Here is a 55,325-nt window from a genome sequence, read left to right as displayed (position 1 = left end):
ACGAAAGAACCGGTCATCGCCATTAAACAGAACTTGGTAGACGCCTGGCTGCGCGGTTGCTGATGTGCTGACTTTGACGACTTTGAAGGTCATGTAAATTCTCTGTTGGACTCACTTCATGAGACCACGCTTATCGTACATTGCAATTGTAATTCTACAGACAGACGGTTAGCGGCGACAAAAAAAAAGGGCCAGCATCAGCTGGCCCTTCTCATTGTGGTTTCCGCAGCGCAAATCCGATAGAGAATCTCGACTGCAGCTACAGCATATCGTCCCGTAACAGTGATACCGCCCTCCTCTAAGGATCTTGCATGATCCATGATGACGCGACGTGTCGATGGAACCCTGAACCGGCGAACCATCAACAGTCGGTAATCCGCCGACCCACCGATAAAATCGGCGGGTGGCGAGAAAGGACATGACTCACAGCTACCAGGATCAGTTACGACCACCCTTGGGTCGAAGTCGAGGCACTGACTCATGCCACCGCCCTCCTTCGCTTAGGGAAGCCCATACGGCCGAGTTGGATCAAAACATCATTCCAGTCGACAGATTTATCACCATCAGCGATAGGCAGCGAAGGCATCATGATCTGAGCCTTGATACCTTTCTCCCATAGGCGCCGTTTTAGCTCCAAGGCTGCCTCTTCACCGCGTCCAGACCTGTCTTTATCAGCCCAAATCACCACCATCTTTGTGTTTGGTCCTGGTGTGAAACTTTCAAGCAATGTCGCATTAACGGTAGGAAAAACATCAATTTCCTGATCCATACCTGTCTCGATTGCCCAAGCAGTTTCTAGCCCCTCACACACATGGACAACCTCTGCATCCATGTTGCCGATGATGATTCCGCCTCCCGTCACCAACCTATCGGTTGGATACGAGCACATCTTTTTTGAGCTCTCCACCGGCGCCTTCAGACCTTTATCAGTCAGAAAATACCTGTGAAGCGTTATTGGCACTCCATCTCTGGTGACCTTTGCCACGATTCCGGGAAACTCACCCTCAAACTCCCCGTCTTCGTTGTAGCTGGCCAGCCTTGGATGAAACCTCACTACTCGTGCAGCACCTGGCTTGTCCCAGCAAAGAATCTTTCGACTTGCTAGGTAAAGTCGCGCCGGCTCTGCATCGGTATGAGTTAAAGGTAACGTCTCCGACCAGATCTGGTTGAGCCGTGATCGAAGGTAAAGGTTTGAAGCCCTTTCGGGGGCGTGCCGAGATAAGCCAAAAATTAGGACATTCGTTCTGTAAGTAACTGTTTTTAAGGGAACTGCTCATGTGCTGCGGAAGGACGGTCGAGAATAGAGGGTGGCCACTTGGGATTCTAACCAGCCCTGCTTACAAACCTTGGCTACGGTTTGCGTCGTAATAACGAGCCAGCCGCATTCTCCTCGAAAGCTCCAGCTTCCTCGATATAGCCGTGTACGGTGCCATCGTGCCGCCAGCCACCCTGTCGTTTGATCTCAAGGAAATCCGCCCCAGCCCGATGCGCACTGGTAGCCAGTCCCCGACGCAGACTGTGGCTGCTCAGTTCGGGCACATACAACAGCCCTGCGGCTTCGGCACGTGCCGTCAGGATGGTATTCACGCTGCCCTCGTGCAGTGCCACCTCGCCGAGTACGCCCCAGCGGCTGATGCGCCGGAACAGTGGCCCCTGAACGATCTGAGCCGCGTCCAACCACCGGCGTAGCGCTGTCGCGGGGCAGCAGATGCTGTCGCCGTATGGGATCGCCTTGTCGAGTCCCTCGCCCTCCTGATCGGTCTTGGAACGGGGCAGCGTGATCCGTAGACCTTCCTGCTCCCACTCGAGGTATTGCATCTCCAGCGTGACCAATTCGCTGCGCCGGAACGCACCAAAATACCCGACCTGGAGCAGTGCACTGTCCCGCAGTGTCGCCAGTCCGTCGAGCGTGTTCAGGTGCACCACGATGCGTTCGAGATCCTCTAGGACCAGGGCCTTGGCTTTTTGTCGAGGCCGCCCGTTCACCCGCTCAATACCGCGCAAGGTTTTGCCCACGGTGGCGCTGGCGGTAGGGTCAGGAAAACCCTGATAACGGTGCCATTGCGACAGCGCCGTGAGGCGCAGGGCCAGGGTGCGCGGGTTCAATACTTCCGCAAAAGACAATAGATAACGAATCAGCGCGGCTTCATCGCACGGCAGCACGCCGCCCCAGGCGAGAAAGTGGCGAATGGCCGAGCGGTAGGTGCGCCGGGTGTTGTCGGTTGTCGCGGCGGCGAGAAAACGCTGATGTTGCTCAGCCAATTGTTCGGGGGTGGTGAGCGTACCGGGGGTACGCGCAAGTACTGTCGGCTCTTCGTGCCGCCTGGTGGGGAGGTTTTCGTCATTATTGCCGGCTGTCATCACGAAGCGCCTGTTTAGGCCATGTGTACCGCAGATTATAGACACAACCCTCGATCGCGATGACTTAACTCACGATAACCGCGCTTATCGTGGGTCAACTGACGGTCTCAGTCGGCTGAACTATTCTGTACTTAAATCGAGGTATTACGTTTTCCATAATACGGTACGAAAAAATCCGAGGTGTTCATGGCCCGTTCCGGCGTCCTCTACCTGCATGTTGCCCAGGCGGCCACCCAACTGGTGGCTGCGGGCCACAACCCCACCATTGACAGCATCCGCGTCGCCCTGGGTGGGACGGGCAGCAAAAGCACGATTGCTCCGTTGTTAAAGCGTTGGAAAGCCGCGCATCCCGGCACGCTGGCCCAGGCCGAACTGGGATTGCCCGCGGAGCTGGTCCTGGCGCTGAAAGGACTGTACGAAAAAGTTCAGGCGGAGGCGGCCGTCCAACTCCAGCAGGCCGTAGCGGCTCACCAGGCAGAGGCCGACGCGTTGCAGGAACAGTTGCAGCAGGCATTCGTCGAGCGCGACGCGCAACTCAGCGTTCAGGAGCAGCAGGCCCAGGCACTTGCCGTAGCCACTACGCGCAGCCAGGGGCTGGCTGACACCCTGCAGCGTCAGGAGATCGCCCTGGCCAGCCTGGGCAGTGAAAAGACCGGGCTCGAACAACGTCTGGCTGACCGCGCCGCCGAGGCGGCCGCACTGACCCGGCAACTGCAACAAGCGCGGGAGCAGTTTGAGCACTACCAGGCATCGGTCGCGCAACAACGCAGCGACGAGCGCCAGGCCACTGAGCAACGCCAGCAGCGCCTGGAACACGAATTGGCAGCGCTCCGGCAGCGTCTGCTCGCGCAGCAAACCCGCCTGGGCGAACTGCAGGCGCAGGAACAACGCCTGGTGCAGGACCATGATCGTCTAGAGAGCACCCTGCTCACGACGCAAGCGACGCTCGCGCAGAGTCAGATTGCGCATGAACACGTCTTACTTCAATTCACCGACTTGCAACAGTCGCATCAGGCACTGGAGCAGCGCCATGGCCAAGGTGAGCAGCGTTTGGCTGAGACGCGGACTTACCTGGCCGTCAATGAACGGGAGCGAAGCCTGCTGGCGGAACGCTTAAGCCAAACTGAAAGCCAATTGAGCCAGTTGGCCACAGAAAAGCAGCTTCTCGTGCAAGACAACGCGGTGCTGTCAAGCCAGCTCGCAGAGTCCAGAGCGATGAAGCCGAAGACTTGTTGACCGAAAAAGGCGCCTACCTCAGGCGCCTGAAACCATCCTCCAAACCAAAGGAGCCAAACAGGAGGACAGTGGAGCAATCAACTCTTCAATACACAGCCTGGCTGGAAACCAAGGTCGTAGATGAGGAGAGTCGCCATGCGTAACGCCATTACCTACACCGTCCTTGCTACCTTCATAGCCCTTGGAACTGTTGCCACGGGATTTGCCGAACAGGCCAAAGCCCCCGCCCAAAGCAGTGCCGAGACAAATAAGGGTGAGGACATGCACATGATGGACGGCAACCATATGCCGATGATGGACATGCAGGAAATGTCCAAGATGATGAAAAACTGCAATACAATGATGGAGAACATGAACCAACACATTGGAATGGAGTCCCCGAAGGGCGATAGCAAGGCACAATAGCGATCTGGTTCACGTCGGCCGTCTCCGTCCCTCGCCGGTGTGCGCCCCGACACGGAGGCCGACCTTGCCGCTCCAGATATCGTTCTCAAAACTGCCGAGGAGCTGCTTCCCCTCATCGACGGCCTTGTAGTAATTCAAACCACCGACCAAGGCGACATCATCTGCAAGCGGGTAGCTCCAGGTAGTGCCGGTATAGTATTGGTTTCAGGCATCCTTGAGACAACTGGTGTAAAGGCTGAAGCCAAGGTTGTCGTTGGGTGTGTAATCACCGCCGACTATCCACGGAGAGCCGACTTCGCCTGCGTAGAAGGTTGCAAAATCATCCCGCATGCTGCTGGAGCTGGGTTGGCTCATCGCGTGCAGGCGTCCGCCCTGTAGCACCAAGCCCTCGACACTGGTGTTGTATGCGGTGACGCCGCGGAAGCTTTCCGGAAGCAGTCGCGAATCGCCGTACTGCACGACAGGCGTGACAGGGAAGACATCGCCTACTTTGATTTCAGTGTCCAGGAAACGGGTCTTTACGGCGCCGCCGAGCTTGGAGTAATTGTCCTCGGCCTGGCCGAGCCCGACTCGAATCGGCCTATGACTCCGTGGGCCCATTCTTCCGAGTAGCCATTTCCTGTACTGCTGGACTGGCCTTTGCGAAAATCACGGTTGAAGTAGAAATTTCGATTGAGGATGCTCAGGCTGCTGCCTTCGATGAATCCCTCGCCTTTTTCCTCGGCGGCCATTGCAGCCTGCGCAGCGCTGATGCTCAAGACGATCTGAGAAAGTCCCAACAGGGCCTTGTTGTTCATAAACGCTCTTGATGTTTTGGCAGATTTTTCATTGTGCGGTTGTGTATATGCCGAAGCGCGCCGGGCATAGCCGGGTGCGCTTCTTACATACTTCCACATGCAAAATAACGTCAGGGTGACGTGAAAATTACTTTTCCGTCAGCAACACGTCAACAATGCTCAGTGCTGGCTCCTGCAGTCCGTTCCTGATACGCGGTACTCCAGAATATGCAGGTTTCCGCTCGAATCCTCGTAGGTCATTTGCGCAGGCATCACATCGCAGTTGCCATTGGTCGACGTGACGTGAATGACCTTGGCGATGTCGAGCTTCATGCCATAGCGGTAGTGAGTGACTTCTGGCGGGTTCTTGCCTTGGGCGCTAGCGTATTCGCGCATGGATTGCTCGTTGGCCTGGATCATCTTACCGTACAGGCGATCGGAACTGCCATCGGCCCATACGGTGGATGACAGCAGAGTCGCACTCACTATCAGCAGCAGTCTTAGGTGTTTCATAACGGCGATCTCCTCTCGGGTTTTCGATCCACGATTCAACTCTACCTCCGTAGTTAAGTACGGAATCAAGGAGGGAGGAGATGAAGGTCCTGGTTTATGGCGCCGAGATAAGATGGTAGGGCTTAAGTACACTTTCGTCGGGTAACAGCAGCGCATTACTGCGCCACCGCCCCCAAAGAACCGGGCATGAGAGTCGCGCCTCATCCGGCTCAAGTCTTTCGTCAGCACCATGGTCTAGTACCGGGCAATCAATCCACGTCTATCGCAGCTCGACGTTGGGCAAAGTAAGACGACCACGCAGGATCACAGGGATTGGCCAAGTTACGTAGTGCCGTTTCTCGATCCGGCTTAGGTATGTGCGCCACGTAATCACGCTTGATCGTCTTCACGAAGCTCTCGGCCATGCCGTTGCTCTGCGGGCTGCGAACTGGGGGGTCACCGGCTGCAAGCCGATCTGTCGAGCAAACAGGCACGTCTGGTCGGCGGTGTACGCCGAGCCGTTATCGCTTAGCCATTGCACCGGCGTGGCGGGCAGTTGATCACCGAAGCGCCTCTCCACGCTTTCCAGCATCAAGTCGCGGATATCATCGCCGCTGTACCCGGTCGGGCTCGCGACCTAGCCGATGGCCTCGCGATCACAGCAGTCCAGGGCGAAGGTTACGCTCAATTTGGCTCCGTCCTCGCAGCGGAACTCAAAGCCGTCCGAGCACCAACGCGTATCGCTGGTTTGCACCGCAATACGGCCTTCGTGCCGACGCGGCACGCCGGGCTGTTTTCGTAGACAGATTCAGCAGCGGTTGCAGGTGCTCGCCGCACTGGATCACCCAGCGCGCCAGGGTTTGGCGGGGGATATCGACGCCGTGACGACCGAGGATTTTTTTGAAGCGGTGCAGCGGCAGACCATCGACGTATTTGGTGATCAACAGCATCGCCAGGACGCTAGGACTGGCCATGCTCTTTTCGATCAGTTGAGCCGGTTTGTCGGCGGTGACCGGTGCGGCTTCACAGCCGCGGCAGCCGTAGACCTTGTCCGTTGGTTCCCTTCACAACCACTGGCCAACGCAGAGCGTTTTACCCATGCAGCGAAACGATTAGCGGACAGGAAACGGTCCCGTGGCTCGCACAACAGTCGTGAACCAGTTGCACCAAAACAGACTCGATCCGTCGCAGATCCGCGAGCTTGCCACGCACATCCCCAAGCTTCTGCTCGGCGAGCACGCGCGCTTCATCACAGTGAGCGCCGTCATCGAGCCTCAACAGCCCGGCCACTTCTTCGAGGCTAAAGCCCAGCCGTTGCGCGGACTTTACGAATTTCACCCGGGCGACATCGGGGGTTGGGGAGCAATGGAACTGAAAACCAACGTAAGCCGAATTAGAGTTCGTTTTACTCGTCAGCGACTGCGAATTAACGAACTTTGATTCGTGAGAAAGGTTTATTGCACTGATTTTCGGGTGTTGGTGACCTTTCCTCGCGATAGCGGAAACGGTTTCATAAAACGGTCGTTTTTCGAAACTATCCAGACGTTGCAAGGGTTTGCGGGGCAGCGACTGAGCTTAAGTGCACTTTCTGTTCCGTTGCTCCCCCAACCCCTATTTCCAGCAGCGAGGTGATGAATTCGTTTTGCTGTTGTGCGGCGGCGACAAAAGCAGCCAAAGCCGTGATATTGAAGCGGCTAAAAAACTCGCCAGCGAGTGGAGGTCAGAATGAGCGAAAAAATTTACGACTACGACCCAGCAGCAGCCCTAGACGGCCCTGAAGCAATCGCCGTCTTCATGGCGGAGCCCTGCCATTTCCTCTCAGCGCCATAATCCAGGACCTTCATCTCCTCTCTCCTTGATTCCGTACTTAACTACGGAGGTAGAGTTGAATCGTGGATCGAAAACCCGAGAGGAGATCGCCGTTATGAAACACCTAAGACTGCTGCTGGTAGTGGGTGCGACTCTGCTGTCATCCACCGTATGGGCCGAGGGCGGGAGCGACCGAGCGATTGAGCGAATTGCTGCACGCGAGAGGGCTGAAGCGACCCTGGTGGCGGAAACCGTCAAGGAGATTAAGCAACTGGGCCCCACGGCGGCAGGCCGTAGCGAAGCGCAGCCCGCCTGTCCGCCTGCAAAGTAGAGCCTGTGCTACTCGACCAGATGCAACGTGAGCCCACTCTGCTGAGGCGCGAGGGCAAATAGCAATACCAAACTGTGCCCTTTGCAAGTGCTCCTTTGGCCATTCAGCGGCGCTCATTGAGCGCCGCTTTTTTCTAAGCGCAAGCCGACCAACAGGGGCGCCTTACGCAACGGGAAATCCTCGGTTAACGCCCGAGTTGTCCCCATGCAGCGAAACGATCAGCGGACAGGAAACAGTCCCGTGGCTCGCACAACAGTCGTGAACCAGTTGCTCCAAAACTGACTCGATCCGTCGCAGATCCGCGAGCTTGCCACGCACATCCCCAAGCTTCTGCTCGGCGAGCACACGCGCTTCATCGCAGTGAGCACCGTCATCCAGCCTCAACAGCCCGGCCACTTCATCGAGGCTAAAGCCCAGCCGTTGCGCGGATTTAACGAATTTCACCCGGGCGACATCCGCCTCACCGTAACGGCGAATGCTGCCGTAGGGCTTGTCCGGTTCGGGTAACAGCGCCTTGCGTTGATAGAACCGGATGGTTTCCACGTTGACCCCGGCCGCCTTGGCGAAAGCGCCAATGGTCAGGCTTTCCAAATTGTTTTTCATACCGCTTGATTCCGTACATGACTACGGGACTAACCTTAAACCATCGATCAAATGCTCGAAAGGAGAAATGCATGTCTGAACCATCAAACGGGCGCGCCCCTCTTGTCGCCGGGGGGCTTGCGGCGATTCTCGCCTCGGCTTGCTGTCTCGGGCCGCTGATTCTGATCGCACTGGGATTCAGCGGGGCCTGGATCGGTAACCTGACCGTGCTGGAACCGTACCGCCCGCTCTTCATCGGCGCGGCACTGGTGGCGCTGTTCTTCGCCTACCGGCGCATTTTCCGCCCCGCTCAAGCCTGCGCACCGGGCGAGGTCTGCGCCATCCCTCAGGTACGTACCTCCTACAAGCTGCTGTACTGGCTGGTGGCGGCCTTGGTGCTGGTCGCGCTCGGCTTCCCCTACATCCTTCCCTTGTTCTACTGATCAGGAGTTCACCATGAGAAAACTGCTCGCATCCTTAGCCCTCGCCAGCCTGGTCGCCACACCCGTCTGGGCGGCCACGCAGACCGTCACCCTGGCGGTGCCGGGCATGACCTGCGCCGCCTGCCCGATTACGGTGAAGACGGCGTTGACCAAGGTCGATGGCGTGACCAAGGCTGAGGTGAGTTTCGAGAACCGCGAGGCCATCGTCACCTTCGACGATACCAAGACCAATGCCCTGGCGCTGACTAAGGCGACCGAGGACGCTGGCTATCCGTCCAGCGTCAAGCAATAGGAGGGACTTCCGATGGCAAATCCTCTCAATCTGTTCACGCGGATCGGTGACAAAGCCGGCTCCGTCGGCGTGCTGATTTCTGCCATAGGCTGCGCCATGTGCTTTCCCGCCCTTGCTAGTCTGGGGGCCGCGTTCGGTCTGGGCTTTTTGAGCCAGTGGGAAGGCCTGTTCATCACCACGCTGCTGCCTCTGTTTGCTGGACTGGCTCTGCTCGTCAATGCCCTCGGCTGGCTCAATCATCGGCAGTGGCGACGGACTGCGCTCGGCCTGATCGGTCCTACCCTGGTACTGGCAGCGGTATTTTTTATGCGGGCTTATGGCTGGCGGAGCGGTTGGCTGCTCTATATCGGCCTGGCCCTCATGTTTGGGGTGTCGATATGGGATCTCGTGTCGCCCGCTCATCGCCGTTGTGGGCCGGATGCCTGTCCGACGCCGCCAAACCAGTGAACCTGACAAGAGACGATCTAATGAGTAACGAAATGACCGAACTGAAAATCATTGGTATGACCTGCGCCTCCTGTGTCGTGCATGTGAAAGAGGCCTTGGAGAAGATTCCGGGCGTGCATCGGGCGGATGTTTCCTACGCCAGCGGGAAGGCCGAACTGAAGGTCGACGAGGGCGCAAGCCGTGAGCAGATGCAGGCCGCTGTCGAGGCCCTGGGGTATCGAGCGGCGTTCGAAGACGCCATGGTACAAGCCCGTCCTGGCCTGCTCGATAAGGCACGGGGTTGGTTGAGCAGCACTGACGCCGGGAAAGAGGGCGACAAGCTCCACGTCGCGGTCATCGGCAGTGGTGGCGCCGCCATGGCGGCCGCGCTCAAGGCGGTGGAAGGCGGTGCCCGCGTCACCCTGATCGAGCGCGGCATCATCGGCGGCACCTGCGTCAACGTGGGCTGCGTGCCCTCCAAGATCATGATTCGTGCCGCGCATGTGGCCCATCTGCGCCGCGAGAGCCCGTTCGACGCCGGGCTTTCCGCCATGACGCCGACCGTCCTACGCGAACGTCTGCTCGCGCAGCAACAAGACCGTGTCGCCGAACTGCGCCACGCCAAGTACGAAAGCATCCTGGAGAGCACGCCGGCGATCAGCGTGCTGCGCGGCACCGCCCGTTTCCAGGACGGCCACACGCTCAGCGTGAAACTGGCCGAGGGTGGCGAGCACATCGTAGCCTTCGACCGCTGCCTGGTCGCCACCGGCGCAAGCGCGGCCGTTCCACCGATTCCAGGACTGAAAGACACGCCGTACTGGACCTCAGACCAGGCACTGGCGAGCGATACAATCCCTAAGCGGCTCGCCGTGATCGGCGCCTCCGTAGTGGCAGTGGAACTGGCGCAGGCCTTCGCCCGGCTGGGTAGCGAGGTCACGATCCTGGCACGCAGTGCGATGTTCTTCCACGAAGACCCGGCCATCGGCGCGGCGGTGACGGAGGCCTTCCGTATGGAGGGCATCGAAGTGCTGGAGCAAACGCAAGCCAGCCAGGTGTCCCACGCCAACGGCGAGTTCGTACTGGCCACCAACCATGGTGAGTTACGTGCCGACCAACTGCTCGTCGCCACCGGCCGCACGCCCAATACCCAGGGCCTGAACCTGGAAGCGGCCGACGTGCAGCTGGACGAGCGCGGCGGCATCCAGATCGACGAGCGCATGCGCACCAGCGCAGCGGATATCTATGCGGCCGGCGACTGCACCGACCAACCGCAGTTCGTCTACGTCGCGGCAGCGGCTGGCACCCGCGCGGCAATCAACATGACCGGCGGCGAGGCCAAGCTCAATCTCGACGTCATGCCGGCCGTGGTGTTCACCGATCCGCAAGTGGCCACCGTCGGCTACAGCGAAGCCGAAGCGCAGCACGCCGGGATCGAAACCGACAGCCGCACCTTGACCCTGGACAACGTGCCGCGCGCGTTGGCCAACTTCGACACGCGGGGTTTCATCAAGTTGGTTGCCGAAGCGGGCTCCGGCCGACTGCTGGGAGTGCAGGCTGTGGCCCCGGAAGCAGGAGAACTGATCCAGACGGCGGTACTCGCCATCCGCAACCGTATGACCGTGCAGGAATTGGCTGACCAGTTGTTCCCCTACCTGACGATGGTCGAGGGACTGAAACTCGCCGCACAGACCTTTAACAAAGACGTCAAACAATTGTCCTGCTGCGCAGGGTAATGAGAGAGGGAGGTTGAAACATGAGCAACACGGCAGACGATCTCGGTAGGTGCGACAGCCTACGCAAGACATGGCAGTTGGTCAGCTTCTGGGGCCTGCCTGCCGTCGTGGCGACGATAGCGATTGTTCTGTCTAATCGACGCCCCGCGTTGTTCCTGGCAGCAGGCGCCGCGCTGGCCGTGATGGGCGGCGCCTGCCTGGTCAACGCCACGCGTTGTCGCCGCCTTCACTGCTACATAACGGGGCCTCACTTCCTGTTGCTCGCAGTTGGTGCGCTATTGGCTTATGTGTTTGACCAAAACGGCGAGCATCTCTCCAGGTTGTGGCTGCTACTGGCTCTGGGAGCTGCACCGTTGCTCATCTGGCTACCTGAGCGCCTAGCCGGAAGGAAATATCTGAGCGCCCCAGTTTGCGGTGAAGGTCGGGAGTGTCGGCGATGAATGCCTACTCCATATCCAGATTGGCCGAGGACGCGGGCGTCAGTGTCCATATAGTCCGAGATTATATGCTGCGCGGCTTGCTGCACCCCGCGCGGCGCACGGAAAGCGGTTACGGCATTTTCGATGAGCGGTCCCTGGCGCGGCTGTGCTTCGTACGTGCCGCCTTTGAGTCCGGTATCGGGCTCGACGAATTGGCGCGGCTCTGTCGAGCGCTCGATGCAGACGATAGTACCGATGTGATCGGGTGTATCGACCGCTTGCTTGGGCAAATCGCGACCCGGCTGGCAGCTTTAGACGCAGTGAAAACGGAGTTGGCCGGGCTGACTCATCGTGCCATCGAAGGTCACACCCATGCGTAATACCAACCAATCCGAATCAATCAAGATGCCCCGCTGGCACGCCTACACGTGGGGTGTGCTCGCCGCGCTCACTTGCCCCTGCCATCTGCCGGTGCTGGCATTACTGCTCTCGGGGACTGCGGCCGGGGCCTTCGTCAGCGAGCATTGGAGCCTCGCGACGCTCGTGCTGACGGTTCTCTTCGTCCTCTTCCTGAGAGCGGCTCTACGGGCCTTTCGGAAGCGGGCGTGACCCGCTCGGAGCACGGCGCGGTCTCCGCTGCCGAGTTGCGGCAGGCTTGGGAGCGTTGGGAATTGTTGCTGCACTGCCAGCCGCAGGTCGATCTGCGCGCAGGTTCGATCGCAGGTGTGGAAGAGTTACTAGGTTTTCTTGGACGATGGAGAAACCCCATCATGAACGCAAACGACACCCCCACTATCAGTTGCTGCGAATGTTGCAAGGAAATTTCCCTTGACGCCGCACTGACGCCGGAAGGTACCGAGTACGTCGTGCACTTCTGTGGCCTTGAATGCTATCAGCGCTTCATATCGCGCGCGGATAAGAGAGCGGCATCCGAGCCTGATCACCCCTGCACACCAGAGGTCAGTACCCGTCACGACGACTAATCTTTGCCTCTGGAAAGTGGCTCTGGTTTTTTTTAGAAAGCGTGAGTCCATTGAGATTTAATGCAAGTCCGCTCGTGGCTAATGTAAGCCCGAAGGCTTCGTCAGTAGTTTTATCTAGGCCGATGCCCGGGAGGATGGCAGCGTGCCTACAGGGCGTCAAAACCGGCTACCCAGAGTCAAATTCACCCCACAGTACAGCGATGCTATAGAGTTACTCGTCAGTCCTGCAGCATCAGTTTTACTCTGCACCTCCATTGTATTCAGTCTGCCGGCAGCCCATTTGCACGAATAGTCTAGTCCTGATAGTCAGGAGCAAGCGCTGCCAAAGGAGCAACGTGTTTAGAACCCGCCTGCAAGCATGAACATAAAGCAGAAATATCCTCTTGAAGGGCCATCGCCTGCGCCCAAATACTGTCGACATCACTGGTAGCCACAGTGAGGGGGAAACCTTCCAGTACCGTCATGGCCATGCCATGCAGGCGTAGGAAGTCTTCTCGAATGCTGCCGACCCCTCCGATTTCAGCAAGGCAGGCATCCAGCCGGTCGACCAAGTTGAGCAACTGAGCGGTGTCGTAGCTTGCACGCAGAGAGTCGAGTACCTTGGTATCGACGTCCCCATAAGGTGTCACGCGGAACGAAGCTGGCGGGATATGCATCAGTTCGTCACCTCAACGTTGCTGTCAGACATCTGTTTCGCACGCATTGATCCCGCAGCCTGCTGGAAAATGGAATCCTTGATCCAGGGTTCCGGTGGGCGTTTGAGTTTCAGGTTGAACTCCCCAAAACGTTTGACATTGCTGGTTAGGTAGGGGCTGAGAAACGATACGTCGTCGTCAGTGAACTGCCAGCCATCACGGGCGAGCTTCTGCAGGATGCGCATCATGTCCACGGTGTTCTGCAGGATCACCGACGAGGCCACCATGTCGTTGTAGCGCAGGCGTTTCTGTTGCTCGTCCGGATCGTTTTCGGCGATCACGTCACCGCCAAAGGACAGCCACTTAGAGAAGCCGTTGTAGGACTCGATCTTATTGGTGTTGGCGGTGACTTCCTGGCGCAACTCGCGGCTGCCGATCCAGTTGAGTAGGAAGATCGTCCGGATCACACTGCCCAGCGCTTGCGCGGCATGATAGAGCTTGTTGCGCCGACTGTAGGAGCCAAGTTTGCGCAGCAGCATAGGTGAGGAAATCTTGCCGGCCTGGATTGACAACGCGACCTGCATCAGATCCTGCCAGTGGGTTTCGATCAGGTGCCAGTCGGCGGTGTCGGTGAACAGACGGTTGATGTGTTTATACGAAACGCCGCGATCTGGCCGGCACATCACCAGGTCGCGCCAGTTGCGGATACGCGGCATCAGATTGATGCCCAGCAGATGAGTGAAGGCGAACACCGTGGCCGACTGGCCCTGGGTGTCAGAGTACACCGTATCGGGTTCGACGCTGAGGTCGACCTTGAGCAACCCCTCAATCACATAGATTGCCTCCCAGATACCAGGCGGGATGAAGTGCTGGAACACCGCGATGTAGTTATTGGCCACGTGTCGGTACGCCACGGCCCCCATCTTGCGATAGCGGAAGTGGTAGCCGGCCAGCAGATTGTCGTCATAGAAGTCGAACTGCGTACCGTCCGCGGCCACCGCCTTGCCATCGCCCCAGAGCTTGGGCAGGTCAAGTTGCAGATAGAGTTCCACCAGCTCGCGGTTAGCCTTGTCTAACTTCTCAAGCGAGAGATGGCGGCGATTCGTATAGGACAGCATGTGCGGCGTGACATTACCGGCCAGATGCCGTGCGGCCTGGTTGGGGCCAAGGTTGCAGCCCATGGCGAAGATCGTCATCAGGTAGCGCTCGGCCGGTTCTTTGAGCTTTGGCTCGTTGCCGGACATCGGCCCGAAATGCCGAGTGAACTGAATCCAATGCTCAATGTTGGCCATGATGTCGAGCACGTGCCTGGCCGGCATGCGCTGCATAAGCGCCGTCTGTAGCGAGATGGCCGAAGGCGGGATGTCCCGCGCTATCACTCGGCGTAGCACCGGTTCGCCGGCTTCATTGATCGATACGTCACCTCGGCAAGAAGGGAATTTTTCATCCAGATGCTGCGCGGTTTCCTCCAGCTGAATCTTGAGGGAGGCGACAAACTCCTTCGCCGTGCCAGGCAGCCCCACCTTTTCGCAGTAGGCCGGTAGACGATGGAAACATTCTTCCCAGGGCAGCAACTGCTTACGGTAGTCGGCGAAAGATTCCGACCCCAGCACGCACATATCACCCGAGCGCAGCTCACTGGCCAGGTAAGAGAACACGCAGACTTCCAGATAGCGCCGGTTGGTAGGTGGCCCTTCACTGGCAGGACGACGCACGACCTTAACCCAGCGCTCCGACGCAAACGACAAGTCGACATGCTCGTCGATCCACTCGCGGTGTAGATTTTCGCTGTCCTGGATGAGCTGAAGCGCCTGGATAAGTGAGCGATCCTGAGTCGTGGGTTCCAGTTGAAGAAGGTGGCTCAGACGGAACAACAGCGAGCGATGGGACTTGAAGTGCTTCCAGATCAGCGGCAGGTAGTTGTTACCGCCCGTAGCCTGGACTTCGGCGCAAGTCTCGCGCAACCGATCCAGGTTGCCATCGGGAGAGAGGAATTCCCGGATCAGACTGCCAGCCTCCTGGTCATCCGGTTCCTGAACAAGAATCTGCACCACGCCATCCAGGGTGGCCGCCAGTTGCTCCAGCTTCTGGCGTTGCCGCGCCTGGATTTGCTCCAACTCCTCCTTGGCGCGTTTGTGGATCGTCGAAATCCGTCGGATGAACATCTCGGCCAGGTGATCCCGAGTTCGCACCCGCATCCGATAGATCAAGGCCAGCATCAGTGTGTAGCGTTTCGGCAGCGAGCAGTCCTTCAGCTCGGCGACGTCCGACGCGGCGGCTTGGGTGGCGAAGTGGCGGATCTTAGCATCGACGACCCCCTCAAGAATGGCATCCAGATCTCCGAAGCTCTCTAACCACGCCAGGTGGTCGATCAACACCTCCAGGTGCTTGCGGGAAGGCTTCTTGGGTGCCTGCTTGAGTGCGTTGAAGTCACTCTGCCGACGCCCGAAATCCGTGTCGAGCAGCTCCTTTAGCTTGTAGATCACCTCGATTGGCGCTCGGAGCACGATCAGGTTGAAGGTAACTTCCTGAGCACTCGCCAAAGCGGTTTCTGCGATGTTGTTGAGCGTCGAATAAGCCGGAAGCTCATAGCCACGCTGAATCAGCTCATCAAGCATGGCATTAATGAGATCGACTCGCTGCTCAAGCACTACAGCGCAGTCACGTGCGATTTCCTCAGTGATCGCTAGCCCGTCGCTGCTATAGAAGGGTGTAACCTGCAGGTACTGCCGAACCGCCGCTTGGTGTCGGTAAAGGGTGCGGGGGTTGCTGTAGCGCGGAGCTATTCGTGCGCCGTAGCGAAGGCATTGTCGGACATGACTGATGAGCTCCTGAGGAAGCTCCTCGAACGGAACAAAATAGTGTAGCTGCTGAAACACCTTTAGTTGGATTGCCAGCCCAATCGATAGCGCTGGACTCTTAGCGGTGTTATTGACCCATTCGATCTCTGAATCAGACAGGGAATAGCATCGATGCAGCTCCTTAGCTGGCAACTGACTGGGCAAGAGCGGGTAGGCTGTCCTTTCCACCGAAGCCATTGAGTTCATCCCCCAAGTAAGGCAAAACATCAGCATAGACGGCTAGTCAGGCGGGGGATGACCAGCAATCAAGAACTCAATAAATTTCCTTTTAGTTCAATATCTTGCAGAACGAATGTCCTAATTTTTGCCTTATCTCGGCATAACCCCCTCTACAGTCAAACAATTACCTGACCTATTGGATGCCAGAATATTCAAAAAAAAGGCCCTAGAAGGGCCCTTTCAATCAAACCAGAATCAGTTGGTGAACTAAGACTCGACAGTCGCGTAGCGATACAACGTTAGTCCTTTCGATCTATCAAGCTAGTTTTTTCTAGCCTCAATCTACTGGATGCAGTCAGTTTCTGCAGCCCCAGTTCTCTAGCCATCGCATGCAGTAATGCCTCCCCTGCTTTCCCTTTCGCACGAAGTTCCTCAGCGAGTGATGCCAGTTCATCGCCACAGATCTCATCGACGGGTCGGATGCTCGCCTCGTCTGCTGGACGCCGACAGACAACGGTAGAGGCATCAGTAATATGGCTCGGCCAGTAGAACTCACCAACATCATCTGTCGTCATCCGATGCGTACTCTTTGCCATCGCCGTGACTCTCTCTCTAATCTTGGAACCTGTACGAACCCAGCCGTGAGCTCTGGCAATCCGTCGAGCAAGAATCACATCGAGAATAGGCCCTTCTTGGCTAATCACATGTTCAATGAGTGAGCTTAAAACGCCAGAGTAACTCGCCTCAAAAAACGCATCTGGATCTACCCCTTGGATACTGGAAGCAGGATCGGACTCTTGATAGAAAACAACCTCCGCCGGAACGTAATGCGATTGTGAGCGACTCGCCGGCTGAGGTGCCATGGCGACTGCTGCGTATTGCTGGTTCTGAGGAGCATCTGGTTCGTCATTGGCACTTTCGATTGTCTGCAGTTCAGTGACTGACCCTGTCACCTCCTCGATCACCTCAGCGACCTCGACTACTGCGTTATCAACCAGCAAGCGGGCGGCCTCTTCCCGGGCTTCATGCTCGGCGCGTTGTATACGACTCGACACGAGCAACGCGGTCAGACGTTCATGGATAAGATCAGCGGTGCCAACGGCATTGATCCACCAGTCGGTAGACCAGATGCGCAGAATCTCCCAGCCAAGCCCACGCAATACGTGCTCGCGCAACTTGTCTCTATCTCGCGCCGTAGCGCTTCGATGGTAGGTTGCCCCGTCACACTCCACACCTGCCAGGTAACGACCTGGCGCATCAGGGTCGACGACGCCCAAGTCAATTCTGAATGCTGACACACCAACTTGAGTGTGTACCTGCCACCCGCGGCTGCTGAGTGCTTTTGCGACCGCTTCCTCGAAGGGACTATCGAAGCCGCCCACACTGCCGGTGACCGCTTCAACCAGTGCTTGAGGCCCTCGCTGTGCAAACTCAAGGAAGTGTTTCAGGTCACGCACACCAATTGATTGTGTTCGCGAGAGATCTATTTGTTCAGGTCGCAAGCTTGCGAAGACGCATAGCTCGTGCCGGGCCCTCGTGATAGCGACGTTTAATCGACGCTCGCCGCCAGGGCGGTTAATAGGGCCGAAATTCATCGCCAAGGCGCCCGCTGCATCGCGGCCGTAAGTAGTCGAGAAGTAGATGATGTCCCGCTCATCGCCCTGAACGCTCTCAAGGTTTTTCACAAACAGAGGCTCAAGCTCAGTGTCCGCAAAATAAGCTTCCAGGGAAGGTTCGTTACGACGGGCTTCGTCCAACAAATCCTCAATGAGCTTTTGCTGTTCACCGTTGAATGTCACCACCCCTATGGTCAGCTTGCTCTCCCGGAAGCCAGGTGAACGCAGACGCGAAACCACATCGGAGACGACTGCGCGCGCTTCGATCAGATTGGTTCTTGAGCCACCTTTGGAATAAACACCCGCGATCTCATGCAGCTTAACGGCACGGTCATTCGTCACAGGGGATGGGAACGTCACGAGCTTGGACTCGTAATAACGTTGGTTCGAGAAAGCAATCAAGCTTTCATGGCGACTACGGTAGTGCCAGTTGAGGTGACGAATCGGAAGGTTTGCACTGATACATTCATCCAGAATGCTTTCAAGATCAGCTTCAACGTCTTCATCATCCGCCGTCGACTCCGCTCGATCAAAGAATGAAGTTGGAGGTAACTGTTTAGGGTCACCGACCATCACAACTTGCCGACCACGCGCCATAGCCCCAACTGCATCCCACACTGGAATTTGCGAGGCTTCGTCGAAAATAACGAGGTCAAATGCGCTCGCCCCAGGAGTGAGGTACTGGGCGATCGACAGTGGGCTCATCAGCATGCACGGCGTCAATTTCGTCAACGCATCTGGAATCTTCGACATCAGTTCGCGAAGCGGCAAATGACGTGTCTTCTTACCCATTTCGTATCTGAGTACACCCCACTCAGAAGAGCGAGTGACAGTCTCCGGATTAGGTAGATCTGCACAGAGGCGCGCCCGCAGCCAATCCCGCGTCAATGCAGTGAAACGATCGTCCAGGTCTCTAAAATCCCGAATCCGTTGTTCATGCTCAACGCTGACAAAACCGCGAATGACTGGTTCGTTATCGACGACCGCGTTCAGCCACCACCGTGCGTAGTTGGTTTCGAACGAAAGGCGGACTTCGCCGGCCTTAACAAGGCTACCCTCCATAGCCTGAACCAAGCTCGAGAGCCCCGCACCAACCGCCTCTTCACGCACCTTGCGCCATGCACACCAGGCACGAACACCGGGCTCAGATCGAACCATTGACTCGCAATGCTGCAATAGCGCTTCCAGTGTAAATTGCTGGATGTCGGCTTGCCATGATTCTGTAAAGCGTCCCGCTGTTGCGAGAACATCCACACGCTGGCGGAGTAACTCAAAGCACTGACGCAATTCAGCACCTGATTGGCAAACCATGCCCTCGGGTTCAAGCAGTGCATTGGCGTCGCCGAGCAGTACCTGTATTGCATTGCGGTAAGCAGATACAAGTTCAGGTGTCGTACCGAGCTGAGCGAGAGCGGATGCTAATTTGCCTTGGAACGCGACTGCGTCTGAGACCTTGTCTGCTTTGGTTTTAAGGCCCGTCCACAGCCCCGAGCTAACCGCACCCAGATCATCAAATTCCGACAGTGCTTTTTCAACTAGAAGTCGTTGCTTGAGTAACGCAAGATCCGCCTGCATGGTTTTGCCGCATTGACCCGCTGCCACTTGGTCATGATCACCCTCGAGCCCACCCTGCTCTACCACTTGACGACGCGAGGTTTGAAACGCGATGGCAGCGAACAGCAGTTCCGAGTCGGTGTTAAGCCCTGCCCATAATCTCTCTGTGAAATCGCCCAATTGATGATAGGGCTCAAGCTCCTGGTCAAGCAGGACAATAGAGCGCATATGAGCGAGGTCTGATTTCAGCTGCTCGCCACAATGACCTTCAGCGACTACATCAAAACCAATATCCGTCCAAGGCTCGTCCACAGTCACGCAGAGAGTTGCCTGGCGCAATTGAATGACAGCCTTAAGATGCTGTGCAACCGATAGTGAACCGTCCCAAAATTGCTTGCAATGCTCCCCCAACTCCATTGCATCAAGTTTCTCGCGCAGGTCTCGGATTTGAATCCACACGAGCAGGTCTTTCGCTACATCGGGTTCAGCATCACCGGAGACGGCTGTTGAGAGGGTCTTTGTGACTTTGCGCGTCCCCATCAGTGACTTGGGCCAGAACGACTGCTCAGCGTGCTGCCAATCTCCGAGTAACTCGCGTATATCAAGTGTTTCGACGATATCTGTGTACGTCACGGAGAGCTCTTGTTTGAGCTCCGCAAGACTGTCGAGCATTTCTATGGCTTGGCTCAATGTCTCAAACGTTTGCACTGGCCAGGCTGGGTTAAGTTGCGAAAGCAACGCACGGCGCCTTCCCAAAAGGCCGAGGGCTTTTTCGACAGCATTGACTGTCGAGATTGGCCACACTGGTGAAAGTTGCTGGCTGAGCAAGCGATGCTTCTCTACCAGCTCACTAGCCTCAGACAGTCGTTGCGCAATCATGCGGCCATCTGGACGCAGCACAAATCGCCAATCATGACCCGCCGCAAGCGGCAGCGTTGAGGAAAGAAGCGAAAGGCCATTGCAAACGGAAGGCACTAAAGTGGCGGTAGGCAAACTCGCGGCGGTGCTGAATTTTTCCGCGGCTCGAATAGCAGCTTGCGCGGCTGGAAGTACGTCTCGCGCGGCTTGAATTAGCTGTTGCTGCCAGGACGGTGACCACTCTCCTTGACCAACCAAACCCAATGGATGGGTCGAAAGTGCTCCGTATCCGATGGCTTGGGCATTCACCTCTAGTCGATCAGACAGCTCCCGCAGTGCAGTCATATCTTCTCGGGTATGAGCATGAGGCGATGACCACGACATGTTCATAGGTGCAATGGAAACGCCTCCACACACAACACCTATCGCGTGGTAAATGCTGTAGTTATTCGTGTAACGCTGGTGCAGTCGCTCGACATATGTGTTCAAGCCCTCGCGTAAAGCCTGAAGACGATCAGCTTCAGCATGCCACGTGGCGGAGTCCACGACCCCCTTCGCATCCCAGGCAGACTGCAATTGAGCCAAGACGTCAGTTTTGCGTGCCTTACTCGAATGAACTTCCAGGCAAAACTCGCCCAATCCAACCTCGCGCAATCGCCGGTAAACGACATCTAGAGCCGCGATTTTTTCAGAGACGAAAAGTACACGTCGGCCCTGAGCCACCGATTGCGCAATAAGGTTGGCAATGGTCTGGCTTTTACCGGTTCCGGGCGGGCCAATCAGAACGAAGTCCTTTCCTTTCGAGGCTGCCATCACAGCAGATAGCTGCGAGGAGTCAGATGGCAACGGGCAGAACACTTCCCGGGGGTTAAAATCGATATCCAGGCGTCGATCTTCGGGAAACGTAATATCGGAAGGGAACGCGTCTCGCGGAGTATCCAACAGGTGCCGCACGGCCGGACTTTCGCGAAGCGCTTCGGCATTTTCGGCGAGGTCTTTCCACATCAAGTATTTCGCGAACGAGAACATGGAAAGGACAACGTCTTCCACGACTTCCCAGCCTGCTATGTCCTTGACCGCGCGCCCCACCGCTTTCCAGATCGCATCAATATCCAGGCCCGAATCGTCGCGAGGAAGCTCAGTTTCAAGCGACCCTAAATTCAGTTCGAAGTCTTGGCGAAGCATCTCGATGAGCGTCGGGTTGAACCGAGGTTCATCGTCATGCAGCACCATGGAAAAACCGGAACGCGCGCTTTTGCGTTCAAGCGTCACAGGGATCAGGACAAGTGGTGCCCGGTACTTCTGCCCGCCTTTATCCGCTCGCTCCCAGCTGAGGAAACCCAGAGCAAGGTAAAGGGTGTTGGAACCCCCTTCTTGCAAGGCTGTTCGTGCGCCACGATAGAGCTCGATTAGCCGAGCTTCCATTTCAGTGCTGGAAAGCCCGACGAATACCTCACTCCGTTTCAAGGCATCGAGGGCATGGACACGGCGAACATCTTCTCGTTCACGTAATTCGTACAGTGCCTGGTCACGTGGATCAGCCCCATCCATCAGGTCGGGACGTGTCAGCAATTTCAGTTTTTTACCGCTCGCCAGAATATCTTCCAGCGCTGCTGGATCGGGCGACTCAAGCTTCAGAGACTTTTTCCCGGCCTTGAAATTGAGCAAGTTATTGCGAAGCGACAAGTCCAGTAGCTTGCGTTGCCACCGTCCCAGGCGATCTTTTGGATCAAGCAGGCGCTCATCCAGCTCGACCGTAACCGCCTCATCAGGCAGTGCTGGTGCAACACCGACTAATAGCGCTGACCCACCGGCAAGATCATCGTCCGTCGGCACCTTGGAAACCTGCGCGTCAGCACTGGCCAATGGCTTAATTCGCTGCAGACGCGCTCTGCGCAAATCCAACAGTAGTTCGAAGTTTTCATCCTGCCCTTCGGCAAGCAACTGCTCACCACGATCGGTTGCATACGTAAAAGGCGGTACAGGATGCTGAGTCGCGAACGTCGTCTCGAACAACATCAGCTCTTTGAGCTTTAAACGCTTGCGTACGGCAGTGATGTCATCGATCACGGTCGTAGAAAATTCTTCAGGTTTGAGCCACACGCCGGCAAATGCGTGCCCCTTTGTGAACACCAGAACTGGGTTGAGGCCAGCCTGCTCGATCGCCGCACAGAAGAACAAAGCGAGATCGAAGCACGTCGCTAAACCATGTTCCGTGACATGACTAGGACTACGTACTTTTTGCCCGGTTTGCTCAAAGCTGGCCGGAGGAAGCGCGTAATCCAGCTTCATTCGTGCAACAGCGGCCCAAATGGCGGATGTCAGTTCCCAAGCTCGCTTCGCACCGCCGGCATACCCATCAAGCGCAGGGTTTTTATCGCTCTGACGCAACACTTCTGCGGTCTGCTTCAGCAAACGCTCAACAGCAAGGTCATTCGGCTGAACAAATGCCGCGGTCATATCAGGAAGATGAGAGAGCCCACCCCAGTGATTACGTGGCAACAGCTCCAGTGCCAATTCCAAGCGCGCAATTTCCGCCCGACCAGACTCAGCAGACGCGTCTGCCGCGGTCAACGTATAGGTAAGCGTGGCGTTTTCCGCTTCGGTCAGCCGTCCTAACAAGGCACCATCCAACGCAAGGTCATGACCAGGGATAGGCATGAACGCGTTTGGAGTTAGTGCATCAATGCGCCAGATCTTGGGCTTGAAGACTTCGGGATAGGCGGTCAGCGTCAGTACTAAATCGTTGTACTTGATCGCTGTTTCATTGCTGACTCGCAGCTCCCGAATAACAGGGACAGCGTTCTGATAATCCGCAAGATTTAGCTTTACGACGACGGTACTGTGAATGCTTACAACTTTGACTGGCTCTACTTCAGGCTCAACCGTGATTACTGCGGCCTCGTCCATGTGCTTCCCCTATCCTGCTAATGGTGGCGTACATGAACGCGGAGCGAGGTAAGTGGGCTCAACGCGGCAAGTAGACGCCAGAAATGGCGCTATCTTATAACGGGATCCAAAGGCGAGTCCGCTGTATTTGCCTGTGCAAAAGCGGTTCACCAATACCGTCTATCTGTTAGGCGCTCGTGACGAACTGTCGAGCATCCAGCGCTTTGACAGGTTGAAAGCCGGATGTCTTTTTGAAGGACGTGTTGTGCACAAAATTTTTCATGGAGTCGGACGGATCTATCGAGTCCATTTTCAATGACTCCAATGTGCGCCGGGACACCGCAACACTCAGGATCGGTAGCTCTTCGATATGTCCGGTCGCCGAATTGAGGACGTCGTCGACCGCCGTCACGATCACAAGGTCATCAGGGAGCATCGACAAAAGCTCGCGCCCTACTCTCAGAACACAGCTACACACATAGTCCTGCAAAAGCTCGTTGTATTTCCCTGCCGGCATCTTCTTCGTTGAAAGCTTCCCGCTCTGAAGCAAAGATTTCACCTCTGCAGGAATAACCCGAGTGCCGTGGACGCTAAGGTTCGCTTCTACAAGCCCCGTATCGCCAATAGCGAACTTGATCGAGGTGCCGAGATGAGAAATGTCCGTAAAAGGCTCAACTAGCTTGATCGCTTCAAGCTTCGCCTTCCCTTCACCATTCAGAACGCCCTGCGCGATCGTGAATTCCTGCCGCCAAGAGTCATGCTCGACTCGCCACTTCGCGACAGCGGCTTCATGATCTTTGCCATCGTGAAGCCGACCCGCCTCGATGGCGATGGCTAAGTTCTTACGCTGACGCGTTTCGAGCTTGAACAGTCGAGCGAAAAAACCAGGTGCGTAGGTTTGCTCGCGAGATTTCGCATGCGCTTCACGGGTACCTGCGAAAGAAGGTTTTACTGGCTCAGCCCTATCTACGAACGACTGCCAGTCAATTTCCTCTCCGCATTCTTTGTGCACCGAAAGCAGAACATCGATCTGATTTTCGTAGACTTCGACTTCATAAGCAGCCTGCTCCAGCGCTTCCATCTTGGCGTATTCTTTCTGGCGAGCCTGAAGCTCACGCTGCCTGCGCTGGGCATTACGATCAGCTTTGCGCGAAGCTGCCTGCATCGAGCGCAACGTCCCTTTCCAGCCCATATCTCATTCCTTTGAAGTGTTGGCTGAGCGGATTCGAACCACAGGCAGCCTTGGAGGATGATGGCATCTTAGCACCAAGGCCCGATTTGGAAAGGAGATGAACCCGATGAGGACTGCGTGAGCTTGATTGGGCTATACGACGAATCATGAGACCAACTTTTTCGCCACATTCCGGGCTCGCTTGTATTGGGCCAACCGACGGCCATTTCGGTAAACCTCGACCTGACCGCTGCCATTGGCAAACCCAGCGATGCCACATCAATATCAATGCGGATTTTTTGCATGGAATCGCTTCACTTCCCTAACGTAACGGCAGCGAGCGTCAAGAGGTCTGTCCTATGCGCTTGTCGGCTCTTCAAATCTCTAGTGGAGTATCGGACTCGAAGAGGATCTTAAGCACTGCCTATTGCTGCGCGAACGGCTTGTTGGGCATTGGTCAACTTCGGATAAGGCAAGTGGCGAACTGCCATACAGCAGCTAATCTCAGACAGCATGCCGCCGCGCATGACCGTTGGTTCCATAGGGATGGCCCACGTTATGACGCTGATTAAGACACTACTATTCCCCTCCTCAATCCTGTTGCTTGGCTCATGCGCTCATTTGCCAGATGCACAGCTTGGATATTATTTAACTGAAACCTCGGTCAAGATAACAGCCGTAAGTACCATGGCATGTAGTAGCGACGACGAGTTGTATGTCGCGACCACAATTACCCCTTCGACATCAAATTCGATTCCAGGAGACGGTAGCGGGCATGTGGAAATAGACCTAAGTCAGCTCAGCGGGCCTTTCTCAGACGCAAATGCGAAATTGGAACGTTACGAGGACGGAAGACTAAAAAGCTGGAACTCGTCGACAACCGGACGAGGCGAAGAAGTCATTAAATCGGCCATGAACATCGTCGCCTTAGGTACCGGAGGCACAATAAAACTGGCAGAAGTATCATTGAGCCCCTGTGATTTGATCAGAAACCGTGGGAAGGATGAGACGTTAACCCTTTCCTACTCCGCGCTACTAAATTTAACCCTTCCCTCCCAAACCCTATCGCCTGATCCTCAGAGCGAGGTTTACGCCAAAGCCCTAGGGGATGCGCTTCCAAGCATCATCGTCAAGAAAAACAGGTTAGCCAAACCGAAAGCACCTATTTCCTACGTGAAAAAATCAGACAACGAACCGGTGCTCCAAGCAATGCAACCTGGCTTACTTTACTTGGACGTGGACGACTCGAAAAACCATCACCTATGGTCAGGCGCTGTACAGGTTGCGCAGCTAGGAACGCCTTACGAAATATCAATTCCGCCCCCTGCGCTGTTCGGGAAGCTTACCTTGAGCGCGTCCTTCGCTGAATCAGGCGCCCTCAGCAGTATCGAATACGTCGACACCAACGGTGCCAGTCAGCTGGCGAACTCCCTCTCCAATATTGCGAAGGCCGCCAGCGGTGAGACGACCGCCGACAAAGTGGCAGAAGCAAGAAATGAAGCAGACTTGATCCTTCAGCAGCAAAGAGTAGTGCTGTGTAAAGCCTCTCCTACGACCTGTAAATGATCAAGGGAAAGGCACAACCACAACAACATTACCCATTGCTCCTCCTTCTACCAAGGGGCCCAGGATAGTGACGCTCATGAAGGATGCCTTAACATAAACTGTATATACATACAGTTAGCGTCGAAACGTGCTTGCGGTCAACCTTGGGCGAGAAAAATTGCGACCGAAGGATTCACGGGAGCAAAATCTGCAGGTAGGTCAGGAGCCATGATGGATGAACCCTGACCACTCTCCGCTGTGCCATCGACATTACTGCAAGTCGCTTCTCCGCGTAAGCGGCTAGATGTTTTTCAGAATGCCTTTGTCTTGTTTGAGGGTGAAGTCAGCGCTACGATTTTGGATGAGCACACCAGTGAGGGACTAGCAAAATGGGGTGTTTGCTTAAGGGTTACTCTTATGATCGCGACCGAACGGAAGACAACACCATGCACACTCAAGAGAAAATTCTATCGGAGCAGGCTCTGGCCGATGCCCTAAAAAAGCAACAGTGCGAGCAATGGCTGGCAGAGAACAGCGAGGCCGTTAATGCCTATAACGAACACGTGGAAACCCACGGCGTTTTCAGCGACACCGTACGGAGCTTCTGATGCATAGCTGATCAATCCGTCATGAAGTACTGGCTTTCTTATCACCTGCGACATTCGTGCGGGCCCCAGTGCGCCGACCACTACCTAGCAGTAAATCTAACCGTGCATGATTGCATCAGCCTGGATCTGAGTCCTTTGACTTCCGCGTCAACACTATCGCGCCGAGGATCACTTCCATCGTCAGCTCGTCACCGACTTCCAGGCTTAAACTAGCGATTAAATCGGGAGGTAAGTCGACGATAAGGTCGCCACTATCATCTCCAGGATCTTGGCATAACGCTGTCCAGCTTTTGGCTTCAGTCATGATGTAGCTCACTTTAGTTTTGCCGGGGATCTGAGAGCACGTGAATCCTCAAGCTGATTTGCCAGATGTCCTGGAAAAATGTGAGCCCGCGGCACGGGATCAGGATGCGCCGCAACGATTGAATCGCCCTTTCGCGTAAGCGCCTAGCTTCTCCAGTCCATCTACTGGCAGCGAACGAGTCGAGGCCTATCAGTGCCTGGTGGGTTCGCTCTCGCCCCATGTCGGTGGGTTTTCAACAATGTCGATTGTCATCGTCAGCTCAAATTGCATACGAGCGAAAACAGCATCGAGGTTCGGGTGAGATCCCGAGTCGCGCAGCGCAGTTACTAGCTGAAGCAGCTCCTTGCCGCTAGTCAGGGACATTTGCACATTGCAATACACGGTATCGTCATCTACATGAGACATATCGACTCCAGACTCCCATGCTGCATTGACTCCTGAGCTCACTGAACAGTTGCTGACATAGGAGACCCATTCATAGCGGTTTGCATGAAAGTTCTGAAGCTTGGCCGCCCTTCCCCTTTCATGAAGGAGGCGACCAAATATCGCGAATTCATGGTGGTCAACACCCAGAACCTCCCCTCCTTTTTTGCATAGCGAATGCTGGATGTGCGCATCAAATGCCCATCAGCGAAACGCCCAAGACGATCCACCTCGGTATGGCCAAAAACCACACCAACAGCCACGCCATTTGATACGAAAACATCACTCAAGCACGCAGTAATGGGCGCGTCATAGACGTATTCACTTGCACGAACGATTCGGCGTATCTGGAAATCCGTGAGGCGCTTAGAGTGAAGCTCGACTTCGTGTATGACGCTCATTTCTTTCTCCGACTGGGTTTCACCTGAAGCTGAATTCCTGCTCAGTAAATCTTCCTGACGTTGGTTAACAACTCTGGATCGAACGAGCGATCATGAGTGTCGGCGTAGATCTTGCCGCCCTCAACCTCAAGCAGACAGACCACAGCGCCATTCCGGTCATAGCCGATGGAGACGCCATTGAGTATTTCCAACCGCCAACTCTTACTACCGGTCATCCAGGGGGGGATGAAGCCTTGAATTTCAGTAATGACATAGTCCTCGCTCTGCGACTCAAGAACCTCGAGCAATCTTGTCTCGTCATTCAAAAGCTCAGTCATGCTTACAAACCGACCATCGAGCCTCTCTTTCACGCACACGTGATACCAGTGGATGTTCAACGCTCGCGAAATGCCATGCCAGTGCGCGAGACCTTCCCCGAACATGCCTGGCACCCCTTCAATGTCTTCGATCTTGGTTCTAAACATTCTTGTCTCAGTTGGAAATCATCGCCTGGGCAATGAGTCATCTAAACGAAAGAAAAAATTGTATTGAGGCTTGCTGATTTTTCGTGGCCGGGGCCCATCAGCACATAGACGGAGTTCCTAGTCTCGAAGAAAAGCTCCTCTTCAAAGGAAATCGCAAATGTGCTCCGCATCCAGTCGCCAACATCAAAACGACGCTGGCTATCGAACCGTACATTGCGAGCAAACAAAACCAGCGGTAGCTGTCCGGCCGCGTGAATTTTTTGCAGTTCGTCCTCGGTGACGTCGGCTCGAAAAATAGTCCAATCGTCTACCAAGCAATATGGTTTACCCGGATATAGGGCCTGCACCAACTCCATCAGATTTTCATCTGAGTCCATGAATCCTTGGCGGGGTTCTCCAGGGCCGTCCAGTAGCTCTTCAGCACCTTCGTTTTGATCTGTACTCAACAGCAAAATCTCCGTTAATCCGTTTTCTGTGTTCGCTACGCGCCCCTTCACGGTTGTGCAGCCATAGGCCGGCACCGATCTAGAACGAACGTGATTGGTTGATCACGATCCTCACTCGTTCGATTCCACTGCTCTCGGGTTTCTGAGAACCTCTTGAGTTGGCGTGTCTTCCATGAGCATCTAGGTTTGAACGCCCCGGCAGAGCTAGGTCGACTGTGTCCTGCCACTCGCTCTCTCCGCTGTGTTACCGACTCTGGAAGCAATCGGCGATACGGATAATACACTATATTGACGTTTATTCGTAAAGCTCAGTTATGGCTATATCCTGACTTTTGAGAAAGTCATGGAACTGAGAACCGCATTTGCAGGTGTGCTTAGGGCGCTCCGTCTCGTCCGGCGCGCCAAGTACGCTGACGTCTCGGATGCGACCCACCGACGTAAAGTCAGTGCCCTCGAGAACGCGCAGACCAGCATCACCGTCGAGCAATTTGACGAGTTGGCGCGATCACTTGGCCTAGATCCGATCGCTATGCTTACCCTCTGCATAGCCCACCGCCAAGGTGAGCAACCACTCACTGTAATCGGCCGTGCATTGACCGACGTGGCTGCCTTTGAAGCTGAGGGTGGTATGAAGGTGCTCAGCGATCAGTTCGACGCTGACGGTAATCTCATTAAGCGAGGACGTGGCAAGCCACTGAACGTAGATAATGAGAGAGCGGTACTGGCACTTAAAGCGGAAGGTGCGACTCAGCAGCAGGCAGCGGCGCAGTTGGGGTTGGCTTTGACGTCGGTGAGGGAGTATTGGAAGAAGTCGTAGTGGAGCGTTACTCATATTTCATTGAAACAAAGGCGTTTTGGCCACCTTGGGGCAAAGATATGACTGACCTGCCTAGCACTCGCTTTACACCCCGTCGCGCCAACAGGTAACTTTCGAAAATTGGCAGCCGTCAGCACCAAACGTCCTTGCCCACTAAATGCGAGGATCTGACGATTTTGATGTCGCAACGCTGAAACTTCGTCTGCGGGCTATATCGTCCATGGTTGAAATAATTAATGTGGATCAATCATCAGCTCAGAGGGTTGGCATTGAGAGATCCACTAGCCTAAGTTCTTCGGCTTGTGAGGATTTCTCGCGGCCTAAGCAAGGACGACTTCCAGGAGCTAATTGACCCCAAACACTTATACAACCTGGAGAGCGCCCGAAGCAGCGTCACGATCGATGCGCTCGAAGCAGTGGCATCAGTGCTTCGAGTGTATGCCCTTACCCTTCTCACCGTCGCAGCGAGTCTCGAACAACGCGAATCTCACGATGAGTTACTTGGACGCCTCGGGATCGAAGGTAAGCAACTAGCCGAACCGGCTGTGCTCGCGAGATGGCATGGAGAGTTTCAGAATGGATCTCTGATTGCTATGCAGTCCGGTAGAGGGACATCTCCAGATAAGGTAAAAGCGATCCTGAAGTTCCGCACTCAAGGGCTAAGCAGAAAAGAAACGGCCGATGATGTGGGCGTTTCTGCGACCACGGTGGGTAGGATTTGGAATCGAGTAGGCAAGTAGTAACTTTCTAGGCGAACTCTACAAAGATAGCCTCATCTAGTGGGCAGTTTCTGCCTTGGCGACCGCGCTTTTTTCAAGGTCTTATCAAGCCCCTTAGGCTCATTAAGCATACTATCTACTCGGCCAGGATCTATAAGTCGGATGATATCGAGCGCCGTAAATTCATAGCTCTCTGCGAGCGAGTCTAGCTCAGTCAAAAAAGATACAGCCTTCACCACGTCAGGATCGCGCAACAGAGGAATTAACGATTCGTACTCTTTAGTAATTCTGTTTGTTATAAAGAGAAGCTCTTGAACTCGATTCATTTCTATTTCACCTTATGGGTCAAGACTCAACTTGTTCAACACTGGCATTCGATAAATTTTTGCCTCGATCAGTCAGAGGATTTGAACCTCGCGGTTTGGTGTATATGTCTACAAGCTGCTTGACCACCTTAGTATTTATCGGCCCTACTCCTCCGGGAAGCATGTCAACCGCCCCCACATATCGGCTCACTAAGAGATCCGCGACCTCCGCCAGTGAATATCCATATTTCAGCCTGAGCTCCTTCAATTTATTGAAAAAGTCAACATCCTGGACATACTCTGGTTCTTGCTTGCGTTGCTCGAGTTCCCGAAAGACTTTTTCGAATTCATATTCTAACTGTCGTGCCTCTAGGAGAGGATGAGAGCGCGCCATAATCAGACCTTTTCGATTGGATTACACCATCGTATCAGTGTAGCCCAATTGCCCCTGCCAGACAGGAGGACTAACCGACCTGTAAAATAAAATAGACGCAGGGAAATCTACAGATTTTTCAATAAGTTAACCAAAAAATGGCATTAGAGATACTCAAGACCACCAACCGTTAGTCGGAACGTCAAATCCACCTGCGCACGGTTATTTTCGGGTGAAAATCGTTCATGAGCAAAATGGAGCAGCGAGTAGATTCTTACGAGGATGGTAATTATAGATAAGGGTAGCCGATTACCGTATGCAATCATTTTGATGTCAATACATCATAATTTACGTGATGCATATGGCGTAGTAGTTGTTCTCTATATATGTCAATTTGCGGAATTAACCAGCGTGAATACGGAGTCGTTTTCAGGTGGTGCGTTCAAACCCTATAAATAAATTTCAGTAGTTGAGCGCGATAGTTACTCTGAGTTGTCGTAGAGAAAGGACAACGCTGTCATAGGCCTCGATTTCTAATCCTACTCCAACGCCCAAATCACCTGATCTAAATCTTCTGAGCTGAATGTCGTGTAGGCTAATGCAATCAGTTCGTGTCTGATGAGACGACTATGAACAGCCAGTCCTGCTCTTTTAATCTCAGCCCGATCCACTGGAAATGGTAGGGAGTACGGTCGACATACTTCTCGGATTAACTCAGCCTCATCGCGTGAAATCACCTCGAACGCCACACCAAGCATCCAGTAAGCAACCGCTAACTGACGAGGAGTAGCCCAAGAGTAGTGGGGTGGCTCACTTGCAAAAGAAGTATCTGGAACTAGGTTTGCGTTGTTACCTTTGCGCTGAGGAAAGAAAAAGGAACAGGCAAACCCAGAAGCCGTTCGCCAAGAAGGATCACACAGCCAGACCCCCAGCAAAAAATCCACTACCGCCTTAGACGGCTTTTGGTTCTGGTTAATCTGCGCATCTGTGAAAATCCAATTCTGAACTCTGGCAGCCAACTGCAGCAACATTTCGTTATCCGCTATGGCCTGCACGCCATTGCTCGTAAGCGGAAAGCTAACGAGCAACCTGGAGTTTGGACTGCTGACGTACTCGCAATATGCACGCCATGATTTATCCAGCGGAGAGAAGTGTGGGGTATAAAGGCGGAGCAGAATTGCAGGAGACTCATGCTCGCAGCAAACACACATTCCGAGCTGACGCCAAGCCAAACGCGAAGCTGGCAGTCCTACCTCCTTAATATCCACCTTGAAGCATTCAGGACAATAGTTTGTACCATGCTTAAACGAGAGGTAGCCACTTGATCCGCACCCAAAATGCCTGAAGACCTCTAGCTCTCGGTCGCTAAAGCATTGCCTGATACTAATCATCTCATGCAGCGCATCAGGATCTATGGTTACTTGACTGCAACGACTGGTAAAGATGTCAACTGCCTCAAGGTGTGAGCTACTATCAGCGCTGACTGAAAGTCTTCCCATCCATGAAGAGAATGACTCCCCGCCACGCGGTGCCAGCAGGGTTGGTTCGTAGACAGAAGGTTCGTCATACATCCTAAAGCCGCGATCAGCCAAAGACATTTGTACAAGGCTAGCCGCAGTCCCGACATAACCTTTGGATCTACGATGAATCGCGGTACTATCGATCGGTGGGATGTCATTCACACCACCACCACCACTAGATAACAACCTAACCATTACATCAGCCAAAAAACGCTCAAATCGTTGGTCGTTGCTCATCGGGGCAAGGTGAAACGTGTGTATCGAAACCTCCCTGCAGGCGATCGTCTCCATCACTTGCCGTGTGGCATCCGGCGCTCCAAATATCGCAACGAGGATGTCAGGACATCGACTTATTAATTCCTGGATACCCCGCAAAGACTGTTCGGCAATTGGTGAGTGAGGCTGAAGCCACTCATGTGCGTCACGAATTATCAGACAATCATACGCTCTGGCAGAGATCAAATGCCAATATGCTTGTTCTAAGGTCGACTTGGCGGTGTGCCGCCGGAAGTCGGCCATCACCTCTTCAGGAAGATTCAATGAGCACACCAGATCGGAGGAAAAAAGGGTTGTTCCTTTTTGCGGATAACGCTGAACCGTAAGAGTTTTTTTCCCTTCTGAAAGAAGCTTCATTTGAAGTTGATCACACAGCGACGAAACACCTGCGCCGGAGACTCCACAAATGAGAAAGATCGGACACCTACCTTTTTGGTTTCCAGCCGAATAATAATTACGAAGATAATTAGATACGGCTAGATAAACGTCCTCATTGCCAGAAAGTTCAGACCATAGCCCTTTAATATCTGAATTTCTAGGTTTCAGCATGAGCTTATCATTCCCCTATAACGCTATATTTACTGACGTATGCCGGCCTATCTACTTTATGCTGCAGAACATCGAAAGCCCTCTGCAGAGACTCACAATTTAGATGCTCGTCCCCACTCACAATAGCAAGCATGGATGCCTCCCTCAGAATTTCAACAATCGTCCTGAGGGGAGAATATTCTTCCTTCATGGCATCAGTCATGACCGTTCTTTTTGATAGTTCAAGAAGCTTTTTACAGAAAGTTTTATCGATGATAGATGCCTGCTTAAGGGGCATTAGACCCACGAAACCTAACACAAATGCGTAAAAAGATTTATTACATTTAAGCGGAGGCAAATTGGCACTACGTAAATTGAAGCGACTACTAATAGTGGCATCGCCGCTAAATAACTTTTCGAGTTGCTCGGGATCTCCGCTCAAACAGACATTCATAGCCCAGTTGACACCAGAGAAACCTTTTATGGCACCTAACTCGATTTCGAGTCGCTTACTACTCAGAGCCAAAAGCATCGGCGCTTCGTCAATAAATACTCCCCACACTTTGTTTTCCCGGATTAACCTCTCCGCCATGGCGAGATCTCGGCAACTTTTATTAAGAGGTCTGTGATCTGGATGGAATTGGAGCCCAACCTCCATTAGCATGAGCTTAGTCAAATCCAGATTTGCGACATTTCTTACCAAGTCAATGTAAATGACCTTTCCCGGCCAGTCGGAATTAGGGGTGCAACTCTGCTTTGCAATCCAAGCTCCGATGGTACTCTTACCCTGCCCAGCCCGGGCCTTAATAGACATCCCGGAGTTATAAGACATCCGGGGCAATCTTAATAAGCTTTTGTAACTTTCGATTACTTCCATGGTAACTTGTCGAGGCAGAAAAATTTCTCGCGCGCAAGCGATTATCCGCTGTTCGTCGGTTAGGCTAGCGAAGTCTTCAGAATTAGGTTTCATATGTAACTACCTTTCAGAGGTTCTACATCTGCTTCATCAAAATCTTCAGAGTCTTCGTCTCTGTGCGAAACTGGACGGATTGGAGACTGAGCAAATGCACCAACCGCTTCAATTTGCCTGCCATTGGCTATGTTACGAGCCCGCTCTCGAGCCGCGACCTCTATTTGTGTTTTGATTTCCCGCTGGCTCAAATGCACCCGTTCCCCATCTGAAGTTAGCGAACCTGGACTGGGTTGACCATACTTATAGGCTTTATAAACCAGCATCGATATGGGCCCGTTTTCATAAGGTCTAAGTTTATCCAGGTGTGGGCTAAGCCTTTTGATAGGAACCCATTTTTTATCATATTCAACCCAAGCGCGATCGATATCAGAATTATCAATTTTTACTCTGACCGGAGTCTTTGACTTGTTAAAATACGGCCCCAGTTCATAAAGCAACCCAATAACAATTATTCCTTCCCTTCTTACTGTCACATGGTGCTCATGATACATCTCAATAACAAAGGCTAAGGGGTCTTCGAACCTTGGTGGTGTTCTAATAACCCCTTCATGCTCTCCGTATTCATTTATCCAGCGCTGATTCGATGTCAGCCCATCAGAACCAACCTTTTCATGCCGCCGACAGATTTCAGTGACAACCAACTTAAAGGCGTCTTCCAGGGTATACAGTGCTGATTCTTGCACTTTTGTTCCACGTGGTTTTTTTCCGGATGACGGTACTGCGCCCTCAAGAGTCTGGATGAAATAACGAAGGATTATTCCAAGTCCGCGTTCAATTGAACCGCCGCTTTGCTTCCGCTTTCTTCGCTTATGTGCAACACCATGGAGAGAGCAGGATGCTTTTACAGTATTTGCGTTAAGGTCGGGCCCCCCGTCTACGAGAAGAAGGGACATACGCCCGTACTGAATCCACTTGTAAGTCTCGTCAAGTCCAAGAGAACGAAGAAGCTCATCCTTCGGTTTGATGGCCATCTCAATGGCTTGAGCCAACGTCCATCGGCTAGGCGCACCAAAATAAAGCGCGAAGCCCAGATACGCTTTCGTGAATTTGTCCTTTACCAACATCAAGTATGGACGGCCTAAGATACGCCCCGTGTGCTTGCATCTCACATGAAGATCAAGCGGGCTACCATCAGCCTCAACAATTTCAAGAGGTGCCGAGGCAATCATTCCATATGGATAGCTGCCAAATTCGTCTGCGGCTGCCTCATGCCCCTTCTTTGCCTTCAACCTCTCGCGCTCAGTGAGAATCACTCGTAGCCGCCGCCGTATCGTGCTAGGCGATGGTGCAACCCCAATTTGATCATGACAGGTAGCGATGATCGTATCGATTACCTGTTGCTCGTTAGCACCTGGGCCCGTATAGCCTTTAGAGAGCTTCTGAATCAGCTCCTCGACCTCAGCTGGGAATTGAGTCTCACCTTTAGTACGCCCCGACTTTTTCGGTACAAAAATCGTCCAGGATTTGTGCACCAAGTATGCACTCTTGAGTTTCCTGACCATTGTACTACCCAGACCCAGCAGTACCTTCGTTTCCTCAAAGGTTATCTCATCATTTATCAACCGTATAAATATATATTCACGGCTTTTAGCGAATTCGATCTCTTCCGGGGTATACGGAGATACCGACCGAGTGTCTCCCTCGATAACAGGAGCATTGGAGATAACCCAGCCTCTAAAATCTTCGACGCGATCATCTGATACCCAAACAACATTTTCTTCAGGCTCATCAATGATCTCTGGCAATGACCCTCTGAGGTAAATACGATTTATTGCAGAGTCGTAATCGACAACCGTAAACATTCCCGGACTATTACGCAGAAACACCAGATTACCGGGATCATACTTCATCTTCGCCCACTCCGATCTCCGGTTCTACGTAGCCGTCGCCTTTGTTACTTGCAAGCCTAGCCTTAACTAACGATCTAGTTGGGGTGTCGATTCCGAGTTGAGAACAAAACCAACATACATCTAGATAAAATACCTCTAAAGAGCGCTTGTAGTTCCCGGAGTCTTGCTCCAGCACTGCTAGCACTAAGAAGTTAGTGACTGCATCCACTTCGTATGTTGCACCATTGACAGATGCTAAACGAAGATACTCAATCAAATATTCAGAAAAATTATTATATTTTTTCTGACTTGCTGAGCCGGAATACGCTGCTTCTTTAATCACCTCTCGGACGTGTTCACGAAAACGGTCTGACGGGTTCTCTTCAGCCACTATGTGCTCTGATGGCAAGAAGAACCTCTCTCCGTCTCGCAACCGACAAAGATAAAGCTCGTCCTTATCCCGGTTAGTTCTAAGGACGTAACAGAGTTCGGGGCTGCGAGTGGTGTGAACGAAGGAGCCTATGGCGATCATGGTTGCGGGCCTGGGAAGGTAATTCCTGCCTATAAGGTTAGATCGCGCTGACAAACAGACCAGTGCCGCTTGTCTAGAAAAACACAGGTATGTAACCTATTGATTTTATTGAACGTCGTTTCACTAAACTGTGTTAAAAGTGTTTCATAGAAACACAGGTTACTGAAATTTTCTTAGAAGTTACCGCTAATACAATCACTTAGTGTGAGGACGCTGAATCAAGAAAATGGACAATGTGGCTCGTAAGTTACTGATTCTACAAACCCGCTTCTGACGTCCACTCCTGTTCTATCGCGCCAGGCAAAAGCACTGCGCCAACAGTGCCAGGCACGGGGCCGTACTGATGGATTCGGTGAGCGATTCCGGAATCGAGCTCTATCGCCTCGTCTTCCTCAAGCAACGCAATCCGTCGTCGACCAGCACGAATATCCACTCCGCCTTTGAGCGCCACCACCAGTTTGGTTTCCCGACGATGCAACAACGGCAAGTTGTGCGCATGCAGAGGCAAGACAAAACGCGTGTCTGTGCCCGCCCCTCCGATGCTTGCCCCAGCTACATCAATCCAAGCCGGATATCCGCTGGGATATCAACAGCAGCGCCTCTGAGTTTTCAACGTTCATGAGCACTCCGAAATGCATCTATAGGTAGGACTTATGCGAAGGATTGTATATCGGTCTTGGACGCTATCGAGATAACCGCAGAAGATTGCTTCACACCCAAGCAACACCAACCTAGTAACGCCAACTCAGCAAACCCGATAGGAGAAACACCATGCAACAGTCCCACGCTTACAACGACACCAGCCTTGAGCTGACCGCGAAAATCCTGGACGCCAAAGCTCGCAAAAATCTGTCCTTTGAAGACGTGACCAAAGGCACCGGCCTCGGCCTGGCTTATGTCACCGCCGCCCTGCTCGGTCAGCACCCGCTGCCTGAAGCTGCTGCCAAAGTGATCGGTGAAAAACTGGATCTGGACGCCGACTCGGTTGCCCGCCTGCAAGTCATCCCGCTGCGCGGCAGCCTGTCGGGTGTCCCGACGGATCCAACCATCTACCGCTTCTACGAAATGATCCAGATCTACGGCACCACCCTGAAAGCTCTGGTTCACGAACAGTTCGGCGACGGCATTATCAGCGCCATCAACTTCAAACTGGACATGAAGAAAGTCGAAGACCCAGATGGCGGTCACCGTGCGGTGATCACCCTTGACGGCAAGTTCCTGCCACTGCGTCCTTTCTAAGGATGCAACCGGACCTGTAAATCGGCCCGCAGCCTTGCGGGCCTGCTTCAAAAAATTTCTTAACCCTTTCGATCAATCACCACATTTGAATGGAGGATTCGTCATGAAAAAAATTCTGTTTCTCGCCCTGTCCCTGACGGCTTCGCTGTCAGCCTACGCACAGGAAGCTGCGGTAGCACCTGAGGCCGTTCCATATGCGTATGGCATGCACCTGGATGTCGCCAAAGTCATTCACATCACCCCGACGGCTGATGTCTGTGGCCCGACGCCAGTGCAAATGACTTACCGCGATTTGCACGGTGAAATCCACATCCTGGAATACAACGTGATCGGTAGCGGCTGCACCAACTAATTGTCACTCACTCAGCACTCAATGAAAGGTAAACACCATGAAAGCGCTCATCGAAGGTTTCTTGAAGTTCCAGAAAGAAGCATTCCCACAACGCACTGACCTGTTCAAACACCTGGCCACCACGCAACATCCCGGCACGTTGTTCATCACCTGTTCCGACAGTCGCGTCGTACCGGAACTGCTGACCCAGCAAGAGCCTGGCGAACTGTTCGTGATCCGTAACGCTGGCAACATCGTGCCGTCCTACAGCCCGCATTCCGGTGGTGTGTCGGCCACAGTCGAATACGCCGTCGCCGTACTGGGCGTGACCGATATCGTGATCTGCGGCCATTCCGATTGCGGTGCCATGACCGCTGTCGCCAAGTGCACCTGCATGGATCACCTGCCTGCGGTCGCGGGCTGGTTACAACATGCCGAGTCGGCGAAAGTCATCAACGAATCGCGTCCTCACGCCAGTGAAGCCGCCAAAGTCAGTTCCATGGTGCGTGAAAACGTCATCGCCCAACTGGCCAATATTCAGACTCATCCAAGCGTGCGCCTGGCTCAGGAAAAAGGCCTGGTGAATCTGCATGGCTGGGTCTACGACATCGGGACCGGTTCAATCGACGCCCTGGACGCCGACAACAAGACCTTCAAGTCACTGGTCAAGCATCCGAACACCGTTGCCGTTCATGCCCGTCCAGCAAAAGCTGTTGCCTAAATCAGCCTCTAATTTTCAGGAGTACTCAACATGATTGAAGTCACTATGTACACCACCACGACCTGCCCCTACTGCCGTAGTGCCAAGCGTTTGCTTGATGCCAAAGGGATTGCGTACAAGGAAATCGATGTACGCTCAGTCGACGTGAAGACCGAAATGGTCAGCCGAAGCGGTCGCCGTACCGTCCCGCAGATCTTTTTCGGCAACTGGCACGTTGGCGGCTTCGATGACTTGGCTCAACTTGAAAGCGAAGGCGGCATCGACCAGGTACTCAACCCGCGCATGGCGGGATGAGTATCTGGTCGATGCCAGCTCACAAATCCAGCACCAGGGGGGCGTCGCCCTCCTTGGCTTGCGCTGGCACCGCACAACAAATCAGTACCTCCCCTTCGGCCGGCATCTCAGCCGGCAGGTTCAGATAATGCACTTGGCCACTGACCAATCGGGTCCGGCATGTACCGCACGATCCGCCCCGGCAACTGAAGTCCGGGTTCAGGCCACGGCTCTCGGCCAGTTCCAGTAAACTCCCGCCACCCGGCTCCCAACGAGCTTCCTTCGCCGATGCCGAGAACAGCACTTTGACCGGGCTGCTTGCCGCGGGTATCTGCTCGACCTCCGGGGTTAAATGATCCCGTTGGCGAACCAGGGTCGAAGGACCGAAAGTCTCCGCGTGAATACGATCATCGCCAATACGCAACTGACGTAGACCGTCGTACAGCGCCTGGGTAAAAGCACCAGGGCCGCACAGGTAAAAGTCGTAATCGTCCAGGGGCAGCAATGCCTTGAGCAGTTCGACATCCACACGCCCCGCCACCTCAAAATCCTCACCAACGCGAGCATGAGTTTCCGGCTGACTAAGCAGGCGCAGCGCACGAATTTTATCCTTGGCACGGGTCGCGAGTTCGTACAGCTCATCGCGAAACCCGAGTTCACTCAGGCTGCGCGCACTTTGGATGAACCAGGTCGGTCGAGTGCGACGGATACGTTCGCCTTCATAAATCACTTCACGCAGCATCGACAGCAGTGGGGTCACGCCCACGCCCGCGGCCAGCAAAACCAACGGTCGATATTCATCGGCTTGCACCGTGAAGCGCCCTTGAGGGGCACGGGCTTCAACCAGATCCCCTATCTGAACGCGGTCGTGCAGATGCGACGAGATGAGTCCGTCACGCTTGACGCTGATGCGGAAAAAACTGTCCGACGGCGCACTCGACAGGCTGTAGGTTCTGACCAGAGGCGCCTGTCCTTCAGCAAGGCAAAAGCGCACCGGCAGATGTTGGCCAGCCTCAAACCGCGGTATGCCCGCGCCATCGGCCGGTTCAAAGTAGAAGGAGCGAATGGAGCTGCTCTCGTCAACTATCCGCGTCACCCTCAGCGGTCGCCATTGATCGCGCAGGTTATCGGCTTGCAATCGGCCCTCAGCTTGTTCCCAACTGCCCGTCATCAGGCTGTTAGGCGAAAAACCTTCAAACCGCCAACGCAGGGCCAACACAGCCTGACGTCGAACCACCTGTTCCACGGTCAGTGTCCAGAGTCGCTCAGCTCCCTGAAAGGCAGCAATCTCCGGGCCCTCGAGAATAATCTCGGTACGCCCGCTGACTTGCAGCATGTCGCCTGTTTCAAAATCGATGAACACCAGCCCTGCGCGTGGGTTAAGCACGAAATTACCCAAGGTGTTGAAGTGCAGGTTGCCAGCAAAATCGGGAATCGTCAGCACGTTGCCTTCTATCCTGACGAAACCTGAATTGCCCCCCCGGTGAGAAACGTCCACCGAGCGCCGGGATGCATCGCCATCCAGGTCGACATAGCTGGCGATGAAAAAGGTATCGGCCTTGCTGATGGTCGACTTTGCGGCTTCATCCAGTTCACTGAGACATTCGGCTGTTACGTTTGCTGAAGCTTGGCCAAGGCTGACCGGCTCAACGCCTCGCAACTGTATGTATTGCGGGCAGTTGCCGAAAGCGTGCACCACAGAAACGGTAAAACCGCCTGACGAGGCGGTACTGATGTTGCCGTTCATGCGATTGCGCCTTCGGGTCTTCAGGTCAATACCAAGCAATCCCACAGCAGCGCCCTGCTTGAGGGCCGCCCGAACCGGATCACCCTCGGCGGGCAGGCGGTCGAGTTGCAGCATTCGCGGATCGGGAGAATGGATGAAGCCAGTGGGGCCTTCGATCAACGTGGCCCAAGGCATCCCTTGTTCATCGACCGCGCCCACCACCAGGTAAGGCAACTGGTTGTAAAACAATCGATGCTGATCAGGCATGAAGTCACGTACGACCTTGCGTCCGAATATCTCCATTTGATCGGCGACGCCGACGCTTTCCTGCAATTCACGCTCACCCGCATGCCAAGGGGATGCTCCTGGCGCGTCCGACTGACTCATGATCACCTCTACGCATTCGTAAACAGGTGCCCTTCACCCGCCGCCCGGCGAGGAATGGTTGAATCCCCGGCAGCGGGGTAAATACGCAATTGCCGGTGATTATCAACTCTGCGTTTTGCAACCTCATGAAGCTCGAGACAGACCCTGCACGCACTCGAGCAACACGGAATCGCCTAAGGGGGGTAGCGATCCCGCTATGGAAGCCCATAAAGCTTTTTTCTGTCTTGATCAGCTTGAACAGATGGACGAATTTGCTCCCCTTTAGCGTAGGCCCGAACCACTGCTGGGCGCATGCTGATTTTCTCTAGCCAAGCGGCGACGTTAGGATAACCATCGAGCATCATTCCTTGCTTGTCATGTTGCAGCACCCAAGGATAGATCGCCATATCGGCAATGGAATATTCGCCGGCGACGTAAGGTCGTTCGCTCAATTGCTGCTCCAGAACGCCATACAAACGTTCGGTCTCTTTACTGAATCGTGCCACGGCGAGCGGCACATGTAATCGACAGCATTGGAAAGACTGAACATTGGGTTACCTTTTTCGGCAGCGAATGAAAACATAGACCACATACTCGTCAGTGCTCAGCACTTCGGCGTACCCTTGATAAAGAGTCGATCGGAGTTGGTGGAACATTTCAGGGCACTTGCGGCGTTTCGTACCAACCACGGTCGGGGGTGGCGAAGCGCATCTTCTTGCGGATGAAAGCGGCATTTTCGACACTGGTTATTTTTTCGAGCAGTACGAATGCAACTTCGGTGGCAGTGCCCGGCCCGCTCGAAGTGATGATCTGGTCATCGACAACCACGGGGCGATCGACAAAGCGTGCACCGGTTTCCAACAGTTGGTTTTTCCGCTTGCCGCCCTCCTGGTGGTAGGTCGTGGCGTTCCTGTCACGCAGCACGCCGGCCACGCCCAGGCACACGGAAGACACGCAAACGCTCGCAACGGGTTTATCGGCTTCGACGAAATGCCGGATGGTCGCCAGGAAGGGTTCGCTCAAGGCTTCCTCGTAAAAACCCGACGGTTCAAAACCACCCGGCAGTGCCAAGGCATCGAAGCTGCTCAAGTCCAGTTCGCTCAATAGAAAGCTCGGATTGAGCGTGAGACCGAAGGTAGTCACGATCTTTCTGCGAAGGCCGGCGTTGACCAGCTCCACAGGGTGATCACCCAGCAGGTTGGCCCAGCCAAGCACATCGGTAAAAGCGGCCATTTCCAGAGGCTCTACGCCGTTGGCCAGTAACATAAGCACGCGTTTCATCGGTCATGAACCTCTGCTGTACAGCATGGAAAAGTATGTGTGCTTATGCTCCGCCTTAACCGTGATGCAGAGAACGACCACAAAACACAATCCACTATTTCGCTCACTGAAATGCCCGAACGGCATTTGTATCCGTTTGTAGTTCAGGGGATTGCAGACATATTTCCATGCGCCGGGCGGGCAAGTCAGACGTGACCGTAGCTACGCTGATCAAGCCTCGAGCGAACCCGCCTGGAAAACCGTTCCGTCGTATTTCGTCTATGGCGACAAGGACAAGAACATCCCTGCGCAAGCCCAGGTGTTCATGGCTGAACGGGCACACGCCAAGAAGACTGTCGTAGTCAAAGGCGCGTCCCATGTGGTGATGGTGTCCAATCCGAAAGTCGTTGCCAGCCTGATTGAAACAGCTACCACTGCATGACTAGCAGTGACCTCCGCTGTTGCGTGCGCTGCAAGCGTTCAAAGAACATCCGGCTGCATGGCCGGATGCTCGCGCAGGCCGTCGACGATGTGGTCAACAAAACTGCGCACCCGCATCGAGGCCTTGCGCCCTTCGCGGTACACCACGTGCACCGGCAGCGCCGGTAACTCATAGGGCTGCAACACACACCGCAATCGCCCCGTGTTCAAATACTCGTACAACGGATAGCTCAGACAACGGGTAATGCCGGCGCCATAAGCGGTTGCATCAATGGCCGCCTGTACCGTCGCGCAACTGATCCGTGTCCGGGCTTTTAAGTGATTCACCTCACCGTCGTGCTGGAAGTCCCACTGGACGCTGTCTCGATAGGCATGGGTGGCGACCAGTCGATGATTTTGCAGATCCTCAGGTACGCCGGGTTCACCGTGAGTACCCAGATAAGCAGGGCTGCTGCATACCATCGAGCGTACATAGCCCACCTGTCGTGCGATCAATGACGAACTTGGTAGATGGCCGACCAGCACCGCCACATCGATGCCCTCTTCATGCATGTTCGGAAAACGATCATGGTATTGCGCAAAGACTTTTACCTCAGGATAAAGACACATGTAGTCCGTCAGAATCGAGGTCATGACATAACGGCTGAACAGCAAAGGCATCAGCACCGTGAGATTGCCTTGGGCCTGAACGTGCAAGCCCTTGGCCGAAGCCTCTGCGTCTTCGATGGCTCTGAGAATGCGTGAACAATCGGCCATGAAACCGGCACCGGCCTCGGTCAGCGACACCCCACGGGTGCTTCGAACTAAGAGAGGCACGCCAAGACGTTCCTCCAGCCGTGCAATGGCGCGAACGACCGTAGGTCCGGACACACCCAGACAAAGGGCCGCAGCAGCCAGACTGGGCCGCTCCGATAACGCTTCGAACATCAGCATTTCATGATAGCGATCCATCAGTTGGAACCCTTCACCACAGCCTTGAGCGCCGAGTTCTTGCCGAGTCGATCCGCGAGAAAATCCACGAAGGTACGAACCTTTGCCGGTATGCGGGTGCTCTTGAGGTAGACCACTTGAATGGGCAGCGCCGGTGGTTCGAAGTCTTCCAGCACCAGTTCCAGTTCGCCTGCCGCCACTTGGTTGGCCACCTGATAGGACAACACCCGCGTGACACCCCAGCCAAGACTGGCGATATTGATCGCGGCCTGATTGGCGGTGACCACCAATCGCGGTTCGAATCGAAAGCTCAGGGCGTTGCCGTCGTTGACGAATTGCCAGTCGCTCAGCAAATGGCTGGCCGAAGACATGACAATGTTGGCGTTACTGAGTTCACCGGGATGACGCGGCCTGCCGTAGCGTTCGAAATAATCGGGAGTACCGCAGATCACCTGACGTACTTCGCCGACTTTGATGGCGTGCTGATTAGTCTCACGCAAGTGGCCGATGCGTATGGCCACGTCGATACCCTCGTCCGTCATGTTCACGACACGATCCACCAGCAAGGCATTGAGGTGCACCGAAGGAAACTGGTCCACGTAGTCGGCCAGCAGCGGCGCGATGTACAACTCGCCAAACAGCACCGACGCGGTCACGGTCAAATGCCCGCACGGTATCGAGTAACTACCGGCAGCCGCCTCCTCCGCTTCGTCGATATCACTGAGGATACGCCGACAATCCTCGAGATAGCGTTGACCCGCTTCGGTGAGATGAAGGCTGCGAGTGGTTCGAGAAAGGAGCTGTGTGCCGATTCGCTCTTCCATCGCGGCGATGGCACGGGTCACGCTGGGGGGAGAGATATTCAACAGGCGAGCGGCGGCGGCAAAGCCTTCTTCCTCGGCTACTGCCATGAATATCTGCATTTCTTGAAAACGATCCATAGGCGCCCCTGTCTTGATGAGAGGACAGCGAGGTATCTGGCCGCTTGCGCGGGAAGACCTGATTGCCAGTATCGTCGGCTACAGCGACTTTCGCACGCGCCGTCGGCGCTAGCAGCATGTACGTAAAGCGTCCTGGGGAGAACTGCGAAACAAGGAAAAGGAGCTTACCGGAGTTATTCTCCGGACAAGCTCCTTCTGAACCGAGTCAAGCCTCTTGCAAGCCTACAGCAGTACGTTGCATGCCAACGAAGTTCTGCAACCCTTCGATGCGGCTCAACCAGGCACGGACATTCGGGTAGTCAGTCAGCGCCACGTTACCTTCCGGTGCGTGGGACACGTAAGTGTAGGCGGCAACATCGGCGACGGTCGGCTTGTCACCGGCCAGGAATTTGCTCTGACCCAGCTCCTCCTCCATGACCTTGAGCAGGGCATGAGAACGTTTGATCGTTTCTTCGGCGTCATAACCGGCACCAAACACGGTGATCAATCGCGCGGTGGCAGGGCCCGAATTGATTTGACCGGCGGCCACAGATAACCAGCGTTGAACCTTGGCTTGCTCTACCGGATCGGTCGGCAGCCATTGGCCCTTGCCATATTTGGCGGCGAGATAAGCCAAGATGGCGTTAGAGTCTGCCAGGACGGTGCCGTTGTCATCGATCACCGGCACTTGGCCAAAACGGTTGAGAGCCAGGAAGTCAGGCGCTTTGTGCGCGCCCTTCATCAGGTCCACGAATACCAGTTCGGTTGGCAGTCCCAGCAGGGACAGCATCAGTTCGACCCGATGAGAGTGGCCAGACAAAGGGTGACGATAAAGTTTGATCGCTTGCTGGGACATGACGTGCTCCGATTGTTGTTTGAGTTCGACCCGGTGATCGCGTCGATGGAGTTATCTTCCCCTCCTCTCGTAAACAGCGGAATGACCAGCAATTACAATCCAGCATTTCATTACGTGTAATGATCATTTTGCCAAACCTACTGCCCCACCGACACGCCCAACATCAAGTCCATAAAGGCCACTGACGCCGCGCTGTGATAGTTGTTTTTACGTCGTAACAGGGCGGCTCCACGCCGTGGCCCCTTGTCCAGCAACGCGATCCTGCGCAGGGCTCTGTCCTGGGTAGCGATGGGCTCCGGAAGAATAGTGGCGACCGCCGTGTGCCGCATGACTTCCAGCAAAGTGTTGACCGAATTGACCTCGATCACCACCTTGGGTGTGATCTGCGTCTTGGCGAAGTACTCGTCAATACAGATGCGGGTGGCGAAGTCGGGAGTCAGCAACGCAAAGTCCAGTTGAGCAACCTGCTCGGCGGTTAACGGTTTTTTACAGTCGTACAACGGATGATCTCGCCCCACCACCAGCCCCAGGGTTTCAATAAAAGCTGGGATCGTTTCGATGTCCGGGTTTCGCACGTCATCAAACGCAATGGCGATATCCAGTGAGTCATCCGCCAGGCCGGTTTCGATATCGGCCATGGAGAGTTCAAAGATCTCCAGATGGATATTTGGATAGAGAGCCATGTAGTCGCGCATCAACGGTCCTACCAGGTAAGCCATGAACGTCGGCGTCATGGCCAGGCGCAGAGTGCCGCGGGACAGATCCTTCACATCGTGCAATGCGCGCTTGCCAGCTTCCAACTCAACCAATACTCGACGCGCACATTCGATGTAGGCCTGCCCCGCATCGGTAGGTTTTACTGTGCGCGAGGTTCGATCGAACAGCACTACGCCAAGCGTTTCTTCCAACTGTCGGATCTGTTGCGACAAGGTCGGCTGGGAAACATGCAGCGCCTCGGCTGCGCGGGTGAAGCCGGAGTTATCGGCGACAGCCAACAAATAGCGCAAGTGTCGTAGCAGCATGGGATGTTCCCTCTATAGGCCCTGCTTATGCGTACATTGTATATCGGTCTTGGATGCTATCGAGCGACCAGCAGAACATTGCTTCACACCCAAGCAACACCAACCGGCAACCGCCACCAAGCAAACCCGATAGGAGAAACACCATGCAACAGTCCCACGCGTACAACGAAACGGCCTCGAACTGACCGCGAAAATCCTCGACGCCAAGGCGCGTTCATCAGCGCGAGAAGCGGTGTAATAAAGTGCTAAGCACCACACTGGGTCTTCGCACCAAGATGGGGATGACTACTGCGGTGGTGTGGCCTTGAAGCTGGGTAGTGCCTGAATCCGATTCCACCAGTCAGCGAATCCGCTGATGGCAAATACTTGCTCCGCGTCCGGAGTCATCGCCAGATAAGCGCACGCCGGTGCCAGGTACAAATCGCCAATGCTCAACGCCGGGCCGGCAAGAAAAGGATCACTGCCTTTGATCTTCATCAACTCGGTTAGCACCAGTTTGGATTTTTCGATGCCCTGGAGGCGGGAGGCATCGTTCTGTCCTCCGATAAAGTCGGGGAACAGGTAATAACCGAAGACTGGAACCATCGAGCCATAGCCATAGGAGTCGTAGATTGACTGAGCCATATGACTCCTGGCTCGATCCCGAGGCGTTTTTGGGGTAAGCGAAGTCCCAGGCAAGACCTCGTCCAGGTAACTCATGATCGCCGCCGTTTCGATCACCCTGAATCCATCGTGATCAATTACCGGCACCTTGCCGAATGCATTACGTGCAAGGTGTTCCGGTGAATGCGGCTCACCTTTCATCACGTTTACTTGTAGCTGATTGAACTCCGCACCTTTCTCCTTTAGCAGCATCTTTACCGTGCGTACGTATGGGCTGCCATCAAAACCATAGAGAGTGAGACTCATGACAATTGCTCCAACCTGGATGGACATTATCGAGACCCTGGCCTGCACTCCTTGTTGCGGTGCCAGAAGAATCGAGTCTGCAACACATCAAAAAACGAGCTTGTCGGCATACGGGAGCAACGGGGGCGTGAAGGCCGCTTAGGAGGTCAACGTCAGTTTGACGCTGCTGTAACCGATGTTGGAGTTGGCGTACACCCGGGCAAGCCCATTCAATGTAGACCATCCAATGATGAGTGAACGGAGCATTGACGACGAGTTTCATCGAGGCTTACTTTCACTACTCCGTTCAAACCCAGCTCAATTCCAAGCAAAGGCGCGAGGCCGATTCCGCCTGTTCTTCAGTGCGAGCTTGCCTACCAACCGGATCGCAACGGCCGAAAACATGATGCCAGACGGCAACACATACCAGGCGCTCATGGGCCAGAGACTGGAGTACGCAAGGTCACAAACTCTTCTGCTGAGGTCGGGTGCACGCCGATCGTTTCATCGAACAGTCGCTTGGTGGCACCCGCTTTGAGCGCGATGGCCAAGCCCTGGATGATGTCTCCTGCATCGGGACCCACCATGTGCGCGCCCAGTACACGATCAGTACGAGCATCCACCACCAGCTTCATCAGCGTCTGTTCGGATGACTCCGTGAGGGTCAGTTTCATCGGTTTGAATCGGCTCTCGAACACCACGACTTTGTGGCCGTTTTCGAGCGCTTGTTCCTCCGTCAGGCCAACGGTGCCGATGTTGGGCTGGCTGAATACCGCCGTGGGGATGTGGCGGTAATCCACTGGACGATATTGCTCGGGTTTGAACAGTCGGCGTGCAACTGCCATACCTTCCGCTGTCGCCACTGGAGTCAGTTGCACTCGGCCAATCACATCGCCCAATGCAAGAATCGATGGCTCGTGAGTTTCGAAATTGTCATTAACGTCGATGTATCCCCGCTCGTTGAGTTCGACGCGCGTATTTTCCAGCCCCAGATTGTCGAGCATCGGCCGCCGACCCGTGGCGTAGAAAATGCTGTCAGCCTCTAGTTGACGACCGTCGTTGAGCGTCGCCAGCAGGCTGCTATCTGACTGTTTGTCGATCCGCACTATATCGGTGTTGAATTGCAGTTGCAGTCCACGCTTGGTCAGTTCTTCAACCAGATGCGTGCGAACTGATTTGTCAAATCCACGGAGAAAAAGATCGCCGCGATACAGCAGAGTCGTGTCGGCACCCAGGCCGTTGAAGATTCCGGCGAACTCGACGGCGATATAACCGCCACCGACAACCAGAACGCGCTTCGGCAGCTGCTTGAGAAAGAACGCCTCATTCGAGGTGATGGTATGTTCGCGGCCTGGAATCTCCGGAATTTGCGGCCAGCCGCCTGTGGCAATCAAAATGCGTTCGGCGCTGAAACGCTGCCCATTGATCTCCACATGATGCGCATCGGCCAGTCGTGCATGACCTTCAAGCAGTGTTACGCCGCTGTTGACCAGCAGTTTGCGGTAAATACCATTGAGCCGTTCGATCTCACGGTTCTTGTTTGAGATCAATTTTTCCCAGTCGAATTGGGCCTTGCCAGCAGTCCAGCCAAAGCCCTCGGCCTGCTCAAAGTCGTCTGCAAAATGCGACCCATAGACCAGCAGCTTTTTCGGTACGCAACCGACGTTGACGCAGGTGCCACCGAGATAGCGACTTTCCGCTACCGCTACTCTCGCACCGAATCCTGCGGCAAAACGCGCTGCACGCACACCACCGGAACCTGCCCCGATCACAAATAAGTCAAAGTCGTAGGTCATCTCAATTCTCTGCAAGGCAGCACTACACAGGTGCTGTCGAATGTCGTTAAAGGGGAGAAAAACGAAGTTTCAATGCACGAAAAAATGGCGCACACCGTTTCAAGACCGAAGTCTTGTTCTGGTGCGTATTGAATCTGTGCGTGACAGGCGCCGCCCTGGATTCGCTAGCCAGCGCCCCCATCAGGTGTGGCAACAAGAAGCCGCCTTCGAATTCGGTAGCGTTCATGGCTGGAGTGTCCAACCAAAGATTACCGTCGCAGGAATGAGTCACTTCAATCATGTGGGGACTCCCAGGGTGGACAACGAATTAACCCGAAATGAGCAATTGCTTCTGAGGGCCAGTCTCGCCATCTAAAGGCGATTAGAGAACAAGCACGGATGTCATGACTTAATTGTGCTGGGTGAAACAATCCGGTGATGCATTGCTCTGGAAATGTATCTGGAAGAGCGGACGCCTGTTCGCCCGCAGCGCGATTCTCTCCGGCGATGGCGTGTAGGTTTTGGCGATATCGAGGGGCACCCCAGTCCGAGCAACCTCCTCCGCCGGTGCGGCCAAGGCGCTGCTGGATAAGATGGCAAACGTCAGAGCCATCACGGGTTTCCAGATATTTTCCGATAAGCGATTCATGCGCGACTTTCCCGCAGGAGCTGGCGAGCGGAGTCGGCCATGACGGGTAAAGAGCCGGCAAGCATCAACACGTCCTTGAGCACCAGACGACCGCCACCGGACAAGTAAGGAAAACCGTGTTGAGCGTCACCGAGAGCACCCACCCAGGCTTCGGGCGTAGTGATCAGAAAGCTCAACGTCACCAGTGGCGTGCCGAAGGCCAATGCACCACCGAGCAACCCGGTGCGTCGAGAGATCGGGTTGGACAGCACCAACAAGCCGATCAGCAGTTCGACAATACCCAATCCGGTCGAGAACCCATATGTGTTGTTGGCTGTCTGCCAAGCGCGCTTCTCGACGTTCAGTTCACCTTCATGAGTCAGGTGTGCCTTGTACTCTTGCGGGTGTTCATAGAAGAACGACATGAACGGGCTGTTGGCGACAAACGGGGTGATGCTGTCCGCCTCATAGGGCACGAACTTGAGCGCGCCAATCCACAGGAAAACAACGCCGATTGCCAGGCGCATAAGCGATGCGCCAAAGGTGTCCAGCTTGCTGATGAATTTTAACCAGGCCGTAAATGAAGTGAGCATGAGACTTCTCCAGAAGATTGAATGTGGAGGTAGTCTGCGGTGTCAACGAACGGTGTTTTTGTTCGTCATGCTCAAGTTGTTGCTTGATCGTCTCAAGGTGTCCTCGACGTTCTGATTGCGTAAAAAAACCTCGACACTTTGCAGCGCCGAGGCTCTAGGTGAACACATGGCGGGCTAGTTTTTCAGCGAGTCAAACGCTTCAAGTGTGCGCAGCGAATAGATGTATGCAGCACCTGCGTTCATCGAGATGGCGGTGGCCAACGTAGCGGCCACTTCTTCTCGACTCGCGCCAGCTTTAATCGCAGTGTTCGTATGAGCAGCGATACACCCGTCGCACCGAGTAGTAACAGCGACGGCGATCGAGATAAGCTCGCGTGTTTTGACATCCAGCACATCGTTTTCGGCAGCGGCTTCACCAAGGGCCATGTAAGCCTTGACCATTTTTGGATTGCTCTTGCCCAGTGCGCCGAAGGCTTTCTGGATAGTGGGCAACAATTCGGACCAATTACTGAACATTGCATAAACTCCTGACCGGGTAGGTGTACTGTTTCAACACGTTCAGTTTTCTACTGTGGTGAGATTCAGGTTTGTTCAATCCGCTCAGTTTTTTCTGCGAAGCTCTCAAATGAATTCAATCGACAAACTCATCAGCTTGGCCAACGTTCGGGGCAGCCTGGATCTGCGTTGCCAGTTTCAGGGGGATTGGGCTCGAGATCACGAACAGGAAGCCTTGGGGAAAGCGCCCTATCACATTGTGTTGGAGGGAGCGTGCCGAGTGGAGTTTCCGGATGGTCAGCGCCTCCCCATGCACGCCGGTGATATTTTGCTGCTGCCCAGGGGTGCACCACATGTCATGCATAGCCTTGGGAAAACGGTACAACCAACATCACCGACACTCGTCTCAGGTGGGATTTTGCCAACATACCGCATTGGGAATGTCAGCACAGATCTGGACATGCTGTGTGGTGGCTTTCACTACAATCGGGCTTCGATGTTGTTTGCAGCTCTACCTGAGTACCTGGCGATTTCCGGTGGGGCCTTAGCGGACAATGGCGTGTTAACGGCGTTGGTCGAGATATTGCGCAGTGAAGCAGATGGCGATCAGATAGGTGCTCGATTTTTGCTCGATGCGTTATCTCAAGCGTTGTTCACTTTGATTCTGCGCGCGCATCTGGTAAGTCACGGTCAAGACAGCGGCACGCTTGCATTACTCAGTGATAAACGTTTGGGGCGTGCCTGGCAGGCGATGCTGGCTGACCCTGCTTACGAATGGACAATTGAGGGCCTGGCCGAGACCGCGAGTATGTCTCGTGCAACATTTATGCGGGCTTTTGTAAAGGTGGCCGGCGTTTCACCGTGGGTGTTGCTTACGCAGGTCCGGATGGAATTGGCCTTCAGCCTACTGAGTCATTCTCACTTGGGATTGAGCGATATTGCGGCCCAGGTTGGGTATCAATCGCAGGCGGCGTTCAGCAAGAAATTCAAGGAGATTTATGGTGAGGCACCAGGTCGGGTGCGGCGCGGAATTTAACTTTCTCCGAGCTTTCCATTTGGCGGAGAACAATGCGCTCGAAAGGAAGGATCTCCCCATTGAGAACGTATCCACGACCATTTCACGCAGTGAAACAGAAGATTGTTTTTTCTGGTCGTTCTCACCCTCTTGATTCAAGCAGACGATGACCCTCGCAGTTGCCCGATTTGCTGTCGGTCATAGAGGCGCGTGTTTAAAACGTTCCATGGACGCTATGCCACTCCCCTTCCCTTGGGACGCATAGGCGCCTCCACATCAATGTCAAATCGCCCCCACTGCGTCAAATCTATTCACATACAGGAACATGAGATGAACAAGTTATTCGCAGGTCTGGCCCTGGCGACGGCGATGGTCAGTTCGACCGCTGCGCTCGCTGCTCCGGTCAAACCAACCGTGGTGCTGGTGCACGGTGCCTTCGCCGATTCCAGCTCTTGGAATGGTGTAATCAAGATCTTGGAGAAAGATGGCTACCCGGTGATCGCAGCCTCCAACCCTCTTCGTTCGCTCAAGGGCGACGCACAATCGGTAGCTGATGTGCTGGCCAGCATCAAGACACCCATCGTCTTGGTCGGTCACTCTTATGGCGGTCCAGTTATCAGCGAAGCTGCCTACGGAAATGCCAACGTCAAAGCTCTGGTGTACGTCGCCGGTATTGCACCCGATACAGGTGAATCCACTGCCGACTTGGCTGGCCGTTTCCCAGGTAACACCCTGGGTCCAACCCTGGCTCCGCCCGTTGAATTGGCCGACGGCGGTAAGGACCTCTACATCCAACAGGACAAGTTTCACGATCAGTTCGCTGCAGACGTGTCGAACGCCGACGCGAAAGTGATGGCTGCGACCCAACGCCCTGTGACCGCAGCAGCGCTCAATGAAAAGTCGAGCGAACCCGCGTGGAAAACGATCCCTTCATGGTTCGTTTACGGCGACAAGGACAAGAACATTCCGGCACAAGCCCAAGTGTTCATGGCTGAACGTGCACACGCCAAAAAGACCGTTGTGGTCAAAGGCGCGTCCCATGTCGTGATGGTATCCAATCCGAAGGTTGTTGCCAGCCTGATTGAAACGGCTGCCACCGCCAAATGACGACTGCTCGCAACCGTCAATGGAGCGGTCGCGGCATTCGATCTACCGCATCTGGCCGCAAGGCCGGATGCACTTGCAGACCCTCGACAATAAAGTCGACAAAACTGCGTACATTCATAATTGGAGAATTTGTGATGACTTCAAAATTGCTTGTTCTAACCGCGACCGTCAGTTTTCTCTGTGGGCTAGTTTTTTCAGTTGCTGCATCCGCTGATTCAACCGCTGGCCCAGTCGCAGAAGGATCTCCAGTGTTTGGCGTAACACTCCCGCCGGGCTACCGAAATTGGCAGTTCGTCAGCATCGCTCATGAAGAAGGTGACAAGCCTGACATTCGAGTCATTCTGGGAAATGATGTCGCGATGAAGGCATTTCGGGATGGAACTCTTCCATTTCCAGATGGCACGATCATCGCTCGACTCGCTTACAAGTATGAGTCTTCCGCGCAAAACAATGCCGCCTTTGGCCGGGAACAATCGTTCATCGCTGGGGAGCCCACCAACGTCCAGATCGAAGTCAAAGACTCTAAGCGTTATGCCAGCACGGGCGGATGGGGCTACGGGCAGTTTGAAAAAGGCAAGCCCAATCCCAGTGAACAGATCATCAATGGCTGCTTCGCTTGCCATAAGAAATTGCCCCCAGCGACGGACCTGATCTTCACAAAATACTCCGAGTAACTGACAGTCTCAGGTACTCAGCTTCGTATCGATGGCCAGGTAAAGCTCGGCAAGCCTCCTTCAGCAAGCTGACGATTTAACAAGGACTCGATTTCTCCGACTCGGATCGAGGACTTCTGCCCACCAAGCTTTGCGTTGATCCTGGACAGATGATTTCTTCTCATGATTGTGCTCATGCCTTGTCCTCCTCGCAGGTGGATCAGTCGCAGTGCATGGGGCAACACCCTTACCGAAAGGCTCGGGTGTTGCACGCAGTTTTTTGCAGCCGCCCACCTTGCATCACGAACCCATACTCCAGGTTCCAGTTCCCCCGAAGCTGAGACCTGTTCCTGCTCCAGCGCCAACCAATGTCCCAATGGAGGTTGAGCCGCGCCAGAAATGAATTAGTGCGCCTATGGCAACAGGTTGTAGGTACCAACTGCATTCGCCTATCAGATCTTTAGGTGGCAAGCTGAAAAAGGTGGTTGAATTCCCTCCAGCGTATACTCCTCCTCCAGCGCCTACGCCGCCGCCATCGCCGTGGAACTGCATTACCTCGCCAGTTTCATATGTCAAGTAACACTCTAGCCTGATATAGAATGCTGCCCAATAGTCGAAGCGGTATGATTTTATTTGGTACTCTACTGTCGTCTCCACAAGTGCTGCCGGGTCTATTTTGCCTGGATACTTTTGGGCGAACATCTTTTTGTGCTCTAAGATCTCGGCATTTCTTTGTTTGTAGATCTGCTCGACGATGTGATCTATCGAGATTTTAGTTTGAGTGTCCATTGTTGTTGCTCTTTATGCGCGGAAAGAGGTAGAGGTTTGTTCTTTGCCTAGGGGTGAGCATTGACTCGCACCTAACCCTAGCATCAATAATTTAGGTGTAAAGTTGAATGAAAGACTGATCTGAAATAAGTCAAATCAAGAATTGCGATATGGCGGCCGCGAAAACTGAGTGCAACACTTCACCCTCCAGTAAGGTGCCGCCATGTCAGCTCCGAACTCTAATATCGCCTTACGTTGGTTTTCCGTTCCACTGCGCCTCGAACCCCTACCTCTGGCTCAGAGAACAGGTCGTACTGCTCAGGCGCAGGTCCAAGTGCCGGCTCGAACAGTTCGGGCCGGTCGTCGTCTTCGTCGTCTTCGTCGTCGGGGATGACAATATAGGTAGGCATGACGGTGTGCTCCTACCGCCCATTCGGGCGGTGGCCATGTTTAGCGGCATTTCTTGAGCGGCCCGCAAGTCTGGATAAATCGCCGCACCTTTGAGTGTAGCCCTCCATCGCCAGTGGCAGGCGGACGCCTTTTCCGTTACAGCCGCTCTACGGCGCGCTGGGCGCGTCCGGCAAGGGCGTCTGTCGTCGCTAGCGCAAGTTCCGCGTCAATGGAGAGCAATACTGTCTGGCCGATGAACAATCAAAGATCATGGCTCCAGTGACATCCGAAGGTAGATCCCATAAGAAACGAAACTCCTTCTGATGCGAATATCGCTCTTGCTTGATGAAGTGCTTTCCCGCGTTAACTATCTGTCCGGTTCTGTGTGAAAGTTCTTGGCGATTTACGTCGTTGCCCGGAAAGCCAAGTACGGCCATGTGCTGGTTATACAGGCATTGGCCAAAGGTATATGAAGAGGCGCTAATTGAGGCTGCAATAGCTTCGGAGAAGCCACGAGGGTCTGCAATCACAAACCCAGAGTTATAACCAAACCTACACATGGGTGTTTGGTCAATGCCTCCGACGGAGGTGCAGAACAAGCGCTGGTTAAATCCGCAGCCGTATTTGCCGCCGATCACGCCGAAAGGCGTTTTTGCCACGAGGGTGACAATGCCCTCTTCATTGTCACCGATCTCTGGGTGGTCGTATGCGTTGAATCGCCCCCGATTTACTAGACGCATGACCGGCCGGTTTGGGTCGATTCTGTTGAAAAAGTCGGTTTTTCAGCTGACCTGAACTCAGGCACGACCATCGCCTAAGAACCGACTCACCACA

At 54.5% G+C, this 55,325-nt stretch carries 56 protein-coding genes and 6 pseudogenes (1 of these 62 running past the window's edge); 23 read left to right on the top strand and 39 right to left on the bottom strand.

Annotation, left to right across the window (positions count from 1 at the left end; genetic code table 11):
* The 3 genes from AC1Q8Q_RS23610 to AC1Q8Q_RS23600 all read right to left on the bottom strand — a co-directional run.
* A protein-coding gene (locus AC1Q8Q_RS23610) for a hypothetical protein (protein ID WP_198865903.1) crosses the window boundary here: on the bottom strand, positions 1 to 93 show its beginning. The gene continues 633 nt to the left of window position 1, outside the view; only the first 93 of its 726 coding nucleotides appear in the window; the start codon lies at positions 91 to 93; its stop codon lies off the left edge, out of view.
* 385 nt (positions 94 to 478) lie between these two features.
* Positions 479 to 1,231: a DUF7146 domain-containing protein gene (locus tag AC1Q8Q_RS23605; protein ID WP_492615561.1), complete on the bottom strand. Its 753-nt coding sequence runs from the start codon at positions 1,229 to 1,231 to the stop codon at positions 479 to 481.
* Between the two features lie 119 nt (positions 1,232 to 1,350).
* Positions 1,351 to 2,361: a tyrosine-type recombinase/integrase gene (locus tag AC1Q8Q_RS23600; protein WP_077747747.1), complete on the bottom strand. Its 1,011-nt coding sequence runs from the start codon at positions 2,359 to 2,361 to the stop codon at positions 1,351 to 1,353.
* 186 nt (positions 2,362 to 2,547) lie between these two features.
* Between AC1Q8Q_RS23600 and AC1Q8Q_RS23595 the strand changes: the two genes are divergently transcribed.
* Positions 2,548 to 3,597: a DNA-binding protein gene (locus AC1Q8Q_RS23595; protein ID WP_011154388.1), complete on the top strand. Its 1,050-nt coding sequence runs from the start codon at positions 2,548 to 2,550 to the stop codon at positions 3,595 to 3,597.
* A 135-nt stretch (positions 3,598 to 3,732) separates the two neighbouring features.
* Positions 3,733 to 4,002, top strand: a complete 270-nt coding sequence (locus AC1Q8Q_RS23590; RefSeq protein WP_033979952.1) for a hypothetical protein — start codon at positions 3,733 to 3,735, stop codon at positions 4,000 to 4,002.
* 36 nt (positions 4,003 to 4,038) lie between these two features.
* Here AC1Q8Q_RS23590 and AC1Q8Q_RS23585 read toward each other — a convergent pair.
* The 5 genes and pseudogenes from AC1Q8Q_RS23585 to AC1Q8Q_RS23565 all read right to left on the bottom strand — a co-directional run.
* A pseudogene (locus AC1Q8Q_RS23585) lies at positions 4,039 to 4,799 on the bottom strand (OprD family outer membrane porin); the annotation flags it as partial.
* A 159-nt stretch (positions 4,800 to 4,958) separates the two neighbouring features.
* Positions 4,959 to 5,291, bottom strand: a complete 333-nt coding sequence (locus AC1Q8Q_RS23580) for a DUF2790 domain-containing protein (protein ID WP_033979951.1) — start codon at positions 5,289 to 5,291, stop codon at positions 4,959 to 4,961.
* Between the two features lie 314 nt (positions 5,292 to 5,605).
* Positions 5,606 to 6,060 (bottom strand): annotated as a pseudogene (locus AC1Q8Q_RS23575) (DDE-type integrase/transposase/recombinase); the annotation flags it as partial.
* 13 nt (positions 6,061 to 6,073) lie between these two features.
* A pseudogene (locus AC1Q8Q_RS23570) lies at positions 6,074 to 6,319 on the bottom strand (IS66 family transposase); the annotation flags it as partial.
* Between the two features lie 43 nt (positions 6,320 to 6,362).
* Positions 6,363 to 6,620: pseudogene (locus AC1Q8Q_RS23565) on the bottom strand (MerR family DNA-binding protein); the annotation flags it as partial.
* A 262-nt stretch (positions 6,621 to 6,882) separates the two neighbouring features.
* On the opposite strand from AC1Q8Q_RS23565, the pseudogene AC1Q8Q_RS23560 reads away from it, so the two are divergent.
* A pseudogene (locus AC1Q8Q_RS23560) lies at positions 6,883 to 6,999 on the top strand (type II toxin-antitoxin system RelE/ParE family toxin); the annotation flags it as partial.
* Positions 7,000 to 7,194: 195 nt separating this feature from the next.
* Positions 7,195 to 7,410 carry a co-regulatory protein PtrA N-terminal domain-containing protein gene (locus AC1Q8Q_RS23555; protein WP_017849619.1) on the top strand — a complete coding sequence of 72 codons (216 nt, stop codon included), beginning with the start codon at positions 7,195 to 7,197 and terminating at the stop codon, positions 7,408 to 7,410.
* Between the two features lie 162 nt (positions 7,411 to 7,572).
* Here the strand turns inward: AC1Q8Q_RS23555 and merR are convergent, their stop codons facing one another.
* The gene (gene merR / locus AC1Q8Q_RS23550) at positions 7,573 to 8,013 is read right to left on the bottom strand and encodes a mercury resistance transcriptional regulator MerR (protein WP_003131870.1); all 441 of its coding nucleotides are present in this window, start codon (positions 8,011 to 8,013) and stop codon (positions 7,573 to 7,575) included.
* A gap of 71 nt (positions 8,014 to 8,084) precedes the next feature.
* On the opposite strand from merR, the gene merT reads away from it, so the two are divergent.
* From merT to AC1Q8Q_RS23510, 8 genes are read left to right on the top strand one after another with little or no spacing between them, the layout of a single operon-like run.
* Entirely contained in the window at positions 8,085 to 8,435 is a 351-nt protein-coding gene (merT, locus tag AC1Q8Q_RS23545; RefSeq protein WP_017849617.1) for a mercuric ion transporter MerT, read from the top strand.
* A gap of 13 nt (positions 8,436 to 8,448) precedes the next feature.
* Positions 8,449 to 8,727: a mercury resistance system periplasmic binding protein MerP gene (gene merP, locus AC1Q8Q_RS23540; protein WP_003131880.1), complete on the top strand. Its 279-nt coding sequence runs from the start codon at positions 8,449 to 8,451 to the stop codon at positions 8,725 to 8,727.
* A 12-nt stretch (positions 8,728 to 8,739) separates the two neighbouring features.
* A complete protein-coding gene (gene merC, locus AC1Q8Q_RS23535) occupies positions 8,740 to 9,174 on the top strand; it encodes an organomercurial transporter MerC (protein WP_003131881.1) in 435 nt (144 codons plus the stop codon).
* Positions 9,175 to 9,206: 32 nt separating this feature from the next.
* On the top strand, positions 9,207 to 10,886 hold the full coding sequence (gene merA, locus AC1Q8Q_RS23530) for a mercury(II) reductase (RefSeq protein WP_031633059.1): 1,680 nt from the start codon (positions 9,207 to 9,209) through the stop codon (positions 10,884 to 10,886).
* A 20-nt stretch (positions 10,887 to 10,906) separates the two neighbouring features.
* Positions 10,907 to 11,326, top strand: coding sequence for a hypothetical protein (locus AC1Q8Q_RS23525; RefSeq protein WP_017849615.1), 420 nt, complete (start codon positions 10,907 to 10,909; stop codon positions 11,324 to 11,326).
* Positions 11,323 to 11,685, top strand: coding sequence for a mercuric resistance transcriptional repressor MerD (merD, locus tag AC1Q8Q_RS23520; RefSeq protein ID WP_017849614.1), 363 nt, complete (start codon positions 11,323 to 11,325; stop codon positions 11,683 to 11,685). The genes AC1Q8Q_RS23525 and merD overlap by 4 nt, the downstream gene beginning before the upstream one ends.
* Complete coding sequence (gene merE / locus AC1Q8Q_RS23515; protein WP_017849613.1) at positions 11,678 to 11,914, top strand: broad-spectrum mercury transporter MerE; 237 nt, start codon at positions 11,678 to 11,680, stop codon at positions 11,912 to 11,914. The genes merD and merE overlap by 8 nt, the downstream gene beginning before the upstream one ends.
* Entirely contained in the window at positions 11,911 to 12,288 is a 378-nt protein-coding gene (locus tag AC1Q8Q_RS23510; protein ID WP_425274543.1) for a DUF3330 domain-containing protein, read from the top strand. The genes merE and AC1Q8Q_RS23510 overlap by 4 nt, the downstream gene beginning before the upstream one ends.
* A gap of 293 nt (positions 12,289 to 12,581) precedes the next feature.
* Here AC1Q8Q_RS23510 and tnpC read toward each other — a convergent pair whose 3' ends face one another.
* The 4 genes from tnpC to AC1Q8Q_RS23490 all read right to left on the bottom strand — a co-directional run bounded on the left by tnpC (position 12,582) and on the right by AC1Q8Q_RS23490 (position 24,052).
* Positions 12,582 to 12,944 (bottom strand): Tn3 family transposase post-transcriptional regulator TnpC, encoded by a 363-nt coding sequence (gene tnpC / locus AC1Q8Q_RS23505; protein WP_017849612.1) that lies wholly within the window; start codon positions 12,942 to 12,944, stop codon positions 12,582 to 12,584.
* Positions 12,944 to 15,961 carry a Tn3 family transposase gene (locus AC1Q8Q_RS23500; RefSeq protein WP_026140367.1) on the bottom strand — a complete coding sequence of 1,006 codons (3,018 nt, stop codon included), beginning with the start codon at positions 15,959 to 15,961 and terminating at the stop codon, positions 12,944 to 12,946. The genes tnpC and AC1Q8Q_RS23500 overlap by 1 nt, the downstream gene beginning before the upstream one ends.
* 281 nt (positions 15,962 to 16,242) lie before the next feature.
* The gene (proA, locus tag AC1Q8Q_RS23495) at positions 16,243 to 22,881 is read right to left on the bottom strand and encodes an anti-phage protein ProA (protein WP_492615554.1); all 6,639 of its coding nucleotides are present in this window, start codon (positions 22,879 to 22,881) and stop codon (positions 16,243 to 16,245) included.
* Between the two features lie 166 nt (positions 22,882 to 23,047).
* The gene (locus tag AC1Q8Q_RS23490; protein WP_151142240.1) at positions 23,048 to 24,052 is read right to left on the bottom strand and encodes a hypothetical protein; all 1,005 of its coding nucleotides are present in this window, start codon (positions 24,050 to 24,052) and stop codon (positions 23,048 to 23,050) included.
* A 537-nt stretch (positions 24,053 to 24,589) separates the two neighbouring features.
* Here AC1Q8Q_RS23490 and AC1Q8Q_RS23485 point away from each other — a divergent pair.
* Both AC1Q8Q_RS23485 and AC1Q8Q_RS23480 read left to right on the top strand, forming a co-directional pair.
* Complete coding sequence (locus AC1Q8Q_RS23485) at positions 24,590 to 25,597, top strand: hypothetical protein (protein ID WP_492615553.1); 1,008 nt, start codon at positions 24,590 to 24,592, stop codon at positions 25,595 to 25,597.
* Between the two features lie 425 nt (positions 25,598 to 26,022).
* The gene (locus AC1Q8Q_RS23480; protein ID WP_492615552.1) at positions 26,023 to 26,184 is read left to right on the top strand and encodes a type II toxin-antitoxin system CcdA family antitoxin; all 162 of its coding nucleotides are present in this window, start codon (positions 26,023 to 26,025) and stop codon (positions 26,182 to 26,184) included.
* A gap of 115 nt (positions 26,185 to 26,299) precedes the next feature.
* On the opposite strand, the gene AC1Q8Q_RS23475 is transcribed toward AC1Q8Q_RS23480, so the two are convergent.
* From AC1Q8Q_RS23475 to AC1Q8Q_RS23455, 5 genes are all read right to left on the bottom strand, one after another.
* Entirely contained in the window at positions 26,300 to 26,488 is a 189-nt protein-coding gene (locus AC1Q8Q_RS23475) for an AbrB/MazE/SpoVT family DNA-binding domain-containing protein (RefSeq protein ID WP_492615551.1), read from the bottom strand.
* Positions 26,489 to 26,677: 189 nt separating this feature from the next.
* A complete protein-coding gene (locus AC1Q8Q_RS23470) occupies positions 26,678 to 26,893 on the bottom strand; it encodes a hypothetical protein (RefSeq protein WP_151142260.1) in 216 nt (71 codons plus the stop codon).
* Between the two features lie 38 nt (positions 26,894 to 26,931).
* Positions 26,932 to 27,312 (bottom strand): hypothetical protein, encoded by a 381-nt coding sequence (locus AC1Q8Q_RS23465; protein ID WP_492615550.1) that lies wholly within the window; start codon positions 27,310 to 27,312, stop codon positions 26,932 to 26,934.
* A gap of 41 nt (positions 27,313 to 27,353) precedes the next feature.
* Positions 27,354 to 27,776 carry a hypothetical protein gene (locus AC1Q8Q_RS23460; protein ID WP_492615549.1) on the bottom strand — a complete coding sequence of 141 codons (423 nt, stop codon included), beginning with the start codon at positions 27,774 to 27,776 and terminating at the stop codon, positions 27,354 to 27,356.
* Positions 27,777 to 27,817: 41 nt separating this feature from the next.
* The gene (locus AC1Q8Q_RS23455; protein ID WP_492615548.1) at positions 27,818 to 28,222 is read right to left on the bottom strand and encodes a DUF6957 family protein; all 405 of its coding nucleotides are present in this window, start codon (positions 28,220 to 28,222) and stop codon (positions 27,818 to 27,820) included.
* 343 nt (positions 28,223 to 28,565) lie between these two features.
* On the opposite strand from AC1Q8Q_RS23455, the gene AC1Q8Q_RS23450 reads away from it, so the two are divergent.
* A complete protein-coding gene (locus tag AC1Q8Q_RS23450) occupies positions 28,566 to 29,039 on the top strand; it encodes an XRE family transcriptional regulator (RefSeq protein WP_492615547.1) in 474 nt (157 codons plus the stop codon).
* A gap of 772 nt (positions 29,040 to 29,811) precedes the next feature.
* Here AC1Q8Q_RS23450 and AC1Q8Q_RS23445 read toward each other — a convergent pair.
* The 5 genes from AC1Q8Q_RS23445 to AC1Q8Q_RS23425 form a co-directional block, all read right to left on the bottom strand.
* On the bottom strand, positions 29,812 to 30,084 hold the full coding sequence (locus AC1Q8Q_RS23445) for a hypothetical protein (protein WP_492615546.1): 273 nt from the start codon (positions 30,082 to 30,084) through the stop codon (positions 29,812 to 29,814).
* 891 nt (positions 30,085 to 30,975) lie between these two features.
* Entirely contained in the window at positions 30,976 to 32,781 is a 1,806-nt protein-coding gene (locus tag AC1Q8Q_RS23440) for a P-loop NTPase family protein (protein ID WP_492615545.1), read from the bottom strand.
* A gap of 7 nt (positions 32,782 to 32,788) precedes the next feature.
* Entirely contained in the window at positions 32,789 to 33,730 is a 942-nt protein-coding gene (locus tag AC1Q8Q_RS23435) for a TniB family NTP-binding protein (protein ID WP_492615544.1), read from the bottom strand.
* On the bottom strand, positions 33,727 to 35,583 hold the full coding sequence (locus tag AC1Q8Q_RS23430) for a TnsB C-terminal domain-containing protein (protein ID WP_492615543.1): 1,857 nt from the start codon (positions 35,581 to 35,583) through the stop codon (positions 33,727 to 33,729). The genes AC1Q8Q_RS23435 and AC1Q8Q_RS23430 overlap by 4 nt, the downstream gene beginning before the upstream one ends.
* A complete protein-coding gene (locus AC1Q8Q_RS23425; RefSeq protein ID WP_492615542.1) occupies positions 35,573 to 35,953 on the bottom strand; it encodes a hypothetical protein in 381 nt (126 codons plus the stop codon). Before AC1Q8Q_RS23425 ends, AC1Q8Q_RS23430 begins: the two co-directional genes overlap by 11 nt.
* A 912-nt stretch (positions 35,954 to 36,865) precedes the next feature.
* On the opposite strand from AC1Q8Q_RS23425, the gene cynS reads away from it, so the two are divergent.
* The 4 genes from cynS (at position 36,866) to grxC (ending at position 38,679) form a co-directional block, all read left to right on the top strand.
* Positions 36,866 to 37,333, top strand: coding sequence for a cyanase (cynS, locus tag AC1Q8Q_RS23420; RefSeq protein WP_179055926.1), 468 nt, complete (start codon positions 36,866 to 36,868; stop codon positions 37,331 to 37,333).
* Between the two features lie 103 nt (positions 37,334 to 37,436).
* Positions 37,437 to 37,685, top strand: a complete 249-nt coding sequence (locus tag AC1Q8Q_RS23415) for a DUF2790 domain-containing protein (RefSeq protein WP_168758129.1) — start codon at positions 37,437 to 37,439, stop codon at positions 37,683 to 37,685.
* 37 nt (positions 37,686 to 37,722) lie between these two features.
* Positions 37,723 to 38,385: a carbonic anhydrase gene (locus AC1Q8Q_RS23410; RefSeq protein WP_168758128.1), complete on the top strand. Its 663-nt coding sequence runs from the start codon at positions 37,723 to 37,725 to the stop codon at positions 38,383 to 38,385.
* Between the two features lie 30 nt (positions 38,386 to 38,415).
* Positions 38,416 to 38,679: a glutaredoxin 3 gene (gene grxC / locus AC1Q8Q_RS23405; protein ID WP_168758127.1), complete on the top strand. Its 264-nt coding sequence runs from the start codon at positions 38,416 to 38,418 to the stop codon at positions 38,677 to 38,679.
* Positions 38,680 to 38,698: 19 nt separating this feature from the next.
* On the opposite strand, the gene AC1Q8Q_RS23400 is transcribed toward grxC, so the two are convergent.
* From AC1Q8Q_RS23400 to AC1Q8Q_RS23390, 3 genes are all read right to left on the bottom strand, one after another.
* The gene (locus AC1Q8Q_RS23400; protein ID WP_179055925.1) at positions 38,699 to 40,771 is read right to left on the bottom strand and encodes a 2Fe-2S iron-sulfur cluster-binding protein; all 2,073 of its coding nucleotides are present in this window, start codon (positions 40,769 to 40,771) and stop codon (positions 38,699 to 38,701) included.
* A gap of 194 nt (positions 40,772 to 40,965) precedes the next feature.
* A complete protein-coding gene (locus tag AC1Q8Q_RS23395; protein WP_240963485.1) occupies positions 40,966 to 41,256 on the bottom strand; it encodes a glutathione binding-like protein in 291 nt (96 codons plus the stop codon).
* 151 nt (positions 41,257 to 41,407) lie between these two features.
* Entirely contained in the window at positions 41,408 to 42,031 is a 624-nt protein-coding gene (locus tag AC1Q8Q_RS23390) for a DJ-1/PfpI family protein (protein ID WP_110750126.1), read from the bottom strand.
* A 217-nt stretch (positions 42,032 to 42,248) separates the two neighbouring features.
* Here AC1Q8Q_RS23390 and AC1Q8Q_RS23385 point away from each other — a divergent pair.
* Positions 42,249 to 42,452: pseudogene (locus AC1Q8Q_RS23385) on the top strand (alpha/beta fold hydrolase); the annotation flags it as partial.
* A 38-nt stretch (positions 42,453 to 42,490) separates the two neighbouring features.
* Here the strand turns inward: AC1Q8Q_RS23385 and AC1Q8Q_RS23380 are convergent.
* The 10 genes from AC1Q8Q_RS23380 to AC1Q8Q_RS23335 all read right to left on the bottom strand — a co-directional run bounded on the left by AC1Q8Q_RS23380 (position 42,491) and on the right by AC1Q8Q_RS23335 (position 50,579).
* On the bottom strand, positions 42,491 to 43,402 hold the full coding sequence (locus AC1Q8Q_RS23380) for a LysR family transcriptional regulator (RefSeq protein WP_179055924.1): 912 nt from the start codon (positions 43,400 to 43,402) through the stop codon (positions 42,491 to 42,493).
* Positions 43,402 to 44,322, bottom strand: a complete 921-nt coding sequence (locus tag AC1Q8Q_RS23375; RefSeq protein ID WP_179055923.1) for a LysR substrate-binding domain-containing protein — start codon at positions 44,320 to 44,322, stop codon at positions 43,402 to 43,404. Before AC1Q8Q_RS23375 ends, AC1Q8Q_RS23380 begins: the two co-directional genes overlap by 1 nt.
* 205 nt (positions 44,323 to 44,527) lie before the next feature.
* Positions 44,528 to 45,157, bottom strand: a complete 630-nt coding sequence (locus AC1Q8Q_RS23370; RefSeq protein WP_168758123.1) for a glutathione S-transferase family protein — start codon at positions 45,155 to 45,157, stop codon at positions 44,528 to 44,530.
* 137 nt (positions 45,158 to 45,294) lie between these two features.
* A complete protein-coding gene (gene cynR / locus AC1Q8Q_RS23365; protein WP_492615541.1) occupies positions 45,295 to 46,179 on the bottom strand; it encodes a transcriptional regulator CynR in 885 nt (294 codons plus the stop codon).
* Positions 46,180 to 46,464: 285 nt separating this feature from the next.
* Positions 46,465 to 47,088 carry a glutathione S-transferase family protein gene (locus AC1Q8Q_RS23360; RefSeq protein WP_492615540.1) on the bottom strand — a complete coding sequence of 208 codons (624 nt, stop codon included), beginning with the start codon at positions 47,086 to 47,088 and terminating at the stop codon, positions 46,465 to 46,467.
* A gap of 413 nt (positions 47,089 to 47,501) precedes the next feature.
* A complete protein-coding gene (gene gorA / locus AC1Q8Q_RS23355) occupies positions 47,502 to 48,863 on the bottom strand; it encodes a glutathione-disulfide reductase (RefSeq protein WP_492615539.1) in 1,362 nt (453 codons plus the stop codon).
* 46 nt (positions 48,864 to 48,909) lie between these two features.
* Positions 48,910 to 49,143, bottom strand: a complete 234-nt coding sequence (locus tag AC1Q8Q_RS23350) for a hypothetical protein (protein WP_168758119.1) — start codon at positions 49,141 to 49,143, stop codon at positions 48,910 to 48,912.
* Between the two features lie 108 nt (positions 49,144 to 49,251).
* Complete coding sequence (locus AC1Q8Q_RS23345; RefSeq protein WP_492615538.1) at positions 49,252 to 49,491, bottom strand: hypothetical protein; 240 nt, start codon at positions 49,489 to 49,491, stop codon at positions 49,252 to 49,254.
* Complete coding sequence (rclC, locus tag AC1Q8Q_RS23340; RefSeq protein WP_168758118.1) at positions 49,488 to 50,063, bottom strand: reactive chlorine resistance membrane protein RclC; 576 nt, start codon at positions 50,061 to 50,063, stop codon at positions 49,488 to 49,490. The genes AC1Q8Q_RS23345 and rclC overlap by 4 nt, the downstream gene beginning before the upstream one ends.
* A 174-nt stretch (positions 50,064 to 50,237) precedes the next feature.
* Positions 50,238 to 50,579 carry a carboxymuconolactone decarboxylase family protein gene (locus AC1Q8Q_RS23335; protein WP_168758117.1) on the bottom strand — a complete coding sequence of 114 codons (342 nt, stop codon included), beginning with the start codon at positions 50,577 to 50,579 and terminating at the stop codon, positions 50,238 to 50,240.
* Positions 50,580 to 50,688: 109 nt separating this feature from the next.
* On the opposite strand from AC1Q8Q_RS23335, the gene AC1Q8Q_RS23330 reads away from it, so the two are divergent.
* From AC1Q8Q_RS23330 to AC1Q8Q_RS23320, 3 genes are all read left to right on the top strand, one after another.
* A complete protein-coding gene (locus AC1Q8Q_RS23330) occupies positions 50,689 to 51,594 on the top strand; it encodes an AraC family transcriptional regulator (protein WP_168758116.1) in 906 nt (301 codons plus the stop codon).
* A gap of 309 nt (positions 51,595 to 51,903) precedes the next feature.
* Positions 51,904 to 52,680 (top strand): alpha/beta fold hydrolase, encoded by a 777-nt coding sequence (locus AC1Q8Q_RS23325; RefSeq protein ID WP_168758115.1) that lies wholly within the window; start codon positions 51,904 to 51,906, stop codon positions 52,678 to 52,680.
* A 134-nt stretch (positions 52,681 to 52,814) separates the two neighbouring features.
* Positions 52,815 to 53,354 carry a cytochrome P460 family protein gene (locus tag AC1Q8Q_RS23320; protein WP_168758114.1) on the top strand — a complete coding sequence of 180 codons (540 nt, stop codon included), beginning with the start codon at positions 52,815 to 52,817 and terminating at the stop codon, positions 53,352 to 53,354.
* A gap of 279 nt (positions 53,355 to 53,633) precedes the next feature.
* On the opposite strand, the gene AC1Q8Q_RS23315 is transcribed toward AC1Q8Q_RS23320, so the two are convergent.
* The 3 genes from AC1Q8Q_RS23315 to AC1Q8Q_RS23305 all read right to left on the bottom strand — a co-directional run bounded on the left by AC1Q8Q_RS23315 (position 53,634) and on the right by AC1Q8Q_RS23305 (position 55,231).
* The gene (locus tag AC1Q8Q_RS23315) at positions 53,634 to 54,122 is read right to left on the bottom strand and encodes a hypothetical protein (RefSeq protein WP_168758113.1); all 489 of its coding nucleotides are present in this window, start codon (positions 54,120 to 54,122) and stop codon (positions 53,634 to 53,636) included.
* A gap of 218 nt (positions 54,123 to 54,340) precedes the next feature.
* A complete protein-coding gene (locus tag AC1Q8Q_RS23310; RefSeq protein WP_492615537.1) occupies positions 54,341 to 54,511 on the bottom strand; it encodes a hypothetical protein in 171 nt (56 codons plus the stop codon).
* A gap of 189 nt (positions 54,512 to 54,700) precedes the next feature.
* A complete protein-coding gene (locus AC1Q8Q_RS23305) occupies positions 54,701 to 55,231 on the bottom strand; it encodes a hypothetical protein (protein ID WP_492615536.1) in 531 nt (176 codons plus the stop codon).
* Positions 55,232 to 55,325: the final 94 nt, after the last annotated feature.

It is taken from the genome of Pseudomonas sp. GW823-FHT06B06, assembly GCF_058795195.1.
The sequence above is the reverse complement of the archived record's forward strand: the minus strand, read 5'-3'. Positions and strand labels throughout refer to the sequence as shown.

Excerpts from the sequence above, each read along its gene's own strand:
- tnpC (WP_017849612.1), bottom strand. The coding sequence starts at position 12,944 with ATGCATATCCCGCCAGCTTCGTTCCGCGTGACACCTTATGGGGACGTC.
- merT (WP_017849617.1), top strand. The coding sequence starts at position 8,085 with ATGTCTGAACCATCAAACGGGCGCGCCCCTCTTGTCGCCGGGGGGCTT.
- AC1Q8Q_RS23435 (WP_492615544.1), bottom strand. The coding sequence starts at position 33,730 with ATGAAACCTAATTCTGAAGACTTCGCTAGCCTAACCGACGAACAGCGG.
- AC1Q8Q_RS23410 (WP_168758128.1), top strand. The coding sequence starts at position 37,723 with ATGAAAGCGCTCATCGAAGGTTTCTTGAAGTTCCAGAAAGAAGCATTC.
- AC1Q8Q_RS23415 (WP_168758129.1), top strand. The coding sequence starts at position 37,437 with ATGAAAAAAATTCTGTTTCTCGCCCTGTCCCTGACGGCTTCGCTGTCA.
- merP (WP_003131880.1), top strand. The coding sequence starts at position 8,449 with ATGAGAAAACTGCTCGCATCCTTAGCCCTCGCCAGCCTGGTCGCCACA.
- AC1Q8Q_RS23325 (WP_168758115.1), top strand. The coding sequence starts at position 51,904 with ATGAACAAGTTATTCGCAGGTCTGGCCCTGGCGACGGCGATGGTCAGT.
- AC1Q8Q_RS23475 (WP_492615551.1), bottom strand. The coding sequence starts at position 26,488 with ATGACTGAAGCCAAAAGCTGGACAGCGTTATGCCAAGATCCTGGAGAT.
- merR (WP_003131870.1), bottom strand. The coding sequence starts at position 8,013 with ATGAAAAACAATTTGGAAAGCCTGACCATTGGCGCTTTCGCCAAGGCG.
- AC1Q8Q_RS23460 (WP_492615549.1), bottom strand. The coding sequence starts at position 27,776 with ATGTTTAGAACCAAGATCGAAGACATTGAAGGGGTGCCAGGCATGTTC.
- AC1Q8Q_RS23450 (WP_492615547.1), top strand. The coding sequence starts at position 28,566 with ATGGAACTGAGAACCGCATTTGCAGGTGTGCTTAGGGCGCTCCGTCTC.
- AC1Q8Q_RS23600 (WP_077747747.1), bottom strand. The coding sequence starts at position 2,361 with ATGACAGCCGGCAATAATGACGAAAACCTCCCCACCAGGCGGCACGAA.
- cynS (WP_179055926.1), top strand. The coding sequence starts at position 36,866 with ATGCAACAGTCCCACGCTTACAACGACACCAGCCTTGAGCTGACCGCG.
- AC1Q8Q_RS23595 (WP_011154388.1), top strand. The coding sequence starts at position 2,548 with ATGGCCCGTTCCGGCGTCCTCTACCTGCATGTTGCCCAGGCGGCCACC.
- AC1Q8Q_RS23470 (WP_151142260.1), bottom strand. The coding sequence starts at position 26,893 with ATGTCTCATGTAGATGACGATACCGTGTATTGCAATGTGCAAATGTCC.
- AC1Q8Q_RS23345 (WP_492615538.1), bottom strand. The coding sequence starts at position 49,491 with ATGAATCGCTTATCGGAAAATATCTGGAAACCCGTGATGGCTCTGACG.
- AC1Q8Q_RS23330 (WP_168758116.1), top strand. The coding sequence starts at position 50,689 with ATGAATTCAATCGACAAACTCATCAGCTTGGCCAACGTTCGGGGCAGC.
- AC1Q8Q_RS23480 (WP_492615552.1), top strand. The coding sequence starts at position 26,023 with ATGCACACTCAAGAGAAAATTCTATCGGAGCAGGCTCTGGCCGATGCC.
- AC1Q8Q_RS23310 (WP_492615537.1), bottom strand. The coding sequence starts at position 54,511 with ATGCCTACCTATATTGTCATCCCCGACGACGAAGACGACGAAGACGAC.
- AC1Q8Q_RS23360 (WP_492615540.1), bottom strand. The coding sequence starts at position 47,088 with ATGAGTCTCACTCTCTATGGTTTTGATGGCAGCCCATACGTACGCACG.
- merA (WP_031633059.1), top strand. The coding sequence starts at position 9,207 with ATGACCGAACTGAAAATCATTGGTATGACCTGCGCCTCCTGTGTCGTG.
- AC1Q8Q_RS23525 (WP_017849615.1), top strand. The coding sequence starts at position 10,907 with ATGAGCAACACGGCAGACGATCTCGGTAGGTGCGACAGCCTACGCAAG.
- AC1Q8Q_RS23315 (WP_168758113.1), bottom strand. The coding sequence starts at position 54,122 with ATGGACACTCAAACTAAAATCTCGATAGATCACATCGTCGAGCAGATC.
- AC1Q8Q_RS23375 (WP_179055923.1), bottom strand. The coding sequence starts at position 44,322 with ATGGATCGTTTTCAAGAAATGCAGATATTCATGGCAGTAGCCGAGGAA.
- AC1Q8Q_RS23390 (WP_110750126.1), bottom strand. The coding sequence starts at position 42,031 with ATGAAACGCGTGCTTATGTTACTGGCCAACGGCGTAGAGCCTCTGGAA.
- AC1Q8Q_RS23590 (WP_033979952.1), top strand. The coding sequence starts at position 3,733 with ATGCGTAACGCCATTACCTACACCGTCCTTGCTACCTTCATAGCCCTT.
- AC1Q8Q_RS23580 (WP_033979951.1), bottom strand. The coding sequence starts at position 5,291 with ATGAAACACCTAAGACTGCTGCTGATAGTGAGTGCGACTCTGCTGTCA.
- AC1Q8Q_RS23305 (WP_492615536.1), bottom strand. The coding sequence starts at position 55,231 with ATGCGTCTAGTAAATCGGGGGCGATTCAACGCATACGACCACCCAGAG.
- AC1Q8Q_RS23370 (WP_168758123.1), bottom strand. The coding sequence starts at position 45,157 with ATGTCCCAGCAAGCGATCAAACTTTATCGTCACCCTTTGTCTGGCCAC.
- grxC (WP_168758127.1), top strand. The coding sequence starts at position 38,416 with ATGATTGAAGTCACTATGTACACCACCACGACCTGCCCCTACTGCCGT.
- AC1Q8Q_RS23445 (WP_492615546.1), bottom strand. The coding sequence starts at position 30,084 with ATGAATCGAGTTCAAGAGCTTCTCTTTATAACAAACAGAATTACTAAA.
- AC1Q8Q_RS23400 (WP_179055925.1), bottom strand. The coding sequence starts at position 40,771 with ATGAGTCAGTCGGACGCGCCAGGAGCATCCCCTTGGCATGCGGGTGAG.
- AC1Q8Q_RS23335 (WP_168758117.1), bottom strand. The coding sequence starts at position 50,579 with ATGTTCAGTAATTGGTCCGAATTGTTGCCCACTATCCAGAAAGCCTTC.
- cynR (WP_492615541.1), bottom strand. The coding sequence starts at position 46,179 with ATGCTGCTACGACACTTGCGCTATTTGTTGGCTGTCGCCGATAACTCC.
- AC1Q8Q_RS23485 (WP_492615553.1), top strand. The coding sequence starts at position 24,590 with ATGACGCTGATTAAGACACTACTATTCCCCTCCTCAATCCTGTTGCTT.
- gorA (WP_492615539.1), bottom strand. The coding sequence starts at position 48,863 with ATGACCTACGACTTTGACTTATTTGTGATCGGGGCAGGTTCCGGTGGT.
- AC1Q8Q_RS23555 (WP_017849619.1), top strand. The coding sequence starts at position 7,195 with ATGAAACACCTAAGACTGCTGCTGGTAGTGGGTGCGACTCTGCTGTCA.
- AC1Q8Q_RS23490 (WP_151142240.1), bottom strand. The coding sequence starts at position 24,052 with ATGGGCTGGAAAGGGACGTTGCGCTCGATGCAGGCAGCTTCGCGCAAA.
- merE (WP_017849613.1), top strand. The coding sequence starts at position 11,678 with ATGCGTAATACCAACCAATCCGAATCAATCAAGATGCCCCGCTGGCAC.
- AC1Q8Q_RS23465 (WP_492615550.1), bottom strand. The coding sequence starts at position 27,312 with ATGAGCGTCATACACGAAGTCGAGCTTCACTCTAAGCGCCTCACGGAT.
- merD (WP_017849614.1), top strand. The coding sequence starts at position 11,323 with ATGAATGCCTACTCCATATCCAGATTGGCCGAGGACGCGGGCGTCAGT.
- AC1Q8Q_RS23380 (WP_179055924.1), bottom strand. The coding sequence starts at position 43,402 with ATGGATCGCTATCATGAAATGCTGATGTTCGAAGCGTTATCGGAGCGG.
- AC1Q8Q_RS23500 (WP_026140367.1), bottom strand. The coding sequence starts at position 15,961 with ATGGCTTCGGTGGAAAGGACAGCCTACCCGCTCTTGCCCAGTCAGTTG.
- AC1Q8Q_RS23350 (WP_168758119.1), bottom strand. The coding sequence starts at position 49,143 with ATGATTGAAGTGACTCATTCCTGCGACGGTAATCTTTGGTTGGACACT.
- merC (WP_003131881.1), top strand. The coding sequence starts at position 8,740 with ATGGCAAATCCTCTCAATCTGTTCACGCGGATCGGTGACAAAGCCGGC.
- rclC (WP_168758118.1), bottom strand. The coding sequence starts at position 50,063 with ATGCTCACTTCATTTACGGCCTGGTTAAAATTCATCAGCAAGCTGGAC.
- AC1Q8Q_RS23440 (WP_492615545.1), bottom strand. The coding sequence starts at position 32,781 with ATGCTGAAACCTAGAAATTCAGATATTAAAGGGCTATGGTCTGAACTT.
- AC1Q8Q_RS23320 (WP_168758114.1), top strand. The coding sequence starts at position 52,815 with ATGACTTCAAAATTGCTTGTTCTAACCGCGACCGTCAGTTTTCTCTGT.
- proA (WP_492615554.1), bottom strand. The coding sequence starts at position 22,881 with ATGGACGAGGCCGCAGTAATCACGGTTGAGCCTGAAGTAGAGCCAGTC.
- AC1Q8Q_RS23430 (WP_492615543.1), bottom strand. The coding sequence starts at position 35,583 with ATGAAGTATGATCCCGGTAATCTGGTGTTTCTGCGTAATAGTCCGGGA.